Here is a 48,865-nt window from a genome sequence, read left to right as displayed (position 1 = left end):
GCACCCCGTCCGACAGGGGTGCCGGGCGGCGTCCTGTGGATAACTGCGAGGGGTGTCGGTGCGGAGCCCTATCGTGGAGGCAGTGGTCGAAGCGCGACGTACGGGGGCAGGGCGATGGACGGGATGGATGGCATGAGCGAGGTGACCGTACCGAGCGCGGTGGCGGAGAGTGACGCACTGCGGACGCTGCACCGCGTCTTCGGGTACGACGCGTTCCGCGGCGAGCAGGAAGCGATCATCGAGCATGTGGTCGCGGGCGGTGACTCCGTCGTCCTGATGCCCACCGGTGGCGGCAAGTCGCTCTGCTACCAGATCCCCGCCCTGGTCAGGCCCGGCACGGGGGTGGTCGTCTCCCCGCTCATCGCGCTCATGCAGGACCAGGTGGACGCGCTGCGGGCGCTCGGCGTGCGGGCCGGGTTCATCAACTCCACGCAGGACTTCGACGAGCGGCGCGTGATGGAGGCCGAGTTCCTCGCGGGCGAGCTCGACGTGCTCTATCTGGCGCCGGAGCGGCTGCGCCTGCAGGGGACGCTCGATCTGCTCTCCCGCGCCAAGATCTCCGTCTTCGCGATCGACGAGGCGCACTGCGTGGCGCAGTGGGGCCACGACTTCCGCCCGGACTATCTGGCGCTCTCCCTGCTCGGCGAGCGCTGGCCCGACGTGCCGCGCATCGCCCTGACGGCCACGGCGACGCACGCCACGCACCGGGAGATCACCGAGCGGCTCGGCATGCCGGACGCGAAGCACTTCGTGGCGAGCTTCGACCGCCCCAACATCCAGTACCGCATCGTGCCGAAGGCCGAGCCGAAGAAGCAGCTCCTGTCCTTCCTCAAGGAGGAGCACGCGGGCGACGCGGGCATCGTCTACTGCCTCTCGCGCAACTCGGTCGAGAAGACCGCCGAGTTCCTCTGCAAGAACGGCATCGAGGCCGTGCCGTACCACGCGGGCCTGGACGGCAGGATGCGCGCCGCCCACCAGTCCCGCTTCCTGCGGGAGGAGGGCCTGGTCGTCTGCGCCACGATCGCCTTCGGCATGGGCATCGACAAGCCGGACGTCCGCTTCGTCGCCCACCTCGACCTGCCGAAGTCGGTCGAGGGGTATTACCAGGAGACGGGCCGCGCGGGCCGCGACGGAGCGCCCTCCACGGCCTGGATGGCGTACGGCCTTCAGGACGTGGTCCAGCAGCGGAAGATGATCCAGGGCAGCGAGGGGGACGAGGCGTTCCGCCGCCGGGCGGCCTCGCACCTGGACTCGATGCTGGCGCTGTGCGAGACGGCCCAGTGCCGCAGGGCCCAGCTCCTCACGTACTTCGGCCAGGACGCGGCCCGGGAGACCTGCGGCAACTGCGACACCTGCCTCGCCCCGCCGGAGACCTGGGACGGCACGGTCCCGGCCCAGAAGGTGCTCTCCACGATCGTGCGCCTCCAGCGCGAGCGCGGGCAGAAGTTCGGCGCGGGCCAGATCATCGACATCCTGCTCGGCAAGAAGACCGCGAAGATCATCCAGTTCGACCACGACCAGCTCTCGGTCTTCGGCATCGGCGAGGAGCTCGCGGAGGCCGAATGGCGAGGCGTGGTGCGGCAGTTGCTGGCACAGGGGCTGCTCGCGGTCGAGGGGGAGTACGGCACGCTGGTCCTGACCGAGGAGAGCGGCTTGGTCCTCGGCCGGGAGCGGGAGGTGCGGTTGCGCAAGGAGCCGAAGCGGGCCGCCGTGGCGAAGGCTTCGAAGGGGGAGCGGAAGGCGAAGTCCGCGGCGGCGGTCGCCGAGCTGCCGCAGGAAGCGGTGCCGGTGTTCGAGGCGCTGCGGGCGTGGCGCGGCGCGCAGGCCAAGGAGCTGGGCCTGCCGGCGTACGTGATCTTCCACGACGCCACCCTGCGGGAGATCGCCACGCTGCGTCCTTCGTCCCTGGCGGAGCTGGGCGGCGTCGGCGGCCTGGGCGAAAAGAAGCTGGCGACGTACGGGGAGGGCGTACTTGAGGTCCTCGCGGGCCTGGACGGCGGCCCCACTCACCCTGAGGAGGCCTCCCAGGAAGCTCCGGAGGAGGAGTGGCCGGAGCCCCCGGACGACTTCTGAGCACCCGAGGCGACGCCCCGCAGGGACGCGAGGAAGACTCCCGGCCGACTTCCAGCACGGCCTCCCAGGGGCGCGGGGAACGGCGCGACCAGCCACGACGGCGCGGCAGCCGAGCGGGCAGGTGGCCCACCCCGGCCGACTTCCATCGCGGCGCGACCAGTACGGCCTCCCAGGGGCGCGAGGAACGGCGCGACCGGCCAGGACGGCGCCGCAGCCGAGTGGGCAGGTGGCCCACCCCGGCTGCCTTTCAGCGCGGCGCGACCAGCATGGCCTCCCAGGGGCGCGGGGAACGGCGCGACCAGCCACGACGGCGCGGCAGCCGAGTGGGCAGGTGGCCCACCCCGGCCGACTTCCATCGCGGCGCGACCAGCATGGCCTCCCAGGGGCGCGGGGAACGGCGCGACCAGCCACGACGGCGCCGCAGCCGACAGAAGGCGCCCGCCCTGCGGAGGGGCCGCTCCCGAGGGCAGGGGGGCCGGGGGTGACCCCACCCCAGGCCCCCGGCCAGCAACCTCAGCGGCCCGAGGCGACCCTGCCAGAAACCTCGCCGAGGCCGACCCGCGTCCCGTCCGGGCCGGGGGCCCACGCCGAGAGGGTCACCTCGTCCCCGTCCTCGAGGAACGTCCGCTTCCCGTCCGGGAGGACAAGCGGGTCGCGGCCGTTCCAGGTGATCTCGATCAGGGAGCCGTACTGGCCCTCGGAGGGACCGCTCACCGTGCCCGAGCCGTACAGGTCACCCGTGCGCAGGGACGCGCCGTTCGCCGTCATGTGGGCCAGCTGCTGGGCGGCCGTCCAGTAGACGGACGAGAAGGGGGGCTCGGAGATGACGTGGCCGTTCAGGGTCACGGTGATGCGCAGGTCGTAGCCGGCGGGCTCGTCCGCGACGGACTCCGCCGAGTCGTCCAGGTAGGGCAGGAGTTCATGCGTGCGCGCGGGAGGCGTGATCCGCGCCGCGTCCAGGGCCTCCAGGGGGGTGATCCACGCGGAGACGGAGGTGCAGAAGGACTTTCCGAGGAACGGTCCGAGCGGGACGTACTCCCAGGCCTGGATGTCCCGTGCCGACCAGTCGTTGAGGAGGCTGAGCCCGAAGACGTGCTCCCTGAAGTCCGCGAGCGGCACCGGGGTGCCCAGCTCCGACGGCGTACCCACCACGAAGCCGACCTCGGCCTCGATGTCGAGGCGGACGGAGGGGCCGAAGACCGGCGCCGTTTCCGAGGGGGCCTTGCGCTGTCCCGACGGACGTACCACCTCGGTCCCGGAGACCACAACGGTGCCTGACCGGCCGTGGTAACCGATGGGGAGGTGCTTCCAGTTGGGGGTCAGCGGGGACGGTGCGTCCGGGCGGAAGATCTGCCCCAGGTGGGTCGCGTGGTGCTCGGAGGCGTAGAAGTCCACATAGTCCGCGACCTCGAAGGGGAGGTGCAGCGTGACCTCCGAAAGCGGGTGCAGCAGGGGGCGCACGACCTCGCGGTGCGCCGGGATCGTCACCCACGCGGTGAGCGCGCGGCGCACGTCGGACCAGGCCGTGCGGCCCGCGGCGAGCAGCGGGTTGAGCGTGGGCCGTGCGAGCAGCGAGACATAGGGCGAGCCGAGCGCGGCGGCAGCGGCGCCCGCGTCCAGGACGTGATCGCCGAGCCGCACGCCGACGCGACGCTCCGGGGCCCCGGCTGCGTCCTCATGGCCCCCGGCCAGGGAGAACACGCCGTACGGAAGATTGTGCGGCCCGAAGGGATGGCCTTCCGCCAGAGCGAAGGGGTCGGCTGCGGAGCGGGCGGAAGGGTTGCTTCCGGCCGGGTCGAGCGGGGTGTGCTCGGACATGCGTACCTGCCTCGCTTTCCATATGGGTGTGCCACACGTTACGTGGGAACCCCTGATTGGGGCAGTGTCTAAAGAGTTCGCAATGTCCGGATAAACCTTGCTGGAGTGGTCAGTTCCGGCTTAGCTTCCTTGGGGGGACGCGGACGGGGTGGGTCCGGGTCATACGGAGGGACACGTGGGGGGACCCGTGGCCATGAGGAACGACAGCGTGCCCTTCGCGGTGGACCGTGAGGTGCCCGGCCTGATCGTGAAGTTCGGCAACTATCCGCTGCATCACGGCGGCGTGGGCGCGATCCGCAGCCTCGGGCGACTCGGGGTGCCCATGTACGCGATCACGGAGGACCGTTACACGCCGGCCGCCGCCTCCCGCCATCTCACCCGCGCCTTCCCCTGGCCCACCACCGGGGCGGAGGAGCCGGAGCGGCTCGTCGAGGGGATGCTGCGCATAGCGCGCCGGATCGGCAGACCCACGGTCCTGATCCCGACCGACGAGGAAGCGGCCGTCCTGATCGCCGAGCACCAGGACGCCCTGAGCGGCGCGGGGTTCCTCTTCCCGCGCGTGGGGCGGGAGTTGCCCCGCCGCCTCGCCAGCAAGCAGGGCCTGCACGAGCTGTGCGTGGAGCACGGCATCGCCTCGCCCGCCGCGTCCTTCCCCGAGAGCTACGGAGAGATAAAGGAGTTCGCCGCCACCGCGGTCTTCCCGGTGGTCGCCAAGAACCGCGAAGCGTTCACCCGCCGCTCCCGCCCGGCGGTGAACGGAACGACGCGCGTAGAGACCCCGGAGGGCCTGCTCGACCTCGCCCGCGACTGGGGCGAGCGGCCCGGAGTGATACTGCAGGAGTACCTGCCGAGGGAGCAGGCCGAGGACTGGATCGTGCACGCGTACTTCGACGAGGACTCGGCGCCGCGCGCGTTGTTCACCGGCGTCAAGGTGCGCTCCTGGCCGCCCCACGCGGGGATGACGGCGAATGCGTACGTCGTCGACAATCCGGAACTCGCGGACCTCGCCGCACGTTTCATCAAGCAGATCGGCTTCACCGGCGTCATCGACCTGGACCTGCGCTTCGACCGGCGCGACGGCCAGTACAAACTGCTCGATTTCAACCCCCGCATGGGCGCGCAGTTCCGGCTCTTCGAGAGCGAGTCCGGGATCGACGTCGTCCGCGCGATGCACCTGCATCTGACAGGGCGCCCGGTTCCCAAGGGGGAGCAGCGCGCCGGCCATCGGTACGTCGTGGAGAACATCGACCTGCCCGCCCTCCTCGCCTACCGCCGCAGCGGGTACACCACGCCGCACGCGCCCCCGCACGCGAGCGGCACGGAGCTGGCGTGGCTCGCGTCGGACGACCTGAAGCCGTTCTTCACCATGCTCGCCCGGTTCGTACGACCGGGAGCGAAGCATCTGTATCAGCTCTGGCGGACCAACAAGCGCGGCAGCAGCACCCGTTGACCCGCCACCACGCACAGCAGGCACAGCACGCACACGAAGTAGGCACACGCATTCAGTGACGTCCTGGGGAGGGACTTCGTGATCCATCCAGTAGCAGTCATCGGGGCAGGGCCGTTCGGCCTCTCCACCGCGGCCCATCTGCGGGCCCGAGGCATCCCGGTGCGCGTGTTCGGCGACCCGATGGTGAGCTGGCGCGCGCACATGCCCGCGGGGATGCTCCTGAAATCGACCCCGGTGGCCTCGAACATCGACGCGCCGCAGCGCGGCCACGACCTCGTCGACTACTGCGCGGCGGCCGGGATAAGACGCCTGGTCACCGACGAGGACATCATCCCGGTCGAGACCTTCATCGACTACGGGGAGTGGTTCAAGGAGAAGCTCGTGCCCGACCTGGAGCAGGTGCGGGTGGTGTCGGTCGACCGCAAGGGCCCGGCGGGCAAGGGCGCGGCGGGCTTCGACCTGAAGCTGGACTCCGGCGAGCAGTTCACCGCCCGCGCGGTCGTCGTGGCGACCGGCCTCGCGGGCCTGGCGCAGCTGCCGCCCGCGCTCGCCGCGGCCGCGCCGGACGGGCCGACCCCCTCGGGGCCCGTCTCCCACAGTTCGCAGCACAACGACCTCTCGCGGTTCGCGGGGCGGGAGCTGATCGTGGTCGGCGCGGGGCAGTCGGCCCTGGAGACGGCCGCGCTCGCCGCCGAAGCGGGAGCGACCGTACGGGTGGTGGCGCGCGGCAAGGGATCGGTGGCCTTCGGAGCGCCGCCGTGGGAGCAGCCGAAGCTGCGCCCCGAGTCGCCGTTCGGCCGCGCCTGGTCGCTCTACGCGATCAGCTACTACCCCCACCCCTACCGCTATCTGCCCCCGCAGGCCCGCCACTTCCTGGTCCGCCGGATTCTGGGCCCGCTGGGCGCGTGGTGGCTGCGCGAGCGCTTCGAGGGCAAGGTCGAGACACACGAGGTGCGCCGCGTGGCGTCGGCGGACGTCCGAGGCGGCAGGCCCGTTTTGAAGGTGGAGGCCTTGGGCGGCCGGGTCCACGAACTCACCGCCGACCACGTCATAGCGGCGACGGGCTACCGGGTCGACGTCGCCGCGATGGACTTCCTGGGCCCCGCACTCCGCGCGGGCCTAGCCACGAGCCGAGGCACACCGAAGCTGGGCGCGGGCTATGCCTCGTCGCTCCCGGGTCTGTACTTCACGGGCCTTCCGGCGGCGGCGTCGTACGGCCCGGTGATGCGGTTCGTATGCGGCACGGAGTTCGCCTCACCTCGGCTGGTGGGACATCTGGCGCGGGCGTACGCCTGAGGGCGGGCCCACGCTCGAAAGCAACCGGGACGTGTCCCGAGTACCGCGCTCCGACAATCAACCGCGCTCCGAGAGCGGGAAGTACTACCTTCGGGCCGGTTCCCGGCGACACGTCCCGGTGAATCCTGCGGGCGCCGGTTGTGCGCCAGCGCACTGCGCGCGTCACAGCTCCTGTCACGTTGCTTTCAGCATCGCCGGGGGTCCGTATTCTCTCGATCATGGCTGCAGCCCTCGCATATTCACTCATCGCCACTGACCTGGACGGGACGCTGCTGCGCGGCGACGACACCGTCTCCGACCGGTCGTTGGCCGTGCTGGCGGCGACGGCCGCGGCGGGGGCGCGTCACCTGGTGGTGACCGGGCGGCCCGCGCCGCGCGTGAAGCCGCTCCTCGACGATCTGGGGGGCGGCGGTCTTGCCGTCTGCGGACAGGGGGCGCAGCTGTACGACGCCGGCGCCGACCGCATGGTCTGGTCCGTGACGCTCGACCGCGAGCTGGCCGAGGCCGCGCTGGGGAAGATCGAGGCCGAGGTGGGGCAGGTCTACGCCGCCGTGGACCAGGACGGCGTGGACGGGCTCACCCTCATCGAGCCCGGCTATCTGATGCCGCACCCCACCCTGCCCGCCGTACGGGTCCAGAAGCGTGACGCGCTCTGGGCCGAGCCCATCAGCAAGGTGCTCCTGCGCCACCCCCTGCTGAACGACGACGAGTTGGCCGCCGTGGCGCGCGATGCCGTAGGGCCCCTCGCCACCGTCACCATGTCCGGGCCCGGCACCGTCGAGCTCCAGCCCCGCGGAGTGACCAAGGCGACCGGGCTCGCGCTCGCCGCCGAGCGGCTCGGGATGACCTCCGCGGACACCATCGCCTTCGGGGACATGCCCAACGACGTGCCGATGTTCGTCTGGGCGGCCCGCGGCGTCGCCATGGCCAACGCCCACCCCGACCTCAAGTCCGCGGCAGATGAAGTGACTTCGTCCAATGAGGACGACGGCGTGGCCGTCGTCCTCGAGCGGTTGCTGTCGGCGCGGGGGTAGGGCGCGTCCAGGGCGCGTCAGCCCGCCGTGCGCGGGATGCGCTTCTCCCACGTCCGGTGGAACACCACCTCGTCCCCGTCCCTGCACACCACCTCGTTCGACGTGATGAAGTCCGCCGCGTCGCAGGTGATCTCGGAACGGGACGTGATCGACACGTCCCATGCCAGCTCAGGGCGGTGCAGGCGGATCGTCCAGTCGGAGCGGGTGCGGGCGCTGAGCGGGTCGGACTCGTTGATCGTGTACGTCTCCACCGCGTCCTCGGTGAATTCAAGGCCGTCCGGGTAGACCCGCGTACCGCCGTAGCGCGGATCCACCTCCATGCGCCATTCGCCCTTCGCCACATCGCGTACGACCAGGCGCTCGGGACGCAGCTCGTCGAGCGTCGCCGGGTACACCACCCCGAGGGGCTCCGACTGCTCCGGAGCGGCGAAGGTGATCGACGGGTCCAGTTCGCCCGCCCGCACCGGGAGTTCGAGCGCGCTGCCCGCCGGATCGAGGACGAAGCCCGCCGAGTCCGCCTGCGGCCAGATCCACGGCCAGTACGCCGACGACACCGCGAGCCGGATCCGGTGGCCGGGCGGGAAGGTGTGGCCGATCGCGTTCAGCTCGAACGTCACGTCCTGCGTGCCGCCGACAGGCCACGGGTCCACCCTGTCCCTGCCGTTGCGCGAGGAGAGGTTCAGCACGCCTCGCGTGACCAGGGTCGACGAACCGTCCGGGGCCACGTCGCAGACCCGCGCGATCGCCTGTCCTGACGGGACGTCCATCTTCAGGCGCAGGGTCACCTTGGGGCGGCCCAGGATGCGTACGGCCGAGGGGACCTCGAACTCGAAGCACGCCGACTTCGCGTCCTCGTCCCGCTGGTCCGGCGGCAGGTCCGCGTCGTTGCCGAAGGGGAAGTAGCGCCCCGCGTCCAGGCCCGTGTGCTGGGGGGAGTTCACCACCAGGGGCGCGCCCTGGAGGGCGTAGGGCGTCGGTGTGACGTTCGGCGAGGGCCAGGAGGGGTCACCGACCCAGCCGCCCGGCAGCTCGGCGTACACGGTCGCCGGCGGGTGGGAGTCGCTGATCCAGGAGCGCAGCTTCGGCTCGGCCATCACCCCCGTGTCGATGCCCTTCAGGTGGTGGTCCCACCAGCGCAGGGTCTCCTGGAGGAAGCCGATCGCCGGACCGGGCGGCAGCCCCCGGTCCGGGTACTGGTGCGACCACGGCCCGATCAACCCCCGTACGTCACCGGGCAGATGCTCGACCAGGCGCAGGACCGTGTCCCGGTAGGGGTCGTGGAAGCCGCCCACCGCGAGCACGGCCGCGCCGATCGCCGAGTAGTCCTCGCAGACGCTGCCGTGCCGCCAGTAGGCGTCCCGGGTCTGGTGGTCCAGCCAGGTGTGGATGAACGGGTCGACCGCTTCGAGGCGGCTGAGCCACATGTCCCGCCAGCGGTCGCCGACGAACAGTGGGTCCGGCGGGCGCGACACGAAGGCCAGCATCGTCGCCGCCCACGCGTGCATGTCCACCGCGAGGACGGAACCACCCATGTAGTGCACGTCGTTGTCATAGCGGTCGTCCGCGGAGCAGACCGTGACGACCGCCTTGAGCGGCTCGGGCGCGAGGGCCGCGATCTGGAGGGAGTTGAAGCCGCCCCAGGAGATGCCGAACATGCCGACCTTGCCGGAGCACCAGGGCTGCTCGGCGAGCCAGTTGACGACCGCGACCCCGTCCGCCAGCTCGACCGCGTCGTACTCGTCGCCCGGCAAGCCCTCCGAGTTGCCGTGCCCCCGCACGTCCACGCGCACGGAGGCGTAGCCGTGGCCCGCGTACCAGGGGTGGCGCTGGAAGTCGCGCGGCGCCGTCCAGTCGCTCAGACGGTAGGGGAGGTACTCCAGGAGCGCGGGGACGGGTTCGTCCGTCACCGGGCGCCAGACGCGCGCGTAGAGCGTGGTCCCGTCCGGGAGGGGTACCCGGACGTCCTCGCGCGTGGTCTCGTACGGGAAGGAAGTGCGAATCTGCATGGCGGGAACCTCAGTGGACGGGGTGCATGGTGCGGCGCAGCCATGGCGCGAGCAGGATGACGGCGACACCGGCGGCCACCGCGATGGCGCCGTTCACGCCGAAGTACGCCGGGTTCGAGACCTCTCCGTAGAGCTTCACGACCTGTGCCTGGATGCCGTTGGCGAGGGCGAGCGAGAGGAACCAGAGGGCCATGGTCTGACTCGCGAAGGCCTGCGGCGCGAGCTTCGTCGTGGCCGACATGCCGGAGGTCTCCACGAGGATGTCGCCGAGGCCGAGCAGCAGGTACGACCCGACGATCCACCAGACCGCCATCTTGTACGAGCCGTCGCCGTGCCCCGAGGTCGGCAGGACCATCAGGATGAACGACAGACCGCCCAGGATCACGCCGAAGGCGATCTTGTTCGAGGCGTGCGGCTGGCGGTGGCCCATCCGGGCCCAGACGGCGGCGACGACGGGGGCGAGCGCCACCTCGAAGGCGCCGAGCGCGGAGGCGTACCAGCTGGCGGGGAAGGTGAAGCCGAGGATCGACGTCTCGGCGTTCGTCGACGCCAGCAGGATCATCGTCGAGTAGGCCTGGAAGAGGATGAAGTTGAAGACGACCGAGGCCAGGAAGAGGACCACGTACGGCTTCAGGCGCCCGCGTTCCTCGCCGCTCACGCGCGGGCTGCGGAACATGACCACGAAGTAGACGATCGGCGCGATCACCGAGACGACGGTGAGTACGTCGACGAAGCGGTCCATGGTCAGCCAGCCGACGGAGGCGAGCAGCGCCGCCAGGGCCGCGACCACGACGACGCCCGCGACGATGAGCGTGACCGCGCGGCGCATCGCGTCCTTGGGGAGCGCGAATTCGGCGGAGGCCTTTCGTCCGGCGAGGTGACGGCGGCCCAGGACGTACTGGATGAGGCCGAACGTCATGCCGATCGCGGCGGCCGAGAAGCCCCAGTGCCAGCCCTTGTGGTCGCCGAGCCAGCCGGTGATCAGCGGGCCAGCGAAGGCGCCGATGTTGATGCCCATGTAGTACAGCGCGAAGCCCGCGTCGCGGCGGTCGTCGTCGGTGCGGTAGAGCTTGCCGACCATCGAGGCGACGTTCGGCTTCAGGAGGCCCGTGCCCGCGCTGATCAGGCCGAGGCCCACCCAGGTCATCGTCGCGGTCGGGATCGCCATGGAGTAGTGGCCGCAGGCGATGAGGATGCCGCCCCACAGGACCGCGCGGTACGAGCCGAGGATGCGGTCGGCGAGCCAGCCGCCCGCCACCGACACGAGGTAGACGAGCGTTCCGTACGCCGCCGACACCGAGGCGGCGGTTCCGGACTCCATGCCCATGCCGTCGTTCGCGACGGAGTCGGCGAAGTACAGGACGAGGATGGCCTGCATGCCCAGGAACGAGAACCGCTCCCAGACCTCGAGGCCCGACAGGGTGAGCAGCCCGCGCGGCTGCCCGAAGAAGGCGTGGTCGTCCTCGGGCGGCGGCTCCGTCGGCGGCTCCGCGGGCGGTTCGGTGTCGGCCTCAGTGCGGGACAAAGGTTCTGCTCCCGTTGGTTCCGTTGCTTGGGGACTTCCGTTGCCTATGGGGCTAAGCGGTCTTCTGTGTCGTATCAGCTGATCAAGAACATACCGGTGGTGATCGCACGTCGCCTGGGCGGCACTGCACAGGCGGGTGCCCACTGTGATCGAAAGGCGACCGGATACGCTGACTTGAGTGATGACAGCGACACATCGACAAACCGTGTCATCGACCCCGTCATCGCGCAAAGATCGACCGAGTGATGATCGACCGAGTGACCGACTTGTGATCGTCAGCAGACAGGAGAACCCCTCGTGACCGTCGTCGGGCCCTTCGGCCTCAGCGTGCGGGACCAGGCTCTCGAAGCCGATGTCCAGGCCGGATTGGCGGCCGTCGAGGAAGGTCTGCTCGACGCCACCAAGAGCGGGGTCCCCTTCATCACGGAGGCCGCGCAGCATCTGGTGCGCGCGGGCGGCAAGCGGTTCAGGCCGCTCCTCGTGATGCTCGCCTCGCAGTTCGGCGATCCCTACGCACCGGGCGTCGTGCCCTCCGCCGTCGTCGTCGAGCTGACGCATCTCGCGACGCTCTACCACGACGACGTGATGGACGAGGCGGACGTGCGCCGCGGCGTCGACAGCGCCAACCAGCGCTGGGGCAACTCCGTCGCCGTGCTCACCGGCGACTTCCTCTTCGCCCGCGCCTCGTACATCCTGGCCGACCTCGGCCCGGACGCCGTCCGCATCCAGGCGGAGGCCTTCGAACGCCTGGTCACGGGCCAGATCCTGGAGACGGCGGGGCCCACGGAGGGCCGCGACCCGGTCGACCACTACCTCGACGTGCTCGGCGGCAAGACCGGCTCGCTGGTCGCCGTGGCGTGCCGTTTCGGGGCCATGATGTCGGGCGCCGACGAGACCGTCGTGGACGTCCTGACGCAGTACGGGGAGCGGCTCGGCGTGGCCTTCCAGCTCGCCGACGACGTGCTGGACATCGCGTCCGACTCGCACGAGTCCGGCAAGACGCCGGGCACGGACCTCCGTGAAGGCATCCCCACGCTTCCGGTCCTACGCCTGCGCGAGCGGGTGGAGAAGCTCGGGCTGGCCGACGACATCGCCCTGAGCGAGCTCCTCGACTCGGACCTGACGGACGACGCGCGGCACGCCGAGGCGCTGGCCCTGCTGCGGGCCCACCCGGCCCTGGAGCAGGCGCGCAAGGACACCGTGCGGTTCGCGGAGGAGGCCCGGGACACGCTCGCGCCGCTGCGGGACTGCGACGCGAAGACGTCACTCGTCGAGCTCTGCGATCTGGTGGTGCACCGGGCGGGCTGAGGCCCCTCGATGGACACGGAGGGTGTGACCTAGGTCACACTTTCCGGTGGGTCCTGGATTGAGTCCAGGATCGGATCCATTCCGTACCTATGCCCGGAAGCTGACGCAGTGGGGCGTCGGCTCTGGTACGGGGAGATTTCTGACCATGGGCACTCTTGGCATCTCTGGTAGCTCCGGCACTTTCGCGCGCCGCCGTCGGGCCATGCTCGCCGCCGGTGTGGCCGTCGCCGCCGCGGGAGGCGTGGCGATCGGGGCGCCGTCCGCCGTCGCGCACGGGGGAAGCGATGGAAGCGGCGGCAGCGGGTCCGTCTTCGCGGCGAGCATGAACGGCGCGAACGAGGTGCCGGTGCGGGGCGGCCCCGCGGTCGGCGACAAGGACGGCCAGGCGCTGGAGTTCGTCGAGGTGAAGGGCGACAAGGTGTCGGTGACCGTCAAATGGCGCGGCACGGGCAAGCCGACCGCCCTGCACATCCACCAGGGAGCCAAGGGCACCAACGGCGGCGTCAAGATCGACTTCACCAAGCTGCTGGAAAAGGGCGAGGGCAAGGGCCAGAACAAGAACAAGAACAAGGGCAAGAACGAGGGCAAGAGCCACCGTGTCACCGGCACGGTCAAGGTCGACGACGCGGCGCTGCTCGACCAGTTGAAGGCGGACCCCAACAGCTTCTACGCCAACCTGCACACCGCCGAGTTCCCCGGCGGCGCGGTCCGGGGCCAGCTCCACAAGGTGACCACGGGCATCGACCTCCGTGCCGCGGCGGCGAGCTTCCAGGCGTCCGTGACCCAGGGCAAGCAGATCTACGAGTGCAAGAAGGCCGAGGACGGCTCCGGCACGTTCGCCTTCGCGCAGCGCGATGTGCGGGCCCGGCTCGGCGGCGGCATCGCGCACGACTTCGTCGCCCCCAACTCGGGCACCCCGCGCTGGACCGCCCCCGACGGCAGCCAGGTCACCGGCAAGCTGATCTCCAGGACGCCGAACGGCGACAAGAACATCCCCGAACTCGACCTGGCGGCCACCCGGACGGGCAAGCCGCGCGGGCTGCTCGCGGGCACCGCCGAGATCCTGCGCCTGAACACGGTGGGCGGGGTCGCGCCGGCCGGTGACTGCAAGGCGGGCGCCATCGCGAAGGTGCCGTACAAGGCGGATTACGTGTTCGTGCAGCGCTGAGCCCCTGAGCCCGGCGGCGTCTCCCCCTACGGGACGGGGGAGGCGCCGCCTCTCTGTGTCATCCCACAGCAGTACGTGGAGTTGCACCCGGGGTCTGACGCTTCTCGCTGGCCGATTTGGTCGTATAGAGAACAGCAAGGTCCAGCAAGAACAACCACTCCTGACCTATTCGGGTGAGAATGGCGGCGCGGGGTGGACGCACGCACGTACTGGGAAGGCCGCCGCCGACCACGGAGGTAGGGCACACAATGGCACCGTACGAACCGGAGCAGAACACCAGTGAGAGCGGGGAGCTGCGCGTGGGCCGCCGGAAGGCGGCACGCTACGTGGTCCCCGTCGCGGTGGCGGGGGTGGCGGCGGCGACCATCGGGCTCGTCCCGGCGCTCGCGACGTCGGGCGACCCCAAGCTGCCCGACGTCACCGCACAGGAACTCATCGAGAAGATCGCCGCTTCGGACACGGAGCAGCTCTCGGGCACCGTCAAGATCAGCACCGACCTAGGCCTTCCGTCCTTCGGCGGCGACCTGGCGGGCGGCTTCGCTCCGGGCGGCTCGGGCGGCGGCGACGGCGAGGACGGCAAGGGCTCGGCCGCGGACCCGCAGTCCAAGCTGATGGAGCTGGCGTCCGGCACGCACACGCTGCGCGTCGCCGCCGACGGCCCGGACAAGCAGAAGCTGTCCGTCCTGGACGACGCCGCCGAGTACAGCCTGATCCACAACGGCGACGACGTGTGGGCGTACGACAGCAAGTCGAACGAGGCGTACCACTCCAAGTCGGCGGGCAAGGACGCCGGCAAGGGCTCCGGCAAGGGTTCCGGGGACAAGGCCCTCCCCAAGGACGTCCCCTCCACGCCCAAGGAACTGGCCGAGGAAGCCCTGAAGGCGGCCGACGGCACGACGTCGGTGAAGGTGGACGGCACCGCGCAGGTCGCGGGCCGTGACGCCTACCGCCTGGTCATCAAGCCCCAGCAGTCCGGCTCGACGGTCGGCCAGATCACGGTCGCGGTCGACTCCGAGACGGGTACGCCGCTGAAGTTCACGCTCACTCCGTCGAGCGGCGGCAGCGCGGTCGTCGACGCGGGCTTCACGAAGGTCGACTTCGGCAAGCCGGCCGCGTCGACCTTCGACTTCACGCCGCCCAAGGGCGCGACGGTCACGGAGGCCGACGAGGCCAGGGGCAAGGCGGAGGCCGAGGCCGAGAAGCACGGCTTCACGGACAGCGGCAAGGAGTTCGGCGGCAAGGAGTTCAGCGGCAAGGAGTTCAAGGGCGGGGAGGACCTGAACGGTCTGAACGTCATCGGCAAGGGCTGGAACTCCATCGCCGAGCTGAAGGTGCCGGGCGGCCAGGGCATCCCGACGGGCGGCTCCGGCGATGTGCCGCCGGACGCACAGCGGCTCCTCGACTCGCTCGGCGACAAGGTGTCCGGCGACTTCGGCTCGGGCACGGTCTTCAAGACCCGCCTGATCAACGCCCTCATCACCGAGGACGGCAAGGTCTACGTGGGCGCGGTGACCAAGGACGCCTTGGTGAAGGCGGCGAACGCGGCCGACTAACGCCCCGTAAGGGGCGCGAGGAACGGCGCGAACAGCCACGACGCACCCGCAGTGGCATACCGGCGGCGGATTCGGGGGAGAGCCCCTGAGTCCGCCGCTCGGCCGACGGGAGGGGAAAGGTGCCGAGCACCAGAACCAGCATCAGCACCGGCGCGAGCACCGGCGCGAGCGCGAGCACCAGCGCCAGCACCAGTGCGACGGACAGCGTGATCGAGACCTCCGCGCTGACCAAGCGCTACGGCAAGCAACTGGCCGTGGACCAGCTGAGCCTCACCGTCCCCACCGGCAGCGTCTTCGGCTTCCTCGGGCCGAACGGCTCGGGCAAGACGACCACCATCCGGATGCTGATGGGCCTGATCGAGCCGACTTCCGGCCGGGCCAAGGTCCTTGGCCGCCCCATGCCGCGCGACACGCGTACGGTGCTCCCGCACGTGGGCGCGCTCATCGAGGGCCCGGCCCTCTACGGCTTCCTCTCCGGCCGCGACAACCTCCTGCGGTACGACGCCGCCGACCCGACCGCCGACCCGCGCACCCGCCGGGTCCGCGCCGAAGCGGCCCTGGACCGGGTGGGTCTCACGGCCGCCGGGAGCAAGAAGGCGAAGGCGTACTCGCTCGGGATGAAGCAGCGCCTCGGCCTCGCTGCCGCGCTGCTCCAGCCGCGCAAGCTCCTCGTGCTCGACGAGCCGACCAACGGCCTCGATCCGCAGGGCATGCGTGAGATCCGGGCGCTGGTGCGGGAGTTGGCCTCGGAGGGCACGACCGTCTTCCTCTCCTCGCACCTCCTGGACGAGATCGAGCAGGTCTGTACGCATGCGGCGGTGATGGCCCAGGGCCGCCTGATCACCCAGGGCCCGGTCGCCGAACTCGCCGCGGGTGCGCGCGGACGCCTCGTCGTGACGACCCCGGACACCAGCGACGCGGTCCGCGTCCTGAAGGAGCTCGGCGTGATGGATCTCGTCGTGACGGAGGACCGCGTGACGGGCGAACCGCCGGGCGCCGACTCCGGTGCCGGTGGCGGCACGGACCTGGCGGAACTGAACGCAGCCCTGGTCGGTGCGGGCGTGCGGGTACGGGGCTTCGGCGTCGAACGGGCCTCCCTGGAGGACGCGTTCGTGGCGCTGACGGGGGAGGGGTTCGATGTCGCGGGCTGAGGCCGACGACGTACGCGGCGTACGCGAGGGCGGCGACGTACGCGACGTACGCGACGTACGGGAAGGCGGCGGCGTGCGCGAGGTGCGGCGGATCTGGACCTTCGGGATCTTCCGCAGCGAGCTGGGCATCACCTTCCGCCGCTGGCGCACGCTCGCCCTGCTCGCGGTGCTCGCCGCCGTGCCGATCCTCGTGGGTATCGCCCTCAAGATCGAGACCAGCGACGGTTCGACGGTCGGCGGGGGCGGCGAGGGCGGTGGGCCCGCGTTCATCGCGCAGGTCACCAACAACGGCCTGTTCCTGGTCTTCACCGCGCTCGCCGCGACGCTCCCCTTCTTCCTGCCCATGGCGGTCGGAGTCGTCGCGGGCGACTCCATCGCGGGCGAGTCGAGCGCCGGGACGCTGCGCTATCTCCTGGTCGCCCCGGCGGGACGGACGCGCCTGCTGCTCGCCAAGTACGCGACGACGATGACGTTCTGTGTCGTCGCGACCCTCGTCGTGGCCCTCTCGGCGCTCGCCGTCGGGGCGCTGCTCTTCCCGGTCGGCGAGGTCACCACGATCTCCGGCACCCGGATCAGCTTCGGCGAGGGGCTGTTGCGCGCCCTGCTCATCGCCCTGGTGGTCGCCGCATCACTGATCGGTGTGGCGGCGCTCGGCCTCTTCGTGTCGACGCTGACCAGCAGCGGCATCGCGGCGATGGCGACGACCGTCGGCCTGCTCATCACGGTCCAGATCCTCGACCAGATCCCCCAGCTGCACGCCATCCAGCCGTACTTCTTCTCGCACTACTGGCTGTCCTTCGCGGACCTCATGCGCGAGCCCGTGTACTGGGACGAGCTGGTCAAGAACCTCGGACTGCAGGGCCTGTACGCGGCGCTGTTCGGCTCGGCGGCGTGGGCGCGGTTCGGGGCGAAGGACATCACGGCGTAGGACGCGATCGCCCGGGTGCGCGTCAGCCCTCGTACGGGAAGCGCGCGAGGGCCGGCTCCTGTGCGAAGAACGTCTTGGCCTCGGTCAGGGCCCGCTCGTCCTTCAGTACGTCGCCGGGCTTGCTTCCGTTTCCGAGCAGTACGCCGCCGAAACGCATTCCGAGGTACGCGGCGGAGTTGCGCAGGGTGCCGACGAGCGGGTCGGCGACGACCGGCTCCTCGTCGGCCAGCGCCGTCACGCCCCACAGGGTGCGCCCGGCCAGCGTGGCCTTGAAGTCGACGCCGGGGGTGCGCAGCCAGCCCGACCAGTAGTCGAGGTAGCGCTTGGTGCTGGCCGAGACCGAGTACCAGTAGAGGGGCGACGCGATGACGATGTCGGTCGCCTCGACGGTCGCGTCGAGCAGCGTCGCGGTGTGGTCGCCGGACGGGCGTACGTGGTCGCTGTCGTGGCGGAGGTCCTCGAAGTCGGGCAGCGGGTGGTCGGCCAGGTTCAGCCAGCGCTGTTCCACGTCCGACGGGAGCTGCTCGGCAGCCCTGCGGGCCAGGATCTCCGTGTTGCCCTCGGGCCTGGAGCTGCCGAGTACGAAGAGGAACTTGCGGGTCATGCTGTGCCCCCTGGTGTGTGGCGTGGTCGCGCACGGCCGTGTGAGGCCGAGCAATTACCTGCGTGTGCACTATATGCACACGCAGGTAATTGCGTCCAGGGGATGCTGACCCGCCCGGGGCCCGGGGCCCAGGGCTCGGGGCTCAGGGCCCAGGGCCCAGGGCTCGGGGTCATGGGGTCATGCGGTCCTACGAGGAGAGCCCCCACACCGCGTACGCCACGGCATCGCTGTTGTGGTCGAGCGCGGTCCCGTCGATGTTCGACGCCGTGTCGCAGGCGGAGTGGTAGCACTTGTCGAACGGCTCACCGGCCGTGCCGCCCCAGTTCTGGGCCTGCTCGGCGGTCTTCTTGTAGTCGGCGCCGCTGAAGAGACCGCCGACCGGGACGCCCGCGTCCTTGAACGGGGCGTGGTCCGAGCGGCCGTCGCCCTCCTCGTCGGGCTCCGTGGCGAGGTCGAGGCCGCCGTAGAAGTCCTTGAAGGTCTTCTCGATCGTGGGGTCGTCGTCGTAGACGAAGTAGCCCGGGTTCGGGGAGCCGATCATGTCGAAGTTCAGGTAGTCCTTGATCTTCGAACGCTCGTCGGCGGGCAGCTTGTCGACGTAGTGCGAGGAGCCGACCAGGCCGAGCTCCTCGGCGCCCCACCAGGCGAACCGCAGGTGCTTGGTGGGCTTGTACTGCTCCTTGGCCACGGTGAGCGCGGTCTCCAGGATCGCGGCCGATCCCGAGCCGTTGTCGTTGATGCCGGGGCCCTCGTCGACGCTGTCGAGGTGTGAGCCCGCCATGACGACCTGGTCGGCGTCGCCGCCGGGCCAGTCGGCGATCAGGTTGTAGCCGGTCTTGCCGTTGGAGGTGAACTCCTGGAGCGAGGTGGTGAATCCGGCCTCGTCCAGCTTGCCCTTCACGTAGTCGATGGAGGCCTTGTAGCCCGCGCTGCCGTGGGCGCGGTTGCCGCCGTTGGACGAGGCGATGGACTGCAACTGCGAGAGGTGGCCCTGGACGTTGGCCACGGAGATGTCGGGGGCGGCCGCCGTGGGGGAGGGGGCCGCGGAGGATATCGCGCTGGTGGTGAGGAGTCCGGTGACGGCTATGACGGCGGCAGCCGCGGCGCGGCCGGGAACGGAGAGCTTCATGTGGGGGCTCCGTGTTCTGTTCTGTTGGGTCGTTCCGTGGGGGTACGCCAATTCGTCGAACGCAGAACGGAATTGGCGTGCCTGATGGTGCGGGTGAGGTTGACCGCGCGTCAAGAGCGCATATCGGTCGCCGTGTCCCGCAGGGCGGATCGGCGCGCCCCGAAGCGGCGCGCGGAACGGCGCGACCAGCCACGAAGGTCCGGCGGCCTCAGCCCCGCCACTTCACCCCGCAGCCCTGAGCCCGCGCGAGTCCACCCGCCCCGCCGCCAGTGAGGCGCGGTAGCCGCTCGGTGCGATGCCCCGGATCCGTTTGAACGCGTCGCTGAAACCGAACGCGTCCGCGTAGCCGACCTGACCGGCCACGGAAGCCACCGTCGCGGCCGGCTCGGCGAGCAGCTCGGCGGCGAGCGTCATCCGCCACTCGGTCAGGTACGCCATCGGCGGCCTGCCGACCAGCTCGGCGAAGTTGCGGGCGAACACCGCCCGCGAGACCTGGGCACGTGCGGCGAGCGACGCCACCGTCCAGGGGCGCGACGGCTCGTCGTGCATGGCGTGCAGCGCGGGGCCGACCACCTCGTCGCCGAGCGCGCGGTACCAGGAGGGCGGGCAGGCGTCCGGCAGGTCGAACCAGTCGCGCAGGGTGCAGGCCAGCATCCAGTCGAGCATCCGGTCCATCACGTACTGCCGCCCCGGCCGGTCCGCGGCCACCTCCTCGGAGATCAGCTCCAGGATCGGCAGACAGTCCTCGCCGGACGGCACCACGAGGAGCGGCGGCAGCATGCTGATCAGGCGGCGCCCCACCGCCCCGTCCAGTTGGTAGGCCCCGGTGATGAGCTCGCTCTCCGAGCCGTCCTCCGTGGACGCAAGCGTGAACGGTGCCGTCGTGCAGACCACGGCCGCGCCACCCTCCCGCAGGACGCGCGGCTCACCCGACGCGGCGGCGATCCGCGCCGTCCCGTGCACCATCGCGACCAGCGTCAGGGCCGCTCCCTCGGTGTGCCCGGTCTCCCAAGGACCGTTCAGTACGGCGCGGTTGAACAGCGCGCCGTCCGCGCGCACCCCTCGCAGCAGATCCCCCAGAGCGTCCATGCCTCCACCGTAGACGCACTCCCATGCGGACGAGACGAGCGCCCATGTGCCCTGCGGGGACAGGGCAGTTGACTGAACCCATGACCGACAACGCGAAGAACACCCCGAAGAACACCCCGAAGAACACCGCGAAGAACACCGCGAAGAACACCGCGAAGAACACCGCGAAGAACACTCCGGCGTCCGACGCCCCCATCCTCGTACTCGGCGCCACCGGCAAGACGGGCCGCCGTGTCGTGGCCCGGCTGCGTGACCAGGGCCGCACCGTGCGCGCGGCGTCCCGCTCCGGCGAGACCCGCTTCGACTGGTACGACCGCGCCACCTGGGCCCCGGTCCTGGACGGCGTGTCCGCGCTCTACCTGGTGGGCCCGCCGGAGCCCGGACCGATCGCCGACTTCGTCGACCGGGCGGCGGCGGCCGGCGTACGCCGCTTCGTGGTCCTGTCCGGGCGGGGCGTCGAGGTGTACGGCGACTCCTTCGAGCCGTCCATGGCGGAGGCCGAGCGCGTGGTGCGCGAGGCGGGCGTGGACTGGACGGTGATCCGCCCGAACAACTTCTCGCAGAACTTCGACGAGGACATCTTCGCCGCGCCCCTGCGCGAGGGCCGCCTCGCGCTGCCCGTCGGCGACGTGCCCGAACCGTTCATCGACGCGGACGACATCGCGGACGTGGCCGCCGCGCTGCTCACCGAGGACGGGCACACGCACCGTACGTACGAACTGTCGGGACCCCGCGCGCTGAGCTTCGCCGAAGCGGTCGCGGAGCTGTCGCAGGCGTCCGGACGGCCGATGCGGTTCGAGCACATCACGGCGGACGCGTACGTCGCCGAGCTGACCGCCGCGGACGTCCCCGCCGAACCGGCCCGCGCCCTCGCGGACGTACTCGCCTGGCTGGCGGACGGCTACAACGCGGCGCCGGTGAGCGGCGTACGAGACGTACTGGGCCGAGAGGCCACGGATTTCAGCGTGTACGCAGAGGCCGCATCGAAGGCAGGGGCCTGGGGGTAAGCGCCCCTGAAAGGGGCGCGGGGAACGGCGCGCCCAGCCACAACGAACCCGCACCCGCAAGAAAGGCGAGCCCGCGAAGTTCAGACCCCGGACTCTTCCCGCCCGGCAGCGGGAGTCATCGGCTCGGTCTCCCGCCCGGCGGCGACCGGCACCGAAGCCGCCGTGGCCGCCGTGGCCGCCGTGGCAGCCGAAGCCCTGGCGGCAGCCAACCGCACCGCATTGCGCCGCGCGGTGCGCAACGCGTCCCAGGTCAGCAGCGTCAACGCCAGCCACACGAGCCCGAACCCGGCCCACCGCTCGGGCGGCATCGCCTCGTGGAAGTACAGGATGCCGAGCAGGAACTGGAAGACGGGCGCGAGGTACTGCAGCATCCCGAGGGTGGCCAGCGGCACCCGGATCGCGGCGGCGCCGAAGCAGACCAGGGGGATGGCGGTGACCACACCGGTCGCCGCGAGCAGCGCCGCGTGACCGGGGCCCTCCATGCCGAACGTCGCGTCGCCCCGTACGCCGAGCCAGATCAGGAACCCGACCGCGGGCAGGAACTGGATCGCGGTCTCCGCGGCGAGCGACTCAAGACCGCTGAGCCCGACCTTCTTCTTCACCAGGCCGTACGTGGCGAAGGAGAAGGCGAGGCAGAGGGAGATCCACGGCGGCTGCCCGTACCCGAAGGCGAGGACGAGGACCGCCGAGAGGCCGACGGCGACGGCCGCCCACTGCACGGGGCGCAGCCGTTCGCCCAGGAGCAGGACGCCCATCGCGATGGTGACCAGGGGGTTGATGAAATAGCCGAGGGAGGCTTCCACGACGTGGCCGGAGTTCACGGCCCAGATGTAGACGCCCCAGTTGACCGTGATGACCGCCGCGGCGATCGTCACCAGGCCCAGCTTGCGGGGTTGGCGGATCAGCTCGCCGGCCCAGGCCCAGCGCCGTACGGCCAGGAGCGCGACGCCGACCACGACGAGCGACCACGCCATGCGGTGCGCGAGGATCTCGCCCGCCCCGGAGGGCTTGAGCAGCGGCCAGAAGAGGGGCACGAGGCCCCACATCCCATAGGCCGCGAAGCCGTTCAGCAGTCCTATGCGCTGCTCGCTCTTCGACTGCTCAGCTGCGGCGGCGTCCACGGCCCCTCCTTGGTGCATTGGCAGCTCCACGCTGCAAGCACGAAGGTAGCGGCCCGGACGCCCCCGTGTCATGCCCGTCTCACGAAAACGGTCATGACCTCTGTCTCGCCCCGCGCGAGCCCCGCACGAGTCCCGTGCGAGTCCCGTGCGAGTCCCGTGCGAGTCCCGTGCGAGTCCTGCGCGAGTCCCGCACGAGCCCCGTGCGAGCCCTCGCGTCAGCCCTTGAGCGCCACCGCGACCGCCCCCGCGAGAGGCGTGGTCGGCCGCCCGATGAGCCGGGCAAGATCGCCGCTCGTACCGGCGAGCAGCCCCCGCTCGATCGCCGTGTCCACGTCGACGAGGATCGCGGCCAACTGCTCGGGAAGGCCCGCGCCGGTCAGGATCGCGTGGTTCTGCTCGGCGGGGACGTTCGCGTACGAGATGTCCTTGCCGGTCTGCCGGGCGATCTCGGCGGCGTACTCGGCGAAGCTCCACGCGACGTCGCCGCTCAGCTCGTACGCCTTGCCCTCGTGCCCCTCGCCGGTCAGTACGGCGACCGCCGCTGCCGCGTAGTCGGCGCGCGAGGCGGAGGCGACGCGGCCCTCGCCCGCGGAGGCGACGACGGCGCCGTGCTCCAGGACGGGGGCCAGGTTGGCCGTGTAGTTCTCGTGGTACCAGCCGTTGCGCAGGAACGTGTGCGGAAGCCCGGAGCCGATGATGAGCCGCTCGGTCTCCTTGTGCTCGGCCGCGAGGCCGAAGTCGGCGTCGGGTCCGCCCAGGACGCCGGTGTACGCGAGGAGCGCGACGCCCGCGGCCCGCGCCGCGTCGATCACCGCGGCGTGCTGCGGCACGCGCTGCCCGACCTCGCTGCCCGAGATCAGCAGGATCTTGTCGCCCGCCGCGAAGACGCCGGCGAGCGTCTCGGGCGCGTTGTAGTCCGCGATCCGCAGTTCGACGCCGCGCTCGGCGATACCGGCGGCCTTCTCCTTGTCGCGGACGACGGCGGCGATCTGCCCGGCGGGCACCCGCGCGTCGAGCAGCCCGTCGATGACGAGACGGCCGAGGTGTCCGGTGGCTCCGGTGACGACGATGCTCATGTCTGGAATCTCCCTGTAGCGACTTTGGTCCCTTTGGTGCGGTTCTGACATCGAGCCTAGGGTTAGCGCTAACTTCTGGGAAGTACCCACTTTGAAGTAAGGTACGGGCATGGCAGTAAGTAACTGGAACCTCGGGGACGAGGGGATGTGCCCCCAGCGCCTCGTCCTGGAGCACGTCACGAGCCGCTGGGGCGTGCTCGTCCTGGTCGCCCTGGACGAGCGCTCGTACCGCTTCAGCGAACTGCGCCGGGCCCTTGGCCGGGTCAGCGAGAAGATGCTGGCGCAGACCCTGCAGACCCTGGAGCGCGACGGCCTCGTGCACCGCGACGCCAAGCCGGTCATCCCGCCGCGCGTCGACTACTCGCTCACCGATCTCGGCCGCGAGGTCGGCCGGCAGGTCCGGGCGCTCGCCGAGTGGACCGAACGGCGCCTCGCGGACGTGCAGACCGCGCGCGCGGCATACGACGAGGCCCGGTCCTGAAGGATCAGGACCGGGCCTCGGAACAAGCGAGTTCAAGCGGGTCGAGCTAGCCGACGACGGTCCAGGTGTCGCCGCCCGCGAGCAGCGCGGCCAGGTCGCCCTTGCCGTTCTGTTCGATGGCGGTGTCGAGCTGGTCGGACATGAGGGTGTCGTAGACCGGGCGCTCGACGTTGCGGAAGACGCCGATCGGGGTGTGGTGCAGGGTGTCGGGGTCGGCGAGGCGCGAGAGCGCGAAGGCCAGGGTGGGCGAGGTCGAGTGCGCGTCGTGGACCAGGATCTGTGACTCGGTCTCAGGTGTGACCGGGACAACTTTGAGATCGCCGGTCCGCGCGTCCCGCACGACGCCCTTGGAGCCCTCGGCGCCGAAGCGGATGGGCTGCCCGTGTTCGAGGCGGATCACCGCCTCCTCGGCCTGCTGCTTGTCCTTGAGGACTTCGAAGGCGCCGTCGTTGAAGATGTTGCAGTTCTGGTAGATCTCCACCAGCGCGGTGCCGGGGTGCTCGGCGGCTTCCCGGAGCACCGAGGTGAGGTGCTTGCGGTCGGAGTCCACGGTGCGGGCCACGAAGGAGGCTTCCGCGCCGATGGCGAGCGAGACCGGGTTGAAGGGCGCGTCCAGGGAGCCCATCGGGGTGGACTTGGTGATCTTGCCGACCTCGGAGGTCGGGGAGTACTGGCCCTTGGTGAGGCCGTAGATCCGGTTGTTGAAGAGCAGGATCTTCAGGTTCACGTTGCGGCGCAGGGCGTGGATGAGGTGGTTGCCGCCGATGGACAGGGCGTCGCCGTCACCGGTGACCACCCACACGCTCAGATCGCGCCGGGATGAGGCCAGTCCGGTGGCGATGGCGGGGGCGCGGCCGTGGATGGAGTGCATCCCGTAGGTGTTCATGTAGTACGGGAAGCGGCTCGAGCAGCCGATGCCCGATACGAAGACGATGTTCTCCTTGGCCAGGCCGAGTTCGGGCATGAAGCCCTGCACGGCCGCCAGGACGGCGTAGTCCCCGCAGCCGGGGCACCAACGCACCTCCTGGTCGGACTTGAAGTCCTTCATGGACTGCTTGGCCTCGGCCTTGGGCACCAGGGAAAGTGCTTCGATCGTGCTCCCGGTGCCTTCGGTCTTCGTGTCAGCCATTGATGGCCTCCTTGAGAGCCGTGGCGAGCTGCTCGGCCTTGAACGGCATTCCATTGACCTGGTTGTACGAGACCGCGTCCACGAGGTACTTGGCGCGGAGCAGAGTGGCGAGCTGACCGAGGTTCATCTCGGGGATCACCACCTTGTCGTAGTGCTTGAGGACCTCGCCCAGATTCCGCGGGAAGGGGTTGAGGTGGCGCAGATGGGCCTGCGCCACGCTCTCGCCGACCGCCCGCAGGCGGCGTACCGCAGCGGTGATGGGGCCATAGGTCGAACCCCAGCCCAGGACCAGCAGCGTGGCGTCGCCGCTCGCGTCGTCGACCTCCAGGTCGGGGACCTGGATGCCGTCGATCTTGGCCTGGCGGGTGCGGACCATGAAGTCGTGGTTGGCGGGGTCGTACGAGATGTTGCCCGTGCCGTCCTGCTTCTCGATGCCGCCGATGCGGTGTTCGAGGCCGGGCGTGCCGGGGATCGCCCAGGGGCGGGCCAGGGTCTGCGGGTCGCGCTTGTAGGGCCAGAAGACCTCGGTGCCGTCGTCCTCGGTGTGGTTGGTCCCCGAGGCGAACTGCACGCGCAGGTCCGGGAGTTCATCGGTGTCGGGGATGCGCCAGGGCTCGGATCCGTTGGCCAGGTAGCCGTCGGAGAGCAGGAACACCGGGGTGCGGTAGGTGACCGCGATCCGGGCCGCCTCGATGGCCGCGTCGAAGCAGTCGGCCGGCGTCTTGGGCGCCACGATCGGCACCGGTGCCTCGCCGTTGCGCCCGTACATGGCCTGGAGCAGATCCGCCTGCTCGGTCTTGGTCGGCAGCCCGGTGGAGGGCCCGCCCCGCTGGATGTCCACGACCAGGAGCGGCAGTTCGAGCGACACCGCGAGCCCGATGGTCTCCGACTTCAGCGCCACACCGGGCCCCGACGTCGTCGTCACCGCGAGCGAACCACCGAACGCGGCCCCCAGAGCGGCCCCGATGCCCGCGATCTCGTCCTCCGCCTGGAACGTCCGCACACCGAAGTTCTTGTGCTTGGACAGCTCGTGCAGGATGTCGGAGGCCGGAGTGATCGGGTACGAGCCCAGATAGAGCGGCAGATCGGCCTGCCTGCCCGCGGCGATCAGGCCGTACGACAGGGCGAGGTTCCCCGAGATGTTGCGGTACGTGCCGGTCGGGAACGCCTGGGAGGCGGGAGCGACCTCGTAGGAGACCGCGAAGTCCTCCGTCGTCTCGCCGAAGTTCCAGCCGGCGTGGAAGGCGGCGATGTTCGCCTCGGCGATGTCCGGCTTCTTGGCGAACTTCGTGCGCAGGAACTTCTCGGTGCCCTCGGTCGGCCGGTGGTACATCCAGGACAGCAGCCCCAGCGCGAACATGTTCTTGCTGCGGCCCGCGTCCTTGCGCGAGAGGTCGAACTCCTTGAGCGCCTCGACGGTGAGCGTCGTCAGCGGCACCGGGTGGACGCTGTAGCCGTCCAGCGAACCGTCTTCCAGCGGCGAGACCTCGTAGCCGACCTTCTGCATCGCCCGTTTGGAGAACTCGTCCGTGTTGACGATGATCTCCGCGCCCCGCGGCACATCGGCCATGTTCGCCTTCAGCGCCGCCGGGTTCATCGCGACGAGGACGTTGGGCGCGTCGCCCGGCGTGAGGATGTCGTGGTCGGCGAAATGCAACTGAAAGGAGGAGACACCCGGCAGGGTCCCGGCAGGAGCACGGATCTCGGCGGGGAAGTTCGGCAGTGTCGAGAGGTCGTTCCCGAAGGACGCCGTCTCTGAGGTGAACCGGTCACCGGTGAGTTGCATACCGTCACCGGAGTCACCCGCGAAGCGGATGATCACCCGGTCCAGACGGCGTACGTCCTTCTCACCAGCAGGCTTGCGCTGCTCTCCGACGACTGCCCCATCGGCCTGCTCGGCTGGGCTACTGACCTGGCTGGTCACTGAACTGGACCTCCCTCGGGCGGCTGAGCGGGAAGGGCTGGGCGACCGGCCTTCCCAAGGCCCACCCTACGTCGGTAAGGGTCGCCTACCTGTGGTAGATCGCATGACGGACGCTCTTTTGAGACGCGTCATTGCCCCGTTTTGGCATGGTGTGCCTCACCCCCCGGCCCGTCATGGAAGACGCCCCCACTCATCCTTTGGTTCTAGGACTGTTCTCCGTGCTCGTGCTGTTGCCGCTGGTCCTGCTGCTGTTGTCGCTGTCCGTGCTGCCTGGTGCGGTTGTCCTTGCGGGTAACAAATAGCTGACGAAGCGTCAGATTGCTATGTCGGATCGCTAGGAGTTGAGGTACGTGAGAACCGCGAGCACGCGCCGGTGATCCCCGTCGCTCTGGGAGAGCCCCAGCTTCAGGAAGATGTTGCTGACGTGCTTCTCGACGGCGCCGTCACTCACCACCAACTGTCGGGCGACCGCGGAGTTCGTCCGCCCCTCGGCCATCAGACCGAGTACCTCGCGTTCGCGGGGTGTAAGCCCCGCGAGGACGTCCTGCTTGCGGCTGCGGCCGAGCAGCTGCGCCACGACCTCCGGGTCGAGCGCGGTACCGCCCTGCGCGACGCGCACCACCGCGTCCACGAACTCGCGCACCTCGGCGACACGGTCCTTGAGCAGATAGCCGACGCCACGGCTGGACCCGGCGAGCAGTTCGGTGGCGTACTGCTCCTCGACGTACTGCGAGAGCACGAGCACCCCGAGGCCGGGGTACTGATGGCGCAGATGCACCGCGGCCCGCACCCCCTCGTCGGTGTGCGTCGGCGGCATCCGCACGTCGGCGACGACCACGTCGGGCAGCTCGCCCGCCGCGGAGAACTCGTTGATCGTCTTGATCAGCGCTTCCGCGTCGCCCACCCCCGCGACGACGTCGTGCCCCCGGTCGTTCAGCAACCGGGTCAGGCCCTCCCTCAGCAGCACTGAATCCTCGGCGATGACGACCCGCACTTTGTCCTCCACGTTCCCGGCCCCCCGGCATATTCGGTTCTGGTTGTCCCCCTGCACCTCAGTATCGCGCGTATGAAGGGGCGTTACGGCGTTGAAGGGCAGACCGGTTGCTCGTCCTTGCTCCCGGCACGCACGGCTGGGACGGCTCGGACGGCCCGCACGGCAGAACCCACCCGATCCCCCGTGCTTCCGGGGGATCGGGTGGGTGGCTGAGCGCCGGGGCGGGCTAGGCCCGCCAGGGCAGCTCCGCCGTCACCGTCGTGGGGCCGCCCACCGGCGAGTTCACGACCAGGATCCCGTCGACCGCGTCGAGCCGCTCGGCGAGCCCGGCCAGACCGGAACCGCTGGTCACGTCCGCGCCCCCCGCCCCGTCGTCGGAGACCTGGAGCATCAGCCGGTCCTCGACCTGCCAGACGTCGACCGCGCCACGGGTCGCCCGCGCGTGCTTGCTGATGTTCTGCAGGAGCTCGGAGACGGTGAAGTACGCGATGCCTTCGATCGCCGCGGCGGGACGGGCGGGCATATCCACCTCGACCTGGACCGGGACCGTGCACCGGGCGGCGAGGGAGGAGAGGGCCGCGTCCAGGCCGCGGTCGGTCAGGACCGCCGGGTGGATGCCGCGGGCCAGGTCGCGCAGCTCCTGGAGGGCGACCTTCACCTCGCCGTGCGCCTCGCCCACCATGCGCGCGGCGGCCTCCGGGTCCTCCGTCAGCTTCTCCTTGGCCAGACCCAGATCCATGGCGAGCGCCACCAGGCGGGCCTGCGCCCCGTCGTGCAGGTCGCGTTCGATGCGGCGCAGGTCGGCCGCCGCGGTGTCGACGACGACCCCGCGGTCCGACTCCAGCTCGACGACGCGGGTCGCCAGGCTCGACGGGCCGAGCAGGCCGACGACCATGACACGGTCGACGGTGGTCAGGGCCCGGACGATCCAGGGCGTGGCGAGCGTGATGAGCAGGCCGGTGAGGGCGGTGACGCCGATCTCGAAGGGGTTGTCCAGGTAGATGCGGTGACCGTCGTCGCCGTAGAGCTGGATGCCGTCCTGGCCGCCGTACATCGGGAAGAGCCACTGCCACAGCGGGTACGTGAGCATCGCCCAGCCGTACGTCCAGAAGACCACCGAGACGACGAAGGAGAAGATCGCCCACGGCATGTGGAGGACGGAGTAGAGGACGTGCCGCCACGAGACGCCGCTCTTGAGCACGGCGCCCATCCACGACATCCCGCCGCCGCCCTTGGGCCGCAGCGGCTCCGGGTTCGCCACCTCCACGCCGAGCAGCGCCCGCGCCCGCACCCGCTCGAGGGAGCCGATGCCGCGGCAGGCGGCGAGCCCGGCGGCGAGCACCGGGATGCCGATGAACGTGATCAGCAGGCCGGCGCCGAGCGAGAGCATCGTGACCGCGAAGGTGAACGTGACGATGCTGATCGGCAGGCTCAGGAGCACATAGCCGAACTCCTTCCAGGCGCGGGCCTCGATCGGCGCGCGAAGACCGGCGGGAAGACGGCGCCGCCGCTCGTCGAGGTCGGATCCCCGGAACTCCGAACGGTCCATGTGCTCGTACCCCTGTCCGTACTCCGTGGCCATCGGTGTCGTCCGTTTCTGCTCGGTCTCCCGGGCCTGCTCGGCCTGCTCGCACTGTCTGGTCTCCAGAGTGCTGGCCGAGGCTGATCCGGACCATGTGGTGCGTAGGTGTCTTGGACCGGGGGTTTTCCCTACCCCCGTGGCCCAGGGTCTGCTAGTCAGGGGGCGGCATCATCCCTGGGCGGCGTGGTCCCGGTCCCTGTCCCGCCACGGCAGCTCCGCCGTGATCGTCGTGGGGCCGCCCTCCGGCGACTCGATCACGAACAGGCCGTCGACCGCCCCGAGCCGGTCGGCGAGCCCCGCCATGCCCGTGCCGCCGTCCAGGCTCGCGCCGCCCCTGCCGTCGTCCCACACCTGGATGAGCAGCCGCTGGTCGGCGCGCCACACCTCCACGGACGCCGCACGCGCCCCGCTGTGCTTGCTGATGTTCTGCAGCAGCTCGGAGACGGTGAAGTACGCGCTGCCCTCGATCGCGGCGGCCGGGCGCGACGGCAGATCGGCCGTCACCTTCACCGGGACCGTGCACCGGGCGGCGAGGGAGGAGAGGGCCGCGTCCAGGCCGCGGTCGGTCAGGACCGCCGGGTGGATGCCGCGGGCCAGGTCGCGCAGCTCCTGGAGGGCGAGCTTCACCTCGCCGTGCGCCTCGTCGACCATCGCCGCCACGGTGTCGTCGGCCCGGCCCTCCAGGAGCTTCTCCTTGGCCAGACCGAGCCCCATGGCCAGCGCGACCAAGCGGGCCTGCGCCCCGTCGTGCAGGTCGCGTTCGATGCGGCGCAGGTCGGCCGCCGCGGTGTCGACGACGACCCCGCGGTCCGACTCCAGCTCGACGATGCGCCGCTCCAGCTCGTCGGAGGGCGAGAGCAGCCCGCGCACCATCACCCGGTCCGCGTTGGTCAGGCCGCGCACGACGTAGGGGAGCACGGGCCAGAGCACGAAGAGCCCGACCAGGGTGATCGCGAACGTCAGCACCCCCCAGGGCAGCCGCATGAACGAGTACAGCATCGTGCGCCAGCCGACCGGATCCTTCAGACTCGACCACAGCCAGCCGAAGAACCCGTACCCGCGGTGCCTGGGCATCGGGCTCGGCTCGTCGATCCGCAGCCCGAGCAGCCCGCGTGCCCGTGCCCGCTCCGCCCTGCCGAGCCGCCGCGCGCCGAGCAGCGCGAGCGCGAGCAGCGGCAGGCCGACGACCGTCACGGCGAGTCCGCCGCCGGTCGCGAGCGTCACGACCACGTAGACGAAACCGGCCACTCCCAGCGGAAGGTTGGCGAGGAGGTGCGCGATCTCCTTCCACGTCTGCCGGTCGTACGCGGCGAAGCGCGCGGGCGGTGGCGGGGACGAGGCCGAGGACGGCGACGAGGCCGGGTACGGCGACGAGGACATGGTGCGTGCGGTCATATGCGCCAGAGTGCACGGCTCGGCGCCGCGATGCCATGAGGAGGACCGCCCGGACTCCCGGGGGATAACCCCACCCGCCGTCGCCACACCACGGGCGGCGTCCTGGACGAGATCACGGGCGACATGCTGAGCGATCAGTACTTGCCGATGCGTGACGCTCTGCTTACCTCGTCTTTAGCAGGCCCTAGACTCCCGTGCGTACAGATCGTCGAACAGCGATCAGTGTCAGAGGCGGTCAGGGAGTGAGGGGCTGACGTGCATGTGACGAACGTCGCGGCGAGCTACTACCAGTCGTACTCCGTCGTCGGACTGCTCGCCGTCGTCGGCGTGCTGTTCGTCGCTGTCGCCTTCGGCGCGGGGCGGCTGCTCAGGCCCGTCGTGCCGACTCCCGAGAAGCTCCTGACGTACGAGTGCGGCGTCGACCCGGTCGGCGACGGCTGGGCCCACACCCAGGTCCGCTACTACGTCTACGCGTTCCTCTATGTCATCTTCGCCGTCGACTCGATCTTCCTCTTCCCCTGGGCGACGGTTTTCGCCGCGCCCGGCTACGGTGCGACGACGCTGGTGGAGATGTTCATCTTCCTCGGCTTCCTGACCGTGGGCCTGCTGTACGCATACAAGAAGGGCGTCCTGACATGGACGTGACCCCGGAGCCCGTGCTCCTGCCCGAGCCGACCGTGCTCCCCACGCCCGAGCCCCAGAAGCTCGGCGTGCTGTCCCGCCTCGCGCCCGAGCCGATGAAGGTGGTCCTCAACTGGGGCCGCCGGTACTCGTTGTGGGTCTTCAACTTCGGCCTCGCCTGCTGCGCCATCGAGTTCATCGCCGCCTCCATGGCGCGGCACGACTTCATCCGGCTCGGCGTGATCCCGTTCGCGCCGGGGCCGCGCCAGGCCGACCTGATGGTGGTCTCGGGCACGGTGACGGACAAGATGGCCCCGGCCGTGAAGCGCCTGTACGAGCAGATGCCCGAGCCCAAGTACGTCATCTCCTTCGGCGCCTGCTCCAACTGCGGTGGCCCGTACTGGGATTCGTACGCGGTGACCAAGGGCGTCGACCAGATCATTCCGGTCGACGTGTACGTACCGGGCTGCCCGCCCCGGCCCGAAGCGCTGCTCCAGGGCATCCTCAAGCTCCAGGAGAAGATCGCGCGGGAGTCGCTGGCCGAGCGGTACTCCAACGGCAACGGCGGCCGGCCCTCGGCGGCGGCTCTGCAGAGTGGTCTGGTGAAGCCGCCGGTGCCGGCGCCGGTGCCGGTTCCGGGTGCCTCGGCCTCGGCCTCGGGGGAGGAGAAGGCATGACCGGCTGGCTGCCCAGCCCCGTCGAGGAGCTCTTCGGCGCGGAGGCCACGGCGGACGAGTCGTACGACCTCCTGACGGTCGACGTCCCGCCGAGCGCGTGGATCGCGGCGCTCGAAACCGCGCGCACGACCCTGGCCTGCACCTACTTCGACTGGCTGAGCGCCGTCGACGAACCGGGCACGGGCTTTTTCGTCTCGGCCCACGTCGTCGCCCTCTCTCCCGTACGTCGCCTCCTCATCCGTACGACCGTTCCGCACGACGCCCCGGTTCTGCCGACCGCGGTCGACGTCTACGCGGGCGCGGCGTGGCACGAGCGCGAGACGCACGAGATGTTCGGCGTCGCCTTCGAAGGCCACCCGCACCTGGTGCCGCTGCTCCTGCCGGACACCTTCGAAGGCCATCCCCTGCGCAAGGACTTCGTCCTGGCGGCGCGGGTCGCCAAGGCGTGGCCCGGCGCGAAGGAGCCGGGGGAGTCGGAGCACGGCGGGCCTAAGCGCCGCCAGATGCTGCCTCCCGGCGTACCCGACCCGAACGAATGGGGCCCCCTGAAGGGCCAACTCCCCGCGGCCCCGGCCCGCCCGGCCCGCGGCGCCGCCCGCGCGGCAGGCGACCGCCCGGTCCGCCGGACCCGCACGGCGGGGGAGGGCTCGACCAGCCAGGGGCCTGCCGGCCAGGCGGCCGAGGGTGCGCAGCCAGAGGCACCGGCTCCGCGTCGGTCTCGCAGCGTGAGCCAGGGGTCGGCGTCACAGCGCCCGGCAACGGAGACGCCGCCGGAGCCGAATCCGGAGACGGCGGCCCCGGCACCTGAACCCAGGCCGGAGTCCGCCCCGGCATCCGAGGCGAAGCCAGAGTCCGCTTCGGAACCCGAGGCGAAGCCCGAGGCGCCCGCGACCAGTTCCGACGCTCCGTGGCACCAGGCCCGACCGGCGTTCGACGCCACAGAGGCACCGGCTTCAGCCGATCCCGAGCCGACCAGGGACCCCGAGCCGACCAGGGACCCCGAGCCGACCAAGGACCCCGATCCGGCCAAGGACACCGGCACCGGGTCCGCAGGCACCACCAAGCCCGACAACACCACCGAAGAGGACCGCCCAGGAGGCTCGGAGTGACCGACGCGCTCGACGTCGCCCTGCGTCTCCTCATCGTCTTCGCCGTCTTCCTCGTCCTGCCCCTGGTCATCGGCCAGACCGAGCACAAGGTGATGGCCCACATGCAGGGCCGCCTGGGCCCCATGTACGCGGGCGGCTTCCACGGCTGGGCCCAGCTCGTCGCCGACGGAGTCAAGTTCGCGCAGAAGGAGGACGTCGTACCGGCCGAGGCCGACCGCCGCATCTTCCAGCTCGCCCCCGCCGTCGCCCTGCTGCCCTACCTCATCGTCCTGGTCGCCATCCCGATCGGCCCGAGCGAAGGCGCCGTCGGCCAACTCGTCGACGCGGGCATCTTCTTCGTGCTCGCGGTCATGGGCGTCGGCGTGCTCGGCTCGCTCATGGCGGGCTGGGCGAGCGCCAACAAGTTCTCCCTCCTCGGCGGCCTGCGCACGGCCGCCCAACTCCTGGCGTACGAACTCCCGATGCTGCTCGCCGCGGCTTCGGTCGCGATGGCGGCCGGGACGGTCTCGCTGCCCGGCATCCTCAACGCCTTCGAGTGGTGGTGGCTGCCCTGGCAGATCGTCGGCGCCCTCGTCTTCTTCGTCGCGGGCCTCGCCGAACTCCAGCGCCCGCCCTTCGACATGCCGGTCGCCGACTCGGAGATCATCTTCGGCGCGTACACCGAGTACACGGGCCTGCGCTTCGCCCTTTTCCTCCTCGCCGAGTACGCCGGAATCGTCGTCCTCTGCGGCCTCACCACCGTCCTCTTCCTCGGCGGCTGGCACGGCCCCTGGGGCGCCGATGGCCTCGGCTGGGTCTGGACCCTCCTGAAGACGGCGGTACTCGCCTTCCTCGTGATCTGGCTCCGCGTCAGCTACCCCCGTCTCCGCGAGGACCAGCTCCAGAAGCTCTCCTGGACCCTCCTCGTCCCGCTCGCCCTCGCGCAGATCGCGCTGACCGGCATCGTGAAGGTGGCGATCAACTAGTGCCCCCGATCCCTGGCAGCGGCCTGGCCAAGGGCCTCGCCGTCACCCTCCGCACGATGACGAAGAAGACCGTCACCGAGCAGTACCCGCAGCACCAGCCCGAACTCCCGCCCCGCACCCGCGGCGTCATCGGGCTCTTCGAGGAGAACTGCACGGTCTGCATGCTCTGCGCCCGGGAGTGCCCGGACTGGTGCATCTACATCGACTCCCACAAGGAGACGGTCCCGGCGGCCGTCGAGGGCGGCCGCGAGCGCAGCCGCAACGTCCTTGACCGCTTCGCCATCGACTTCTCCCTCTGCATGTACTGCGGCATCTGCATTGAGGTCTGCCCCTTCGACGCACTGTTCTGGTCCCCGGAGTTCGAGTACGCCGAGACCGACATCCACGAACTCACCCACGAGCGCGACAAGCTCCGCGACTGGATGTGGACGGTCCCCGCCCCGCCGGCCCTGGACCCCGCGGCCGAGGACCCCAAGGAGATCGTCACCGCCCGCAAGGCGGCGGAGAAGCTGGCCGCGGCCCAGGAAGCCGAAGCAGCCGGACCGGAGGCAGAAGCGTGACCCCCGCAGCAGCAGCCGCCACCGCCACCTCGCTCGCGGCCGACGCCCCCCAGGGCTTCCTCTCCCCGACGGGCGTGGAGATCGCCTTCCTCCTGGTCGGCCTCGTCACCCTCGGCTCGGCGATCGTCACCGTCACCACCAAGCAGCTGGTGCACGCCGCCCTGTGGCTGGTGGCCACGCTCGGCGGCCTGGCCGTCGAGTACCTCCTGCTCACCGCCGAGTTCATCGCCTGGGTGCAGGTACTGATCTACGTCGGTTCCGTCGTCGTCCTCCTCCTCTTCGGCCTGATGCTGACGCGGGCCCCCATCGGCCGCTCCCCGGACGCCGATTCGGGCAACCGCCCGGTCGCGCTCGCGGTGGCCGTCCTCGCGGCGGCCGCCCTGGTCTGGGTCGTCGTCGACGCCTTCCGGACGACCTGGATCGACCTCGACCGCGCCGCCGACGAGGCCCAGGGCTCCACCGCCGTGACCGGGAAGTTCCTCTTCCAGCACTGGGTGCTGCCCTTCGAGGCCCTCTCGGTCCTGCTCCTCGCCGCCCTGGTCGGCGCGATCGTCCTCTCCCGCAGGAACGCCCGCATGACCCGCCTGAACGGTGCCCCCGGCGACAGCACCACGACCGGTGCCCCCAGCGAGAAGGAGCAGCGCTGATGCACCTCGCCTATCCCGCGGTCCTGGCCGTCCTCCTCTTCTGCGTGGGCCTGTACGGAGTGCTCGCCCGCCGCAACGCGATCCTGGTCCTGATGTCCGTCGAGCTCATGCTCAACGCCGTCAACCTCAACCTGGTCGCCTTCGACGTCTGGCTCCGCGACGCCCTCCACTCCGGCCAGGCCCTGACCCTCTTCACCATCGCCATCGCCGCCGCGGAGATCGGCATCGGCCTCGCGATCGTCCTGGCGGTCTACCGCAACCGCGGCTCCTCCGCCGTCGACGAACTCCGCGACACCGCCGAGGGCCCCGACGATCCCGATGACGATGCCGAGGGCGCGGCCACCGAGGAGCCCGCCCCGGCACAGAAGTCGCAGAAGGCTGAGGCCACCGCGTGACCACGACCACCCTCGCCGTACTCGTCCCCCTCCTGCCGTTCCTCGGCGCGCTCGCGGGTCTGCTGCTCGGCCGCACCGTCCCGGGTCTCGTACGCCCCCTCGCGGTGCTGCCCACCCTGGTGGCGCTGGTCATCGCCGTCCTGGTCGCCGCCCGCCACGGCGGCGGCGCCGACATCGACTCCGCCACCGAGCTCACCCCGACCGGCTCGGTCCCCATCGAACTCGCCCTGCACATCGACGGCTTCGCCGCCCTGGTCGCCGTCCTGGTCGGCGTCGTCGCCTCCTGCGTGCAGATCTACTCGACGGGCTACCTGCGCGACGACCCGCGCTACCCCTCGTACGCCGCTCTCGTCTCCCTCTTCACCTCCGCGATGCTGCTCGTCGTCTACTCCGGCGACCTGATGGTGCTCCTGGTCGGCTGGGAGATCATGGGCATCTGCTCGTACTTCCTCGTCGGCCACTACTGGGAGACGCCCGAAGCCCGCGCCGCCTCCCTCAAGGCCTTCCTGGTCACCAAGCTCGGCGACGTCCCCTTCCTGATCGGCCTGTTCGCGCTCGCCGTCGACGCCGGTTCGTTCCGCATCACGACGATCCTCGCGAAGGTCGCCGACGGCGGCCTCGACCACCCGACGCTGATCGCCCTGCTGCTCCTCGCCGGTGTGGCGGGCAAGTCCGCGCAGTTCCCGCTGCACACCTGGCTGCCCGACGCGATGGCGGGCCCCACGCCCGTCTCCGCGCTCATCCACGCCGCGACGATGGTCGCCGCCGGTGTCTACTTCGTGGCCCGGCTCCTCCCCGTCTTCGCCGCGTCCGCGGCAGCGCTGGTCGTCCTCGCCGTCATGGCCGCCGTCACGATGGCCGGATCGGCCCTCGCCGCGCTCGCCCAGGACGACATCAAGCGCGTCCTCGCCTACTCGACGATCGGCCAGCTCGGCTATCTGACCGGCGCACTCGCCGTCGGCGACCGCGGCGCCGCCGTCTTCCACCTCCTGTCGCACGGCGCCTTCAAGGCGCTCCTCTTCCTCGGCGCGGGCGTGATCATCCACGCCGCCGGCACCAACTCCCTCGCCGCGATGTCCCGCATGAAGGGCCTGCGCGACCGCGTCCCCGACGCCTTCTGGACGATGACCGTGGCGCTCCTCGCGCTCGCCGCGATCCCGCCCTTCAGCGGCTTCTTCTCCAAGGAAGCCGTCCTGGGCGCCGCCGAGCACGCGGCCACCGGGCACTCCGAGACCGCCCCCACCGCGGCGGGCTGGATCGTCCTGATCGCCGGTCTGCTCACCGCCCTCCTCACCGCCGCCTACGCGACGCGTCTGTGGCTCCTTGTCTTCAACGGCCAGGGCCCCGAAGCCCCGGACCACGGTCGCCAGCCCGTCACGATGACCGCCGTGCTCTGGGTGCTCGCCGTCCCCTCACTCGCCTTCGGCCTCACCGTCGGCGTCCTGCCGGACTGGTTCGACGGCCACTCGCTCACCCCGACCCTCACCACCTCCGTCCTGGGCACGGGACTCGCCCTGGTCGGCGGACTCGTCACGTACGGAGCCTGGCGGCACACCACTGCGCTCGCCGCCCGCCACCCGATGGGCGCGGTCGCCGTCGACTCGGGGGCCGACGGAGGCCTGGTCGAAGCGGAGGCCATCGCCTCGCACGAACCCGCCTACGGAGACGTGGCCGCCGCCCACGACCCGGCCGACCCCGGCCGCCTCCTGCTCGGCCCGCTGCACCGGCACGCCGCCGTCGGCTTCCACCTCGACGCCGTCTACGCCGCCCTGTTCGTGCGCCCCGTCCAGGCCGCCGCACGCCTCGTGCGCTTCCTGGACCGCGAGGTCGTCGAGACGTACGTACGCGGCGCGGGCACCGCACCCCGTTGGCTCGGCGAGGCCGTCCGCCGGGCGCAGACCGGCAATGTGCAGACCTACCTGAGCGCGCTGCTCGCAGGCACCGTCGTCCTGGCTGTCGCCGCCGTCCTCGTCGCCACCGTCGGAGCGTGAGCAGCCGTGATCGATATCAGTGAATCCGTGATGCAGCTTCTTCTGGCGTTGATCGTGGTCGGCCCGCTCATCGGCGCGGTGGCGGCTCTCCTGCCGGCCCCGCCCGGACTGAAGGGGAAGTCACCCGACCAGGCCGTGCTGCGCCACGGCGTGATCGTGACCGGCGCGATCCTCATCGCCGCGATCGTCCTCGCACTCGGCTTCGACCATGACCATCCGTCAAAGATGCAGGCCACGACCGATATCAGCTGGATCCCCGCACTCGACGTGCGCATCCACCTCGGCATCGACGGCATCTCGCTCCCCCTCCTGGTCCTGACCGCGCTGCTGACCTTCCTCTGCGCGCTGTACTCCTACTTCAAAATGCCGTCGGGCCCGTCTCCCAAGGCATTCGTCGCGCTGATCCTCGTGCTCGAGTCCGGCACCCTCGCGACCTTCGCCGTCCTCGACCTGCTGCTGTTCTTCCTCGCGTTCGAGATGGTCCTCATCCCGATGTACTTCCTCATCGCCCGCTGGGGCGGCGCCGAACGGACGCGGGCCGCCTGGAAGTTCATCCTCTACACGCTGCTCGGCTCCGTCGTGATGCTGCTCGGTCTCCTCCTCATCGGCCTCAAGTCCGGCACATTCGACATGGTGGCACTCGCCACTGACAACGGCCGGGGCCTGACCTCATCCGTGCAGGTCATCGCCGTTCTGGCGATCGGGATCGGGCTCGCGGTCAAGACGCCGATGTGGCCGCTGCACAGCTGGCTGCCGGACGCGCACACCGCCGCGCCCACCGTCGGCTCGGTCCTACTGGCCGGCGTGATGCTGAAGATGGGTACGTACGGATTCGTCCGGATCCTGCTGCCGATCGCACCCGACGGGATGCAGACCTTCGCGCCGTACCTCGCGGCCTTCGCGGTCGTCGGCATCATCTACGGCTCGCTCGCCTGCCTCGCCCTCGCCAAGCAGGGCGCGAAGGGCGACCTCAAGCGCCTCATCGCCTACTCGTCCGTGGGCCACATGGGCTTCGTCCTGCTCGGCATCTCGACGATGAGCCCGACCGGCGTGAACGGCGCGCTGTTCGCCAACATCGCGCACGGCCTCATCACCGGCCTGCTGTTCTTCCTCGTCGGCGCGCTCAAGGACCGCACCGGCACCAGCGACCTCGACACCCTCGCGCAGGAATCGGGCGCCGCGCTCTACGGCAAGGCGCCCCGCCTCGGCGGCCTCCTCGCCTTCGGCGCCGTCGCCTCGCTCGGCCTGCCGGGCCTGGCCGGGTTCTGGGGCGAAATGCTCGCGCTGTTCGGCGCGTTCAAGCCCGCCGACGGCCTCAGCCGCCCCGCCTTCCTCACCTTCATGGCGATCGCCGCCTTCGGCACCCTGCTCACCGCCGCGTACATGCTCATCGTCGTACGCCGCGTCTGCATGGGCCCGATGCCCCAGGACGCGGCCAGGACCGACACCCCGGCGCTCGCCGACGTCCAGGGCTACGAGTTCGCCGCCTGGACCCCGCTCGTCGCCCTCACCGTCATCGCCGGACTCTGGCCCGCCGCTCTGCTCGGCCTCACCGACCCGGCCGTGCAGCAGCTCCTCTCAGGAGGCAAGTCGTGACCGTGGCCGCCGAAAGCGCCGCCGGCGTCGTCCAGTCCGTCGACTGGCTCGCGATCGCACCGCCCACCATCGCGGCCGTCGTCGGTCTCCTCGTACTCGTCGCCGACCTCTTCGTGGGCGACAAGAAGAAGGCGCTGCTCGGCTGGATCTCCGTGGCGGGTCTTGCCGTCGCCGGGCTCTCCCTGCTGCCGATCCTGAACGACGACCGCTCGACGTTCTGCCTGACCGGCGGCGCGGACGCCTGCAGCTACACGGCCGACCGCTTCACGCTCGTCATCCAACTGCTCGTCCTCGGCGGCGCCCTGCTGGCCGCGCTGCTCTCGATGAGCGCGCTCAAGGACGCGCACGGCACGGGGAAGGAACTCCCCGAAGGGGAGTTCTGGTTCCTGCTGCTCTCCTCCGCGGCGGGCGCCGCGCTGCTGCCCGCCTCGCGTGACCTGGCGACCCTGATCGTCGCCCTCGAAGTCGCCTCGCTGCCCGCGTTCGCGCTCGTGGGCCTCAGGCACGGCGACAAGAAGTCCTCCGAAGCCGCCCTGAAGTTCTTCCTCTCCTCCGTCACCGCGACCGCCGTGACGCTGATGGGCGTCAGCTTCGTCTACGCGGCGACCGGCACCCTGCACCTGACGGAGATCGCCGAGGAGCTCCAGCACGTCGACGGACAGCTCGACACGCTCGCCCAGACCGGCGTCGCCCTCACCCTGGTCGGCTTCGCCTTCAAGGTGGCCGCCGTGCCCTTCCACTTCTGGGTGCCCGACACCTACGTGGGCGCGCCGCTGCCCGTCGCCGCCTACCTCTCCGTGGTCGGCAAGGCGGTCGGCTTCACCGGCCTGATCCTGGTCACCGTCGTCGCCTTCCCCTCGTACGCCGACGTGTGGGGTCCGGCGCTCGCCGTGCTCGCCGCCCTCACCATGACCGCGGGCAACGTGGCGGCGCTGCGCCAGCGGGCCACGCGCGCGTACAGCGCGGTACGCCTGCTCGCCTGGTCCTCGGTCGGCCAGGCGGGATACCTCCTCGTGCCGATCGCCGCGGCCGGATACGCCGACAACCCCGCCGAGGCCGAGAAGGCCATCGGCTCCACCGTCGCGTACGCCCTGATGTACGCGGCCGTGAACCTCGGAGCCTTCGCCGTCGCCGCGCTCGTCGGCCGCACCCAGCGCCTGAACCGCGTCAGCGACTACCGGGGCCTGTACGCCAGGAGCCCCCTCGCCGCCCTGGTGCTCGGCTTCTTCCTGCTCTGCCTGGCGGGCCTGCCGCCGGGCATCATCGGCCTCTTCGCGAAGGTCACCGTCTTCTCGGCGGCGGTCGACGCGGGCCTGGGCTGGCTCACCGTGGTGATGGCCGTGAACGTGGTGATCGCACTCTTCTACTACCTCCAGTGGACCGCGCTGCTCTTCCGCGCCCCCGAGGGCGAGCCGGTCGCGCACCGTGTCCCGGCGCCCCTCACGGTTGCCATCGCCCTGACCGCGGTCCTCGGCATCGCCCTCTCCGGAGCGCCGCAACTGGTCCTGAGGTTCTCCGACACCGGCCTCTTCTGACGCGTCCCCACCCCCGAAGGGCCGCTCCGGGTCTCACCCGAGCGGCCCACACCGCTCCTGCCCGCTCCTGCGCGCACAAGGGAACTAGTGCTCCTCGCCTGGCGTTGACCAGTACGGGAGGGTCCACTGAAGAGTGGAAGCACCAGTAGACAGAGGGTTCCCCCACGCACCACAGGAGGGCGTACCGTGCACCGCCGGCACAACGGGCTGAAGACCGCCGTACTCCTCGGGGGACTGTCCGCTCTCATCCTCGTCATCGGCAGTTTCTTCGGACGTACGGGCTTGATCGTCGCGCTCTTCGTGGCGCTCGGCACCAATGCGTACGCGTACTGGAACAGCGACAAGCTCGCCCTGCGCGCCATGCGCGCGCGCCCGGTGAGCGAATTCGAGGCACCCGAGCTGTACCGCATGGTCCGCGAGCTCTCCACCCAGGCCCGCCAGCCCATGCCCCGCCTCTACATCTCGCCCACCGAGGCGCCGAACGCGTTCGCGACGGGCCGCAATCCGCGCAACGCCGCGGTGTGCTGCACCGACGGCATCCTGCGCCTCCTGGACGAGCGTGAACTGCGCGGAGTCATCGGCCACGAGCTCAGCCACGTCTACAACCGCGACATCCTGATCTCGTCGGTCGCCGGCGCGCTCGCCTCGGTGATCATGTTCTTGGTCAACTTCGCCTGGCTGATCCCGGTCGGCAGGTCGAACGACAACGAGGGCCCCGGCATCTTCGGCATGCTCCTGATCATGCTCCTGGGCCCGCTGGCCGCCTCCGTCATCCAACTCGCGATCAGCCGCTCCAGGGAGTACGAGGCCGACGCCTCGGGCGCGCAGCTGACGGGGGACCCACTGGCCCTCGCCAGCGCCCTGCGTAAGCTCGACGCGGGCACGAAGCAGCTGCCGCTGCCGCCCGAGCCTCGCCTCGAGACGGCAAGTCACATGATGATTGCGAACCCTTTCCGTCCGGGGCAGGGCATGTCCAAGATGTTCTCCACGCATCCGCCGATGGCGGAGCGCATTGCCCGGCTCGAGCAGATGGCAGGTCGCCAACAGTGAAGACAATTCTCAACGTCATTTGGCTAGTCCTGTGCGGCTTCTGGATGTTCCTCGGCTATCTCCTGGCCGGGGCGCTCCTGTGCGTCACGATTATCGGCATCCCCTTTGGAGTCGCCAGCTTCCGGATAGGCCGCTATGCCCTGTGGCCCTTCGGGTACACGGCGGTTGAGCGCCGCGACGCGGGCGCGGCGTCCTGCGTCGGCAACGTCCTGTGGCTGATCCTCGCGGGCTGGTGGCTCGCGATCGGCCACATCGTCACCGGTTTCCTGCTGTGCGTCACGATCATCGGCATCCCGCTGGGCATCGCCAACTTCAAGCTGATCCCGGTGTCGTTGATGCCGCTCGGCCGCGAAATCGTGCGCACGGACCAGCCGTTCGCGTCGCGCTGAGGCGACCGCCCTGCCCCAGGCCCCATCTGTGGCATACGCCGCATCCGGCCGACAGCCGCAACCGCGCCCCGCACTCGTGACGTCCTTCCGGACAACAGCACGAAAGAGGGGCAGGTTCACCGCATGGGCATCATCAGCTGGATCGTTCTTGGGCTGCTCGCCGGTGTCGTGGCCAAGGTCCTGCTGCCCGGCCGCGACCCGGGCGGATTCATCGGCACGACCGTCATCGGCATCGCAGGCGCCTTCATCGGCGGCTGGCTCTCCGCCCGCTATCTCGACCGCCCGATAGCCAACGACATCTACGACGGCGCGACCTGGGCGGCGGCGATCGGCGGCTCACTCGTCCTGCTCGTCGCCTACCGCATCTTCTTCGGCCACTCGCGCCGCTGAGGCATGCGCGCCCCTTGGGGCGTCAATCCCCCGATCTGCGGCCAGCAGCAAGGGCGGGCACCCGAACCGGGTGCCCGCCCTTCGGCGTCGTACGACGAGAAATCACCAGTACTGACCGGCAGTACTTACTGGCGACTACCGGTAGTTGGCGAACTGCACGTCGAAATCGAAGTCCTGCCCCTTGATGAGCGCCTGTACGGCCTGCAGGTCGTCGCGGCTCTTGGAGCTGACGCGCAGCTCCTCGCCCTGGACCTGCGCCTTGACGCCCTTGGGGCCCTCATCGCGGATGATCTTGGCGACCTTCTTCGCGTTCTCCTGGGAGATGCCCTCCTCGATGGAGGCGAAGATCTTGTACTCCTTGCCGGACAACTGCGGCTCACCCGCGTCCAGCGACTTCAGTGAGATGCCGCGCTTGATCAGCTTGGACTGGAAGATGTCGAGGATCGCCTTGACCCGCTCCTCGCCGTTCGCCTCCATGAGGATCTTCTCGCCGGACCAGGCGATCGAGGCACCCGTGCCCTTGAAGTCGTAGCGCTGCGAGATCTCCTTGGCGGCCTGGTTGAGGGCGTTGTCGACCTCCTGCCGCTCGACCTTCGAGACGATGTCGAAACTGGAGTCGGCCATGTCCTGTGGCTCCTTGTATCGGGGTCTGCGTACTCGGCTGGTGCACGGCCTTCGGTCCCTGGCCGCATCCGCAAAGCCTAGCCACCGCCCCGGCGCCGGGTACTGATCAATCGGGTGGCGAAGCACCCCCATGCATCAGGTATCGTTTACGTCGTTGCCACGGAGCGCCGCACAAAGCGACCGATTCCAGGCAGCGACCCAGGCGGTGTGCCCGAGCGGCCAAAGGGAGCAGACTGTAAATCTGCCGGCTCAGCCTTCCCAGGTTCGAATCCTGGCGCCGCCACATGGGAACGAAGGGCCCGTGACCTGCGAGAAATCCAGGTCACGGGCCCTTCGTCATGTCTCCGTACGACGGGCTGCCGCACCCTCACCCTCACCCTTACTCGCATTCGAACGCCCCGAAGCCCGCCCAAGCCGCTCCCGCGACTTCGCCGGAAACGCTTCTTCTCAAAGCGCGGCTACGGGGTAAGCGTGGGCCATGGACCGATGGAGCGTGGGCAAGCTCGTGCCGGTGGAGTGGTGGGCTCGGCGCTGGGTGCGATGGGTAGTCGTGATCACTACGTGGGTGGTCATCTACGGGGCGCTCGCCGTGTTCTGGCGCCTGGTCCTGGGCAGGTCGTGGACGGATGCGATCGTGTTCGCCGTTGTGGTTGCCGTGTGTAACGCGGTCATCCAGGGGTGGCTCCTGCGCACCCGGCAGAGTTCCTCGCGCAGCCCTGGGTGAGCTTCGGCTCCGGTGGTGGGCGGTCGCCACCGACCGTTCGCAACCCTCTTCGATCTTGCGGAAACGCATGTCGGAGGGGGTCTTTTCGTACGCTGAGGCCATGTCGTCCTCGTCGTTCACGTCATCGTCATCGCGCCGCAGGAACTGCCCCGAGTGCCGCCGTGAAATCGCGGTCGTCGGCGGCCGGTTCGCCCGTCACGATCCGCCGGGTCAGCGCGGCAGCGGCGACCTCGTCTCCTGTCCGGGCTCGCGCAGGCAGGCCATGCTCGGCGCCGCACAGCCCGCTCTGGACGGTTACACGGTCCCGGACTTCCCCGGCCAGCTCCCGCTGTTCTGAGGCGCTCTCACGGCCCTCCAGGGCGGCTCTGGGGCCCGCGTGGGGCGGTCACGGCTGCCGTACGTCCATCCGGCTCACCAGGCCGTCGTCGCGGAACGTGTAGACGTGCTCGACCGTCGTCGGCGCCCAGTGGTCGCCCGTCCCGTCCCGGAGGCCGGGCCGCACGGTCGCCACGACCCGGCGGCCGTCGTCGTCGAGCCGCAGCCGCTCCAGGTGCACCAGGGGGTGCATGGCCGCGAACTGCCGCGCCCAGTAGGCGCGGACGGCCGCGATGCCCCGGGCCCGCGTGTTGTCCAGGAGGTTCGGCCAGTTCACGTCCGGCGCCAGGGAGCGCGGGATGAACGCGTCGCGCTCTTCGGTACTGAAGACGGCGTACATCTGCCGCAGGAGAGCTTCCTGCGCGGCAGGCACATCGGAAGCAGGCATGGTGTTCCTCACGTAGGCGGCAACTTCAGCCAAGCACCGCCCCGCGCGCGGGACATCCCTCAGAAGACCGACATCGCCGTACGGACATCAGTTCCCCGTAGAGCGGAGTTCAGTTCCCCGCAACGGACTTGACCGCCACGGACACCGGCGTGGACCCGCTGACCAGCTCCAGCGTCAGGCCCGCCGTCGCCGAGGAGTCGACGAGCTCCGCGAGCACGGCGGCCACGTCGTCACGCGGGATCGGCCCGCGTCCGGTCGACGCCTCCAGACGCACGAGTCCGGTGCCCGCGTCGTCCGTCAGCATCCCGGGGCGCAGGATCGTCCAGTCCAGGGCCTTGCGACCGCGTACGGAGGCGTCGGCCTCGCCCTTGGCCCGCAGGTAGGCGTCGAAGATCTCGTCGCCCTGGTGCGCGGGGTCCGCGCCCATCGACGACACCACTACGTAGCGCCGCACTCCGGCGCGCTCCGCGGCGTCCGCGAAGAGCACGGCGGCGTCGCGGTCCACGGTGTTCTTGCGGTCGACCCCGCTGCCCGGTCCCGCGCCCGCCGCGAAGACGGCCGCGTCGGCGCCTTCCAGGAGCCCGGCCACCTCGTCGACGGAAGCCGACTCCAGGTCGCACAGCGCCGCTTCGGCGCCCGCGGCCCGCAGGTCGCCTTCCTGTTCGGATCTGCGGACGAGACCGACGACCTCGTCACCCCGCGCGGCGAGCAACCGCTCGAGCCGCAGCGCGATCTGACCATGACCTCCAGCGATGACAATGCGCATGTCTCCGACCGTACGGCAGCCCCCGCAAGATCGCCCCGCGCACACGGGAGCACGACTCAGAAAGCGCCGCCCGCTCTCACGAGGGCTCCGCGCCCTTCGGCCGGCCGGGGCCGCCCCCCTGCGAGCGGCCCTGCCGCGGCAGGTCGAGGGCTACGGCGGCAGCCGAATCGCAGTACTCCCGCACCGCGCTCGTCCGTGCCACCACGCGCCCCCGGTGCACCACGATGCGGCTGTACGCGAGCGAGAGCGCCCCCGCGAGCTGGTCGCCGCGCACCGCGAGCAGCTCGGCGGGGAAACCCGCCTCCACCCGCACCTGGGAAAGCCCCATCGCGGCCCGCGCCGCCCCGCTCACCGTGCCGTACGCGTCCTGGGGACGGAGACCGCACCGCGAGGCCAGCAGATAGGCGGCCTCCAGCGGATCCCCGCGCCCCACGGGGTTCGCCACGTCCCGCATGGCCCCGCTGCCCGCGGCGACCCGCACCCCGGCCGCCCGCAGCAGCCGGACCGGCGCCACGGCGCCACGCCGGTCCACGCTTCCGCACCCGCCCTGCGGCAGGCACACCACCGTCACGCCGGCCGCGGCCAGCTGCTCCGCGGTCCGCGCGGCCACGTCGGACGGCAGCCGCCCGAGCCCGCCGCACGGCCCGATCGTCACCCCGGGCCGCAGCCCGCCCGCCATCGCCGCGAGCCGCCCCAGGCGGGCCGGATCGCTGCCGTCCGTGTGCAGGTCGACGGGGCAGCCGTGCTCGGCGGCGACTTCGAGCACCGCCTCCACGTACCCGGTCGGATCGGGGTCCAGATCGGGGCAGCCGCCCACTACGGATGCGCCCATTTTCACCGCGTCCCGCAGCATCGCGAGCCCGTCGGCGCCCGCCACCCCGGTCAGCAGGCGCGGCACGGCCACGGCCGTCAGGTCGACCAGGCCGCGCAGCGAACGCCGTGCCTGCAGCACCGCCTCCATCGACGTGAGCCCCGGTACGTCGCCGATCCGCACGTGCGAGCGCAGCGCCGTCGCGCCGTGCCCGAGCTGGAGCAGGGCCGCCTCGGTGGTCCGGCGCTGGACGTCGGCGAGTTCGTACGAGACCGGCCCCTCCGTGTCCGCGGAGAGCGCCGTGTCGCTGTGCGCGTGCGGTTCGGCCGCGGCCGGCAACAGGAGGTAGCCGCCGAGGTCCACGCGCGTGGCCTGCGCGGTCAGGCTGCCCGCCGTACCGACCGCCTCGATGCGCCCGGAGCCGAGCCGCACGTCCACGGTCCGGCCGTCGGTCAGGCGGGCTCCGCAGAGGAGCAGCGCGGTGGCGTCGGAGCCGTCACCTGAGGAGCCGGAAGAGCCTGAGGAGCCGGAGGAGTGGGGCTGCGGCTGGCTGTCGGGCATCGCGCTCCTGAGGTTCGGGGGCGGCTACGGGGCGTGGCGATCAAGACGTCCAAGATCACGCAACGTGGGGCGAGCCTAGGGCGACGACCGGCCCTCTTCGAGGAGGAGCGGAATAGTCGTACCGGCGTGGTGCGCGGTGTCCGACCGGCGTGGTGCGCGGTGTCCGACGGGCGTGGCGCGCGGCTCCGGACAGCCGGGGCGCGGGGCTCCGGACAGCCCTGGTGGGGAGCTCCGAACCGGTGGTGCGGGAGGGGCTGAACCGGTGTGGCGCGTGGCACCGAAGTGACGTGCTGAGGCGCCCGTGACGGCTGCCTAGTTCCCCCTGGACAGCCCCGGCGAAACGGATTTGGGCGATCGGCGACCGACCGTGTAATGTCTTCATCGCTCGCCCCAATAGCTCAGTCGGTAGAGCGTCTCCATGGTAAGGAGAAGGTCTGCGGTTCGATTCCGCATTGGGGCTCTGATGTTGGTTGATCCTCACCCTCGGGTGAGGGGATCCGGCATCTGCAGCGGTGTAGCTCAGTCGGTAGAGCAAGCGGCTCATAATCGCTGTGTCACCGGTTCAAGTCCGGTCACCGCTACTGATTTGGTAGCCGATTGTGGGGTCGGACCTTCGATCGGCTACTATTTTTTTGCGTTCATCCGTCCATCCGTCCGTCAAGGAGCACTCACGTGGCTGCCACAGACGTCCGCCCGAAGATCACGCTGGCCTGCGTGGAGTGCAAGGAGCGGAACTACATCACCAAGAAGAACCGGCGTAATGACCCGGACCGTCTTGAGATGAAGAAGCACTGCCCGCGCTGCAACGCGCACACTGCGCACCGCGAAACGCGCTAGATACAGGCTCGTACACGAGGCCGTCCCCGATTTCTGGGGGCGGCCTCGCGTCGTTTACCCATACGTGCAGGAGGTACCGAGTCCATGGCGCTCGACCAGTCCTTCGTGGGGCGGTCCTACCCGCCCACCGATCCCTATGAGGTCGGCCGGGAGAAGATCCGTGAGTTCGCCGAGGCGGTGGGCGACGCCAATCCCGCGTACGTCGACACGGAGGCCGCCAAGGCGTTCGGGCACCCCGATGTGATCGCCCCGCCGACTTTCGTGTTCGCGATCACGTTCAAGGCCGCGGGTCTGGTGATCGAGGATCCGCAGCTGGGGCTCGACTACAGCCGCGTCGTGCACGGCGACCAGAAGTTCTCGTACACCCGCCCGGTGCGCGCGGGGGACCGGCTCACGGTCACCTCGACCATCGAGGCCGTCAAGTCGATGGCGGGCAACGACATCCTGGACATCCGCGGTGAGGTCCACGACGAGGCCGGCGAGCACGTAGTGACCGCCTGGACCAAGCTCGTCGCGCGTGCGGCGGAGCCCGCGGCAGAGGGAGCCTGAGTCGATGACCGCCAAGATTTCGTACGACAGCGTCGAGGTCGGCACCGAGCTGACGGCCCAGAGTTTTCCTGTGACGCGCGCCACGCTCGTGCGGTACGCGGGCGCCTCCGGGGACTTCAACCCGATCCACTGGAACGAGAAGTTCGCCGTCGACGTGGGCCTTCCCGACGTCATCGCGCACGGCATGTTCACCATGGCCGAGGCGATCCGTGTGGTGACGGACTGGGTGGGCGACCCGGCCGCCGTCGTCGAGTACGGCGTGCGCTTCACCAAGCCCGTCGTGGTCCCGAACGACGACAAGGGGGCGCTGATCGAGGTCAGCGCCAAGGTCGCCCAGAAGCTCGACGACAACCGGGTCCGGGTGGACCTGGTGGCGATGAGCGAGGGCCAGAAGGTGCTCGGCATGTCCCGCGCGGTGGTCCAGCTCGGCTGACCTATGCGCGGCAGTAGTAAGTAAGGGGCAC

46 protein-coding genes and 3 tRNA genes are annotated in these 48,865 nt (G+C 70.4%); 32 read left to right on the top strand and 17 right to left on the bottom strand.

The window, feature by feature from the left end; translation table 11 throughout:
• Window positions 1-132: 132 nt before the first annotated feature.
• Window positions 133-2,073, top strand: coding sequence for a DNA helicase RecQ (recQ, locus tag ACFUPX_RS34830; RefSeq protein WP_383331990.1), 1,941 nt, complete (start codon window positions 133-135; stop codon window positions 2,071-2,073).
• Window positions 2,074-2,586: 513 nt separating this feature from the next.
• Here recQ and fahA read toward each other — a convergent pair.
• Window positions 2,587-3,891 (bottom strand): fumarylacetoacetase, encoded by a 1,305-nt coding sequence (fahA, locus tag ACFUPX_RS34825; protein ID WP_383331988.1) that lies wholly within the window; start codon window positions 3,889-3,891, stop codon window positions 2,587-2,589.
• Window positions 3,892-4,084: 193 nt separating this feature from the next.
• Between fahA and ACFUPX_RS34820 the strand changes: the two genes are divergently transcribed.
• From ACFUPX_RS34820 to ACFUPX_RS34810, 3 genes are all read left to right on the top strand, one after another.
• On the top strand, window positions 4,085-5,341 hold the full coding sequence (locus ACFUPX_RS34820) for an ATP-grasp domain-containing protein (protein ID WP_383331986.1): 1,257 nt from the start codon (window positions 4,085-4,087) through the stop codon (window positions 5,339-5,341).
• A 78-nt stretch (window positions 5,342-5,419) separates the two neighbouring features.
• On the top strand, window positions 5,420-6,637 hold the full coding sequence (locus tag ACFUPX_RS34815) for an FAD-dependent oxidoreductase (protein WP_383331984.1): 1,218 nt from the start codon (window positions 5,420-5,422) through the stop codon (window positions 6,635-6,637).
• Between the two features lie 218 nt (window positions 6,638-6,855).
• Window positions 6,856-7,671, top strand: coding sequence for an HAD family hydrolase (locus tag ACFUPX_RS34810; RefSeq protein WP_383331982.1), 816 nt, complete (start codon window positions 6,856-6,858; stop codon window positions 7,669-7,671).
• A gap of 17 nt (window positions 7,672-7,688) precedes the next feature.
• Here the strand turns inward: ACFUPX_RS34810 and ACFUPX_RS34805 are convergent, their stop codons facing one another.
• Window positions 7,689-9,677 carry a CocE/NonD family hydrolase gene (locus ACFUPX_RS34805; RefSeq protein WP_383331980.1) on the bottom strand — a complete coding sequence of 663 codons (1,989 nt, stop codon included), beginning with the start codon at window positions 9,675-9,677 and terminating at the stop codon, window positions 7,689-7,691.
• A 10-nt stretch (window positions 9,678-9,687) separates the two neighbouring features.
• A complete protein-coding gene (locus ACFUPX_RS34800) occupies window positions 9,688-11,202 on the bottom strand; it encodes a peptide MFS transporter (RefSeq protein ID WP_383331978.1) in 1,515 nt (504 codons plus the stop codon).
• Window positions 11,203-11,499: 297 nt separating this feature from the next.
• Between ACFUPX_RS34800 and ACFUPX_RS34795 the strand changes: the two genes are divergently transcribed.
• The 5 genes from ACFUPX_RS34795 to ACFUPX_RS34775 all read left to right on the top strand — a co-directional run bounded on the left by ACFUPX_RS34795 (window position 11,500) and on the right by ACFUPX_RS34775 (window position 17,310).
• The gene (locus ACFUPX_RS34795; protein WP_383331976.1) at window positions 11,500-12,510 is read left to right on the top strand and encodes a polyprenyl synthetase family protein; all 1,011 of its coding nucleotides are present in this window, start codon (window positions 11,500-11,502) and stop codon (window positions 12,508-12,510) included.
• Between the two features lie 145 nt (window positions 12,511-12,655).
• Window positions 12,656-13,678, top strand: coding sequence for a CHRD domain-containing protein (locus tag ACFUPX_RS34790; protein ID WP_383331974.1), 1,023 nt, complete (start codon window positions 12,656-12,658; stop codon window positions 13,676-13,678).
• A 248-nt stretch (window positions 13,679-13,926) separates the two neighbouring features.
• Complete coding sequence (locus ACFUPX_RS34785) at window positions 13,927-15,231, top strand: outer membrane lipoprotein carrier protein LolA (RefSeq protein WP_383331972.1); 1,305 nt, start codon at window positions 13,927-13,929, stop codon at window positions 15,229-15,231.
• A 206-nt stretch (window positions 15,232-15,437) separates the two neighbouring features.
• Window positions 15,438-16,382, top strand: coding sequence for an ABC transporter ATP-binding protein (locus tag ACFUPX_RS34780; protein WP_383331993.1), 945 nt, complete (start codon window positions 15,438-15,440; stop codon window positions 16,380-16,382).
• Complete coding sequence (locus ACFUPX_RS34775) at window positions 16,369-17,310, top strand: ABC transporter permease (RefSeq protein ID WP_383331970.1); 942 nt, start codon at window positions 16,369-16,371, stop codon at window positions 17,308-17,310. Before ACFUPX_RS34780 ends, ACFUPX_RS34775 begins: the two co-directional genes overlap by 14 nt.
• Window positions 17,311-17,332: 22 nt before the next feature.
• Here the strand turns inward: ACFUPX_RS34775 and ACFUPX_RS34770 are convergent, their stop codons facing one another.
• From ACFUPX_RS34770 to ACFUPX_RS34760, 3 genes are all read right to left on the bottom strand, one after another.
• Complete coding sequence (locus ACFUPX_RS34770) at window positions 17,333-17,914, bottom strand: flavodoxin family protein (RefSeq protein WP_383331968.1); 582 nt, start codon at window positions 17,912-17,914, stop codon at window positions 17,333-17,335.
• Window positions 17,915-18,101: 187 nt separating this feature from the next.
• The gene (locus ACFUPX_RS34765) at window positions 18,102-19,043 is read right to left on the bottom strand and encodes a M28 family metallopeptidase (protein WP_383331966.1); all 942 of its coding nucleotides are present in this window, start codon (window positions 19,041-19,043) and stop codon (window positions 18,102-18,104) included.
• A gap of 222 nt (window positions 19,044-19,265) precedes the next feature.
• Complete coding sequence (locus ACFUPX_RS34760; protein WP_383331964.1) at window positions 19,266-20,132, bottom strand: AraC family transcriptional regulator; 867 nt, start codon at window positions 20,130-20,132, stop codon at window positions 19,266-19,268.
• Between the two features lie 80 nt (window positions 20,133-20,212).
• Between ACFUPX_RS34760 and ACFUPX_RS34755 the strand changes: the two genes are divergently transcribed.
• Window positions 20,213-21,139 (top strand): NAD(P)H-binding protein, encoded by a 927-nt coding sequence (locus tag ACFUPX_RS34755; protein WP_383331962.1) that lies wholly within the window; start codon window positions 20,213-20,215, stop codon window positions 21,137-21,139.
• Window positions 21,140-21,219: 80 nt separating this feature from the next.
• Here the strand turns inward: ACFUPX_RS34755 and rarD are convergent, their stop codons facing one another.
• Window positions 21,220-22,260 carry an EamA family transporter RarD gene (gene rarD, locus ACFUPX_RS34750; RefSeq protein ID WP_383331960.1) on the bottom strand — a complete coding sequence of 347 codons (1,041 nt, stop codon included), beginning with the start codon at window positions 22,258-22,260 and terminating at the stop codon, window positions 21,220-21,222.
• A gap of 215 nt (window positions 22,261-22,475) precedes the next feature.
• Complete coding sequence (locus ACFUPX_RS34745; protein ID WP_383331958.1) at window positions 22,476-23,336, bottom strand: NAD(P)H-binding protein; 861 nt, start codon at window positions 23,334-23,336, stop codon at window positions 22,476-22,478.
• Window positions 23,337-23,445: 109 nt separating this feature from the next.
• Between ACFUPX_RS34745 and ACFUPX_RS34740 the strand changes: the two genes are divergently transcribed.
• Entirely contained in the window at window positions 23,446-23,817 is a 372-nt protein-coding gene (locus ACFUPX_RS34740) for a winged helix-turn-helix transcriptional regulator (protein WP_383331956.1), read from the top strand.
• A gap of 46 nt (window positions 23,818-23,863) precedes the next feature.
• Here the strand turns inward: ACFUPX_RS34740 and ACFUPX_RS34735 are convergent, their stop codons facing one another.
• From ACFUPX_RS34735 to ACFUPX_RS34715, 5 genes are all read right to left on the bottom strand, one after another.
• Window positions 23,864-24,946 (bottom strand): 2-oxoacid:ferredoxin oxidoreductase subunit beta, encoded by a 1,083-nt coding sequence (locus tag ACFUPX_RS34735; RefSeq protein WP_383331954.1) that lies wholly within the window; start codon window positions 24,944-24,946, stop codon window positions 23,864-23,866.
• Window positions 24,939-26,870: a 2-oxoacid:acceptor oxidoreductase subunit alpha gene (locus tag ACFUPX_RS34730; RefSeq protein ID WP_383331952.1), complete on the bottom strand. Its 1,932-nt coding sequence runs from the start codon at window positions 26,868-26,870 to the stop codon at window positions 24,939-24,941. The genes ACFUPX_RS34735 and ACFUPX_RS34730 overlap by 8 nt, the downstream gene beginning before the upstream one ends.
• A 334-nt stretch (window positions 26,871-27,204) precedes the next feature.
• Window positions 27,205-27,864: a LuxR C-terminal-related transcriptional regulator gene (locus tag ACFUPX_RS34725; RefSeq protein WP_383331992.1), complete on the bottom strand. Its 660-nt coding sequence runs from the start codon at window positions 27,862-27,864 to the stop codon at window positions 27,205-27,207.
• A gap of 226 nt (window positions 27,865-28,090) precedes the next feature.
• On the bottom strand, window positions 28,091-29,446 hold the full coding sequence (locus tag ACFUPX_RS34720) for a sensor histidine kinase (protein WP_383331950.1): 1,356 nt from the start codon (window positions 29,444-29,446) through the stop codon (window positions 28,091-28,093).
• A 168-nt stretch (window positions 29,447-29,614) separates the two neighbouring features.
• A complete protein-coding gene (locus tag ACFUPX_RS34715; RefSeq protein WP_383331948.1) occupies window positions 29,615-30,841 on the bottom strand; it encodes a sensor histidine kinase in 1,227 nt (408 codons plus the stop codon).
• A 255-nt stretch (window positions 30,842-31,096) separates the two neighbouring features.
• Here ACFUPX_RS34715 and ACFUPX_RS34710 point away from each other — a divergent pair, with 255 nt between their 5' ends.
• The 13 genes from ACFUPX_RS34710 (at window position 31,097) to ACFUPX_RS34650 (ending at window position 42,766) form a co-directional block, all read left to right on the top strand.
• Window positions 31,097-31,486 (top strand): NADH-quinone oxidoreductase subunit A, encoded by a 390-nt coding sequence (locus ACFUPX_RS34710; RefSeq protein WP_361182433.1) that lies wholly within the window; start codon window positions 31,097-31,099, stop codon window positions 31,484-31,486.
• Window positions 31,477-32,139 (top strand): NADH-quinone oxidoreductase subunit B, encoded by a 663-nt coding sequence (locus tag ACFUPX_RS34705; protein WP_383331946.1) that lies wholly within the window; start codon window positions 31,477-31,479, stop codon window positions 32,137-32,139. The genes ACFUPX_RS34710 and ACFUPX_RS34705 overlap by 10 nt, the downstream gene beginning before the upstream one ends.
• Complete coding sequence (locus tag ACFUPX_RS34700) at window positions 32,136-33,248, top strand: NADH-quinone oxidoreductase subunit C (RefSeq protein WP_383331944.1); 1,113 nt, start codon at window positions 32,136-32,138, stop codon at window positions 33,246-33,248. The genes ACFUPX_RS34705 and ACFUPX_RS34700 overlap by 4 nt, the downstream gene beginning before the upstream one ends.
• Window positions 33,245-34,213 carry an NADH-quinone oxidoreductase subunit H gene (locus tag ACFUPX_RS34695; protein WP_383331942.1) on the top strand — a complete coding sequence of 323 codons (969 nt, stop codon included), beginning with the start codon at window positions 33,245-33,247 and terminating at the stop codon, window positions 34,211-34,213. The genes ACFUPX_RS34700 and ACFUPX_RS34695 overlap by 4 nt, the downstream gene beginning before the upstream one ends.
• Window positions 34,213-34,773: a NuoI/complex I 23 kDa subunit family protein gene (locus tag ACFUPX_RS34690; RefSeq protein ID WP_383331940.1), complete on the top strand. Its 561-nt coding sequence runs from the start codon at window positions 34,213-34,215 to the stop codon at window positions 34,771-34,773. Before ACFUPX_RS34695 ends, ACFUPX_RS34690 begins: the two co-directional genes overlap by 1 nt.
• A complete protein-coding gene (locus ACFUPX_RS34685) occupies window positions 34,770-35,420 on the top strand; it encodes an NADH-quinone oxidoreductase subunit J (RefSeq protein ID WP_383331938.1) in 651 nt (216 codons plus the stop codon). Before ACFUPX_RS34690 ends, ACFUPX_RS34685 begins: the two co-directional genes overlap by 4 nt.
• A complete protein-coding gene (gene nuoK / locus ACFUPX_RS34680) occupies window positions 35,420-35,815 on the top strand; it encodes an NADH-quinone oxidoreductase subunit NuoK (RefSeq protein ID WP_383331936.1) in 396 nt (131 codons plus the stop codon). Before ACFUPX_RS34685 ends, nuoK begins: the two co-directional genes overlap by 1 nt.
• A complete protein-coding gene (locus ACFUPX_RS34675) occupies window positions 35,812-37,806 on the top strand; it encodes an NADH-quinone oxidoreductase subunit L (RefSeq protein ID WP_383331934.1) in 1,995 nt (664 codons plus the stop codon). The genes nuoK and ACFUPX_RS34675 overlap by 4 nt, the downstream gene beginning before the upstream one ends.
• Before the next feature lie 6 nt (window positions 37,807-37,812).
• Complete coding sequence (locus tag ACFUPX_RS34670; RefSeq protein WP_383331932.1) at window positions 37,813-39,402, top strand: NADH-quinone oxidoreductase subunit M; 1,590 nt, start codon at window positions 37,813-37,815, stop codon at window positions 39,400-39,402.
• Window positions 39,399-40,937 (top strand): NADH-quinone oxidoreductase subunit N, encoded by a 1,539-nt coding sequence (locus ACFUPX_RS34665; RefSeq protein WP_383331931.1) that lies wholly within the window; start codon window positions 39,399-39,401, stop codon window positions 40,935-40,937. The genes ACFUPX_RS34670 and ACFUPX_RS34665 overlap by 4 nt, the downstream gene beginning before the upstream one ends.
• A gap of 186 nt (window positions 40,938-41,123) precedes the next feature.
• On the top strand, window positions 41,124-41,987 hold the full coding sequence (htpX, locus tag ACFUPX_RS34660; protein ID WP_383331929.1) for a zinc metalloprotease HtpX: 864 nt from the start codon (window positions 41,124-41,126) through the stop codon (window positions 41,985-41,987).
• Complete coding sequence (locus tag ACFUPX_RS34655) at window positions 41,984-42,376, top strand: YccF domain-containing protein (protein WP_383331927.1); 393 nt, start codon at window positions 41,984-41,986, stop codon at window positions 42,374-42,376. The genes htpX and ACFUPX_RS34655 overlap by 4 nt, the downstream gene beginning before the upstream one ends.
• 123 nt (window positions 42,377-42,499) lie before the next feature.
• Window positions 42,500-42,766, top strand: a complete 267-nt coding sequence (locus ACFUPX_RS34650; RefSeq protein ID WP_383331925.1) for a GlsB/YeaQ/YmgE family stress response membrane protein — start codon at window positions 42,500-42,502, stop codon at window positions 42,764-42,766.
• A 135-nt stretch (window positions 42,767-42,901) separates the two neighbouring features.
• Here the strand turns inward: ACFUPX_RS34650 and ACFUPX_RS34645 are convergent, their stop codons facing one another.
• Window positions 42,902-43,390 carry a YajQ family cyclic di-GMP-binding protein gene (locus ACFUPX_RS34645; RefSeq protein WP_383331923.1) on the bottom strand — a complete coding sequence of 163 codons (489 nt, stop codon included), beginning with the start codon at window positions 43,388-43,390 and terminating at the stop codon, window positions 42,902-42,904.
• 201 nt (window positions 43,391-43,591) lie between these two features.
• Here ACFUPX_RS34645 and ACFUPX_RS34640 point away from each other — a divergent pair.
• The 3 genes from ACFUPX_RS34640 to ACFUPX_RS34630 all read left to right on the top strand — a co-directional run bounded on the left by ACFUPX_RS34640 (window position 43,592) and on the right by ACFUPX_RS34630 (window position 44,451).
• Window positions 43,592-43,673 (top strand) — tRNA-Tyr (locus ACFUPX_RS34640).
• 195 nt (window positions 43,674-43,868) lie between these two features.
• Window positions 43,869-44,114 (top strand): hypothetical protein, encoded by a 246-nt coding sequence (locus ACFUPX_RS34635; RefSeq protein ID WP_383331921.1) that lies wholly within the window; start codon window positions 43,869-43,871, stop codon window positions 44,112-44,114.
• A gap of 100 nt (window positions 44,115-44,214) precedes the next feature.
• A complete protein-coding gene (locus tag ACFUPX_RS34630) occupies window positions 44,215-44,451 on the top strand; it encodes a hypothetical protein (RefSeq protein ID WP_383331919.1) in 237 nt (78 codons plus the stop codon).
• A 48-nt stretch (window positions 44,452-44,499) separates the two neighbouring features.
• On the opposite strand, the gene ACFUPX_RS34625 is transcribed toward ACFUPX_RS34630, so the two are convergent.
• From ACFUPX_RS34625 to ACFUPX_RS34615, 3 genes are all read right to left on the bottom strand, one after another.
• Window positions 44,500-44,877, bottom strand: a complete 378-nt coding sequence (locus tag ACFUPX_RS34625) for a nuclear transport factor 2 family protein (RefSeq protein ID WP_383331917.1) — start codon at window positions 44,875-44,877, stop codon at window positions 44,500-44,502.
• A 109-nt stretch (window positions 44,878-44,986) separates the two neighbouring features.
• Window positions 44,987-45,643, bottom strand: a complete 657-nt coding sequence (locus ACFUPX_RS34620) for an SDR family oxidoreductase (RefSeq protein ID WP_383331915.1) — start codon at window positions 45,641-45,643, stop codon at window positions 44,987-44,989.
• Between the two features lie 76 nt (window positions 45,644-45,719).
• A complete protein-coding gene (locus ACFUPX_RS34615) occupies window positions 45,720-47,015 on the bottom strand; it encodes an amidohydrolase family protein (protein WP_383331913.1) in 1,296 nt (431 codons plus the stop codon).
• Window positions 47,016-47,402: 387 nt separating this feature from the next.
• Between ACFUPX_RS34615 and ACFUPX_RS34610 the strand changes: the two genes are divergently transcribed.
• The 5 genes from ACFUPX_RS34610 (at window position 47,403) to ACFUPX_RS34590 (ending at window position 48,834) form a co-directional block, all read left to right on the top strand.
• Window positions 47,403-47,475: transfer RNA gene (locus tag ACFUPX_RS34610), tRNA-Thr, on the top strand.
• Window positions 47,476-47,523: 48 nt separating this feature from the next.
• Window positions 47,524-47,596, top strand: a tRNA-Met gene (locus tag ACFUPX_RS34605).
• A 91-nt stretch (window positions 47,597-47,687) separates the two neighbouring features.
• Complete coding sequence (rpmG, locus tag ACFUPX_RS34600) at window positions 47,688-47,852, top strand: 50S ribosomal protein L33 (RefSeq protein WP_004571794.1); 165 nt, start codon at window positions 47,688-47,690, stop codon at window positions 47,850-47,852.
• Window positions 47,853-47,936: 84 nt separating this feature from the next.
• Window positions 47,937-48,401, top strand: a complete 465-nt coding sequence (locus ACFUPX_RS34595) for a MaoC family dehydratase N-terminal domain-containing protein (RefSeq protein WP_383331911.1) — start codon at window positions 47,937-47,939, stop codon at window positions 48,399-48,401.
• Window positions 48,402-48,405: 4 nt separating this feature from the next.
• The gene (locus ACFUPX_RS34590) at window positions 48,406-48,834 is read left to right on the top strand and encodes a MaoC family dehydratase (protein ID WP_383331909.1); all 429 of its coding nucleotides are present in this window, start codon (window positions 48,406-48,408) and stop codon (window positions 48,832-48,834) included.
• The last annotated feature ends 31 nt before the right edge of the window (window positions 48,835-48,865 follow it).

Source organism: Streptomyces sp. NPDC057302, from assembly GCF_042667685.1.
In the GTDB taxonomy this organism is placed as follows: domain Bacteria; phylum Actinomycetota; class Actinomycetes; order Streptomycetales; family Streptomycetaceae; genus Streptomyces.
The sequence above is the reverse complement of the archived record's forward strand: the minus strand, read 5'-3'. Positions and strand labels throughout refer to the sequence as shown.

Excerpts from the sequence above, each read along its gene's own strand:
- recQ (WP_383331990.1), top strand. The coding sequence starts at position 133 with ATGAGCGAGGTGACCGTACCGAGCGCGGTGGCGGAGAGTGACGCACTG.
- fahA (WP_383331988.1), bottom strand. The coding sequence starts at position 3,891 with ATGTCCGAGCACACCCCGCTCGACCCGGCCGGAAGCAACCCTTCCGCC.
- ACFUPX_RS34820 (WP_383331986.1), top strand. The coding sequence starts at position 4,085 with ATGAGGAACGACAGCGTGCCCTTCGCGGTGGACCGTGAGGTGCCCGGC.
- ACFUPX_RS34810 (WP_383331982.1), top strand. The coding sequence starts at position 6,856 with ATGGCTGCAGCCCTCGCATATTCACTCATCGCCACTGACCTGGACGGG.
- ACFUPX_RS34805 (WP_383331980.1), bottom strand. The coding sequence starts at position 9,677 with ATGCAGATTCGCACTTCCTTCCCGTACGAGACCACGCGCGAGGACGTC.
- ACFUPX_RS34790 (WP_383331974.1), top strand. The coding sequence starts at position 12,656 with ATGGGCACTCTTGGCATCTCTGGTAGCTCCGGCACTTTCGCGCGCCGC.
- ACFUPX_RS34785 (WP_383331972.1), top strand. The coding sequence starts at position 13,927 with ATGGCACCGTACGAACCGGAGCAGAACACCAGTGAGAGCGGGGAGCTG.
- ACFUPX_RS34775 (WP_383331970.1), top strand. The coding sequence starts at position 16,369 with ATGTCGCGGGCTGAGGCCGACGACGTACGCGGCGTACGCGAGGGCGGC.
- ACFUPX_RS34770 (WP_383331968.1), bottom strand. The coding sequence starts at position 17,914 with ATGACCCGCAAGTTCCTCTTCGTACTCGGCAGCTCCAGGCCCGAGGGC.
- ACFUPX_RS34765 (WP_383331966.1), bottom strand. The coding sequence starts at position 19,043 with ATGAAGCTCTCCGTTCCCGGCCGCGCCGCGGCTGCCGCCGTCATAGCC.
- ACFUPX_RS34760 (WP_383331964.1), bottom strand. The coding sequence starts at position 20,132 with ATGGACGCTCTGGGGGATCTGCTGCGAGGGGTGCGCGCGGACGGCGCG.
- ACFUPX_RS34755 (WP_383331962.1), top strand. The coding sequence starts at position 20,213 with ATGACCGACAACGCGAAGAACACCCCGAAGAACACCCCGAAGAACACC.
- ACFUPX_RS34745 (WP_383331958.1), bottom strand. The coding sequence starts at position 23,336 with ATGAGCATCGTCGTCACCGGAGCCACCGGACACCTCGGCCGTCTCGTC.
- ACFUPX_RS34740 (WP_383331956.1), top strand. The coding sequence starts at position 23,446 with ATGGCAGTAAGTAACTGGAACCTCGGGGACGAGGGGATGTGCCCCCAG.
- ACFUPX_RS34735 (WP_383331954.1), bottom strand. The coding sequence starts at position 24,946 with ATGGCTGACACGAAGACCGAAGGCACCGGGAGCACGATCGAAGCACTT.
- ACFUPX_RS34720 (WP_383331950.1), bottom strand. The coding sequence starts at position 29,446 with ATGGCCACGGAGTACGGACAGGGGTACGAGCACATGGACCGTTCGGAG.
- ACFUPX_RS34715 (WP_383331948.1), bottom strand. The coding sequence starts at position 30,841 with ATGACCGCACGCACCATGTCCTCGTCGCCGTACCCGGCCTCGTCGCCG.
- ACFUPX_RS34705 (WP_383331946.1), top strand. The coding sequence starts at position 31,477 with ATGGACGTGACCCCGGAGCCCGTGCTCCTGCCCGAGCCGACCGTGCTC.
- ACFUPX_RS34700 (WP_383331944.1), top strand. The coding sequence starts at position 32,136 with ATGACCGGCTGGCTGCCCAGCCCCGTCGAGGAGCTCTTCGGCGCGGAG.
- nuoK (WP_383331936.1), top strand. The coding sequence starts at position 35,420 with ATGCACCTCGCCTATCCCGCGGTCCTGGCCGTCCTCCTCTTCTGCGTG.
- ACFUPX_RS34650 (WP_383331925.1), top strand. The coding sequence starts at position 42,500 with ATGGGCATCATCAGCTGGATCGTTCTTGGGCTGCTCGCCGGTGTCGTG.
- ACFUPX_RS34645 (WP_383331923.1), bottom strand. The coding sequence starts at position 43,390 with ATGGCCGACTCCAGTTTCGACATCGTCTCGAAGGTCGAGCGGCAGGAG.
- ACFUPX_RS34635 (WP_383331921.1), top strand. The coding sequence starts at position 43,869 with ATGGACCGATGGAGCGTGGGCAAGCTCGTGCCGGTGGAGTGGTGGGCT.
- ACFUPX_RS34630 (WP_383331919.1), top strand. The coding sequence starts at position 44,215 with ATGTCGTCCTCGTCGTTCACGTCATCGTCATCGCGCCGCAGGAACTGC.
- ACFUPX_RS34625 (WP_383331917.1), bottom strand. The coding sequence starts at position 44,877 with ATGCCTGCTTCCGATGTGCCTGCCGCGCAGGAAGCTCTCCTGCGGCAG.
- ACFUPX_RS34620 (WP_383331915.1), bottom strand. The coding sequence starts at position 45,643 with ATGCGCATTGTCATCGCTGGAGGTCATGGTCAGATCGCGCTGCGGCTC.
- ACFUPX_RS34615 (WP_383331913.1), bottom strand. The coding sequence starts at position 47,015 with ATGCCCGACAGCCAGCCGCAGCCCCACTCCTCCGGCTCCTCAGGCTCT.
- ACFUPX_RS34595 (WP_383331911.1), top strand. The coding sequence starts at position 47,937 with ATGGCGCTCGACCAGTCCTTCGTGGGGCGGTCCTACCCGCCCACCGAT.
- ACFUPX_RS34590 (WP_383331909.1), top strand. The coding sequence starts at position 48,406 with ATGACCGCCAAGATTTCGTACGACAGCGTCGAGGTCGGCACCGAGCTG.